The organism is Neisseria shayeganii 871 (assembly GCF_000226875.1).
In the GTDB taxonomy this organism is placed as follows: domain Bacteria; phylum Pseudomonadota; class Gammaproteobacteria; order Burkholderiales; family Neisseriaceae; genus Eikenella; species Eikenella shayeganii.
Window position 1 is genome coordinate 1621214 of record NZ_JH164926.1, and the last position, 51705, is coordinate 1672918.

The window sequence follows — 51705 nt, forward strand, 5'->3', positions numbered from 1 at the left end:
CGTTCGTTCGTTCGTTCGTTCGTTCGTTCGTTCGTTCGTTCGTTCGTTCGTTCGTTCGTTCGTTCGTTCGTTCGTTCGTTCGTTCGTTCGTTCGTTCGTTCGTTCGTTCGGCTGTTTCTATGCCGTCTGAAACGTCATACAAATCCATAGGGAAACATTGCCCTTTGGAAATCATTTCCAAGTCTGGAATTTCGTTGGTTATCAATGCGGAGAATTCTTTGGTTGCTCCGCGGCCTGTTACGGAAATAACGGCGTTGGTGTCGGACATAGATGCCCGCCCTTCAATCGGGAAAATTTGCGGCATCTGGCCAACACGATGGTTCATCATTTTATCGTAATAAACAAACTGCTTAGAAAAAGGTCTATACATACCGATAGTTATTGCATTCGCATTAAATTTTGCCAAAATGCCTTTTTCAACTTTGGGAATTAAACTACTTGACCAGCTGATTTTAGTTTCATCTCTTTCAATAAAATCATTAACATTGGGAGACAAACCGTTACCAAGTGCCACTTGGAAACGTGTTACTTCTTGATTGTAGCAATCAGTCATTGCTTTCATGTTTTGTTCTAAATTTGAATGGGAAAAGTTATATACCCAAGAGTCTCGATTTGTACCCAAGCCTAAAGAATAATTTTCAAAAATTGCAATCGCATCTTTATCTTTCTTATCTCCCAAGCTGATGTATTGGTCAAAATTGGGGTCGCGCTGGTTGATCCAGTCGTTAAATTCGTCGGGCGTAATGGTTTGCCAGCCGTTTTGGGCGCTGATGCCGTTGATGCTGCCGTATTCTTGGATTTTCTCCAGCTTTTGTTCGCGGCTTAGGTAGTCGCCGATGTCGTGAAAATAAATCTGCCCTTGTTTTTGGGATTCGGGATTTTTTACTAAAATGGAAATTGCAATCGGTGCCCGGCTTCCCGAGCCAAAAATTTTACCTCCTTCTTTGCGCGAACGTTCACCTGATGTACGTTGATTTCCGCGCAAATGAAAGATATACAGGCTGGAAAATTCGTCTTGCAGGCATTTACGCAGGCCGTCCATTGAATTACTTTCAGCAAAACTTGCATTACTCACAAAGCCAATGATGCCTTTACCGCTTTTTTCCTGTATACGGTCGGATGCCCAGCGTATGGCACGGATATAGCTATCCATTAAATTTTTGGTTGATGTTGCTTTGGAATGCTCGGCATAAGTTGCACGGATTCGACCGTCCAAATGCGGATAGTCGATATTGGCATTGTTGTCGTTGGCGCTTTCCTGCCCGGCGGAATACGGCGGATTGCCGATAATCACTCGGATATCCAATTCTTTCTGCCGTTTACGGCGTGCGCTGTTGTCCACCAGCAGTTCATTCAACATATCGCCTTTTTCGTACATTTGGAAAGTATCGGTCAGGCAGATGCCGTTGAAGGGAAGGTAATCGGAGCCGTCCGAAATCTTGCCCGCATCATGGTCTTGCAAGATGCCGTGGTAGGTGGCTTCGATATTGATGGCGGCGATGTAGTAGGCGAGCAATACGATTTCGTTGGCGTGGATTTCTCTTTGGTATTTTTCAGGTAGCCTGTTGGCGGGAATGATGCCGCTTTGCAGCAGACGGGTAATGAAGGTGCCTGTGCCGGTAAAGGGGTCGATAATGTGGACGTTTTCGTCTTGCAGACTGCTTGAAAATTCGCTTTGCAATACGTCTTCTACGCTGCGGATAATGAAGTCAACCACTTCTACGGGGGTGTAAACAATGCCCAGCCGTTCGGTCATGCGCGGGAAGGCGTTGCGGAAGAATTTGTCGTATAGCTCGACGATGATTTTTTGTTTGCCTTCGGCGGTTTCGATGCCGGAGGCGCGCAGTTGCACGCTTTGGTAAAACGATTCCAGCGTTTTGCGCTCTTTGTCCAGATGCTGCTCCTGCAATAAATCGACAATGCCCTGCATAGCGCGGCTCATGGGATTGTGTTCGGTAAAGCGGTAGTCGGAAAACAGGGCATCGAACACGGGCTTGGTAATCAGGTGCTGCGCCAGCATTTCGATGATTTCTTCGTCGCTGATGGCGTTGTTCAAATCGTCGCGCAGTTCGGATCCGAATTGTTCAAATGCCTGCCGCTCTTTTTGATTGGCGGGGTTTTCCAATACGGTTCGGATGCGGTCGATATGGGTGTTGGCGATTTTGGCAATGTCGCCCGCCCAATCTTCCCAATGATGGCGGTTGCCGCATTTTTTGACGATTTTGGCGTATAGGGCGCGTTCGATTTCGCCGATTTCGAATTGGATGCTTTGCTGTTCGGGTATGGCGTGGCCGTCCGAACTGCCGATGCCGTAACCCGCACGCCGCTCTTGCAGCGTTTTTTCAGCTTTGCTCTGCCGTTTCTGCTTGGGCTGCACGCTCTCGGCAATGGCGACGACTTCCATTTTCTGAGTATCGCGACCGTTGAATTCGAGCTTGTTGATCATGGCGTCGAAGCGGTCGTCGTGGGCGCGCAAGGCGTTGAGCACCTGCCAGACGACTTTGTAGTTTTCATTTTTATCCAACGCTTCTTCGGCTGCGACATGGGCGGGAATGACCACGGGCAGAATCACATAGCCCTGCTTTTTGCCTTCGGCGCGGCGCATCACGCGACCGACGGACTGCACTACGTCCACTTGGGAATTGCGCGGTGTGAGAAACAGCACGGCGTCCAATGAGGGCACATCCACACCTTCGGAAAGGCAGCGCACATTGGAAAGAATGCGGCAGGTGTTTTCAGGCAGGCCGTCTGAAGCTTTGAGCCAATCGAGCCGGGCTTCTTTTTCGCCTGCACTCATGCCGCCGTCGACATGATCTGCCTGACAGATCATGGCCAATTGCGGCGGCAGTTTCAAATCGGGCTGCTCTTTGAGCCGGACTGCGCGCTCGCTTTGCTGATAGGCAGCCACCACAGCTTCAAAAGATTCGGCAATCAGCTTGGAGCTGACTTTGTGCTTGCCACCTTTGTATTCTTTTTCAATAACTTGGCAGAAGGCTACAGCACGCTGCATGGGGTGGTAGCCGTCGTCGCCCGAAAGTCCGTATTTGGAAAGCGCTTTCCAGCAGCCGACGATTTTAGCCGCATCGTCTACCTTGATTTCATTGTTTCCACCTGCCAGCAAGCCCTGCAAACGGCGGTTGATATGGGCTTCTTCAATGGCCAAGACAATGACTTTGTAGTCTACCAGCAGCCCGTCTGAAACAGCTTCTGAGAAAGTCAAAACGAAAAATTCTTTGCCGTAATGGGTTTCGTCGTCCATCGAATACAGCGCCACACCTTCGGTGGCTTTGGCCGCTTCGCCGAAAATGCGCGGTGTGGCGGTCATATACAGGCGTTTTGCACCTTTGATGTAATCGGCATCGTGTATGCGCACAAAGGCGGATTCGTCGTCGCCCTCCCAAGTGGCACCGGTGGTACGGTGGGCTTCGTCGCAGATAATCAGGTCGAATTCGGGCAAACCGTATTGCTGTTGCGCCTGATGAATCACATCGATGGAATGGTAGGTGGAAAAAACGACGGTCATGGCATCGCCGCCGTTACGCCGCTCGGTAACGGTAAGGGCTTGTGCCAGGCTTTTGGGTTGGGTGGTGGCGGGAAACTGCAAATCGCTGGTTGTCACCAGCACGCGGTCGTCTTCGCTTTTTTTGTCTTTTTTACCGACATCGCTGTCGGAGCAGACGGCAAAGCTGTTGAGCGGGGTTTCGCTGTCTTGCGTCCATTCGCGCAGGGTTTGGCTGAGCAGCGACAGGCTGGGGACGAGAAACAGCACGCGTTTGCCTGTTCCGGCCATCGTTTCCGCTATTTTCAGCGCGGTAAAGGTTTTACCGGTGCCGCAGGCCATAATCAGTTTGCCGCGTTCTTCGCCGCCGTTAAAGCGGGTTTGTACGCTTTTGAGGGCGCGCTGTTGGTGTGGACGCAAGCCTTTTTTCGCTTTTAAAACGGGTTGTTCGTCAATGCTGAAACGAGACCAGTCGATTTGGCTGTTTTCCAAATCGGCCAGGTTGATCACGGCAACGGGAATCTGCTGGCCGGGCAAGGCTGCACGGGCGTTTTGCGACCATTTGTCGGTGGTAGTGACAATGATGCGGTAGCTGAAATGGCTTTTACCGGAAGCAGTGAAAAAACTGTCGATGTCTGCTTTTTGAATGGTTTTTTCCGGAGCATGGTTTTTGCATTGAATTGCATGGAACTCGCCTGCTTGGGTAGTGGCGACCAAATCAATGCCGGTATCGGTTTTACTGTTTAACCCCAGTGATTCAAAATGCTCTTGCACCCACTCGGCATAGGTCTGCACTTTGGCATATTGGCTACGGTAGTAAGGTTCGTGCTCAAAATAACGAATCATCAGCTTCTCAAAAGCCGTGCCTTTATCGCGTTCGGTTTGAGTCAGCTCGCGAAATTGGGAGAGAAGAGTTTGTAGTGCAGACATCATCGATTTCGGCATTCAGAAAAATTTAGTTCATATTAACAATAGGCTACCTGAAAGCAGCAACACCGCTTTCAGGTAGCCTGTTCCTTAGAATCCATCTCAACGTGTTACCGGTTTATAGCGAATCCGTTTCGGTTTGGCACCCTCTTCACCCAAGCGGCGTTTTTTATCGGCTTCGTATTCCTGATAGTTGCCGTCAAAGAACACCCATTTCGAATCGCCTTCTGCTGCCAAAATATGGGTGGCGATGCGGTCGAGGAACCAGCGGTCGTGCGAAATCACCATCACGCTACCGGCGAATTCCAGCAAAGCATCTTCCAGCGCACGCAGGGTTTCTACGTCTAAGTCGTTCGACGGTTCGTCCAACAGCAGCACATTGCCGCCCGACAGCAAAGTTTTCGCCAAATGCAAACGGCCCCGTTCGCCGCCGGAAAGGTTGCCGGCAATCTTGCTTTGGTCGCTGCCTTTAAAGTTGAAACGCCCCAAATAGGCGCGGGCGGGGATTTCAAACTGGCCCACTTGCAGAATATCGCAGCCTTCGGCGATGTTGTCGAACACGGTTTTGTCGTTTTGCAAACCTTCGCGACTTTGATCGATCAGCGACATTTTCACGGTTTGGCCGATTTTCACTTCGCCGCTGTCGGGCTGCTCTTTGCCTGCGATCATTTTAAACAGGGTCGATTTACCCGCACCGTTGGGGCCGATGATGCCGACAATCGCGCCGGGCGGCACTTTGAAGCTCAAATCGTCGATTAAGAGTTTGTCGCCGAACGACTTGCTCAAGTTTACAAACTCGATCACTTCATTACCCAAACGCTCGGCCACGGGAATAAAGATTTCCTGGGTTTCATTGCGTTTTTGATATTCGTAGTTAGACATTTCTTCAAAGCGGGCCAAACGCGCTTTGGATTTGGCTTGGCGGCCTTTGGCGTTTTGGCGCACCCACTCCAGCTCCTGCTTCATGGCTTTCAGGCGGGCGGCTTCGGTTTTGGCTTCGTTTTCCAAGCGTTTTTCTTTCTGCTCCAGCCAAGAAGAGTAATTGCCTTTCCACGGAATGCCGTGGCCGCGGTCAAGTTCGAGAATCCATTCGGCGGCGTTGTCCAAGAAATAACGGTCGTGGGTAACGGCCACGACGGTGCCGGGGAAGCGCACCAAAAACTGCTCCAGCCACTCCACCGATTCGGCATCCAAGTGGTTGGTCGGCTCGTCCAACAGCAGCATATCCGGCTTGCTCAACAACAGCTTGCACAAGGCCACGCGGCGTTTTTCGCCACCGGAAAGATGGCCGATTTTGGCATCCCATTCGGGCAGGCGCAGCGCATCGGCAGCGATTTCCAATTCATGCTCCATACCGCCGCCGCTTGAAGAACCTGCGGCGATAATCGCCTCCAAACGACCCTGCTCTTCCGCCAGCGCATCAAAATCGGCATCAGGATCGGCATATGCGGCATACACTTCTTCCAAACGCTTCTGCGCGGCCGCCACTTCGCCCAAACCGCTTTCCACTTCTTCACGCACAGTTTTTTCAGGATCCAGCTCCGGCTCTTGCTGCAGATAGCCGATTTTGATGCCGCTCATCGGCACGGCTTCGCCTTCAAACTCTTTATCCACACCCGCCATAATGCGCAACACAGTGGATTTACCCGCGCCGTTCAAACCGAGCAAGCCGATTTTCGCGCCGGGGAAAAACGATAGGGAAATGTCTTTGATGATGGTCTTTTGCGGCGGCACCACTTTGCTCACGCGCAGCATGGAAAATACATATTGGCTCATGGGGTATGTCTTTCTGAGGAAATTCCGATGAAGCGGAGCCGTATCAAAATAAGGCTCCTGCTGCGGCAAACGCGCTGCGTTGCCACACAAACGACCGCATTTTAAACGATTTCCTGCTTTCAGGTAGCCTCAAAACTCAGCAATCTGGGGTAAAATGCCGCCTTTTCCTGCCCGGCTGCCGCCATGATTGCTTCCCTGATCGACTTCATCCTGCACATCGACCAACACTTGGCCGTATTGTCCGCCGATTACGGCGCGTGGATTTACGCCATTCTGTTTCTCATCGTGTTTTGCGAAACCGGGCTGGTGGTCACGCCCTTTCTGCCCGGCGATTCGCTGCTGTTTGCCGCCGGCGCCATTGCGGCGCTGGGCGGCATGAACATCCACCTGATGGTGCTGTTGCTGCTGGCCGCGGCCATTCTCGGCGACGCGGTGAATTTCGCCGTCGGCAAATACTTCGGCAAAAAGCTGTTTGCCAACCCCGATTCCAAAGTCTTCAAGCGCAGCTATCTGGAAAAAACCCACGCCTTTTACGAAAAATACGGCGGCAAAACCATCATCCTCGCCCGCTTCGTGCCGATTGTGCGCACCTTCGCCCCCTTCGTGGCCGGCATGGGCAATATGCACTACGGCCGCTTTATCCGCTACAACATCATCGGCGCCGTGCTGTGGGTGTGCCTCTTATCGTATGCCGGCTATTACTTCGGCACCCTGCCGCTGGTGAAAGACAATTTCGGCCTGGTGGTGGTGGCCATCATCGTGGTGTCGGTGCTGCCGATGGTGTTTGAAATCGCCAAAGCCAAATTCGGCAAAGCCGCCGACTGATGTTCAGGTAGCCCGCAATGATTTACCCCTGGCATCAAGACGCTTGGCAACAGCTGGCCGAACATTGGGCGCAACGCCCCAACGCCTGGCTCCTCACCGGCAAACGCGACACCGGCAAAACCGCTTTCGCCCGCCACCTGGCACAGGCCCTGTTGTGCGAAACAACGCAGCCCGGCCAACAGCCTTGCGGCCAATGCCCCTCCTGCCACCTGTTCGCCCAAGGCAGCCACCCCGACTATTACGAACTCAGCCCCGAGTTGCCCGAAGAAGGCGAGTCCGGCCGCAAGCTCTTGCAAATCAAAATCGACGCCGTGCGCGCCGTAATGGAGCCCCTGCTGCAAAGTTCGCTGCGCGGCGGCTTGCGCGTGGTACTGATCCACCCTGCCGAGAGCATGAACCTGCAGGCCGCCAACGCCCTGCTCAAAATGCTGGAAGAGCCGCCCGCAGCCGTGGTGTTCCTGTTGGTGTCGCACAATAAAGACCGCCTGCTGCCCACCATCAAAAGCCGCTGCCGCCAGCTCCTGCTGCCCCCGCCCGCGCCCGAAACCGCTTTGGGCTACCTGAAAACCGCCCACCCCGAAGCGGCCAACCAAGCCGAAGCCCTGCTGGCCTTCCACAGCGGCGCGCCCCTGTTTGCGCACGACGCCGGGCAGGAACAGATGCGCGACGCCCTGTGCCGCCTGCTCGCCGCCCCGCGCCTGCTCGCCATCCTCGACTACGCCGCCGAATTCGACAAACACAAATGGCCGCTGGCGCTGTTTCTCGACTGGCTGCACAAATGGCTGGCCGACACCGCCCTGGCCCAACAAAACCTGCCGCCGCTGTATTATCCGCAACACGCCGACGCCCTGCGCCAAACCGCAGCGCGCACCCGCCCCGAACGCCTCTTCCGCCTCACCGCAGCGCTCAACCGTCTCAGCCCTTACGGACGGCATACCTTAAGTGTTAAAATGCAGCTCGAATTTCTGCTCACCGAATACCTGGCCTTCTGGCAAAACAAAGCGAACACACTATGAACCTCCCCGACGACGCCCCCGGCAGAATGCTCATCATCAGCCTGAAAGACAAACCCAGCGCCTACTACAGCTATATGCCCTTTTTCGAACAAGGCGGCTTTTTCGTGCCCACCGCCGATGCGTTTGAAATGGGCGAAGAAGTGCTGCTGGTGATGGAGCTGCTCGATTACCCGGAAAAATTCTTCCTGCGCACCCGCGTCGGCTGGCTCAACCCCAGCCGCACCAGCAACGGCCAGCCGCAAGGCATCGGCCTCGTGCTCGGCGACGACGAAAGCGCCGTTGCCTGCCGCCAATACATCGAAGAACAACTTCCCGGCCTGCTGCATTCCGACCGCGCCACCTACACCATGTAGGCCAACCCTCCGCCCGATCAGGCTACCTGAAAGCCGCCCCGCTTTTCAGGTAGCCTGAAATGCCTTCCCTATCTTGCCCTATGCTGATCGATTCCCACTGCCACCTCAATTTTTCCGGCCTGGCCGAACGCCTGCCCGAAGTGCTCGACAATATGGCCGCCGCCGGCGTCGGCAAAGCGCTGGCCATCAGCGTCAGCCGCCGAAGTTTCGACGAAATCCACGCCATCGCCCAAGCCCACGACCGCATTTACGCCACCGTGGGCATCCACCCCGACGACCCCGACACCCCCGAATTCAGCCTGGCCGAATTGCTTGAACGCGCCGCCCTGCCCAAAGTGGTGGGCATCGGCGAAACCGGGCTCGACTACCATTGGTGCAAAGGCGATCTGGCCTGGCAGCACCGCCGCTTTATCTGCCACATCCAAGCCGCCAACCAAAGCGGCCTGCCGCTGATCGTGCACACCCGCGACGCCGCCGACGACACCATGCGCCTGTTGCGCGAAGAAAACGCCCACGCCGGCGTCATCCACTGTTTCACCGAAGACGTGCGCGTGGCCAAGCTGGCGCTGGACTTGGGCTTTTACATTTCCTTCTCCGGCATCGTCACCTTCAAAAACGCCGCCGCCATTCAGGAAGCCGCCCGCTATGTGCCGCTCGACCGCCTGCTGGTGGAAACCGACGCCCCCTTCCTCGCTCCCGTGCCCAAACGCGGCAAACCGAACGAGCCGGCCTATGTGCGCCACACCGCCGAATTCATCGCCCAACTGCGCGGCGAGCCTTTCGAGCAGATTGCCCAAGCCAGCACCGACAATTTCTATCGCCTGTTTGCCAAGGTGCCGCGCCATTAAAAGCCGTTCCATAGGCAGCATGGGCGCAGCCGCCGGTTTCAGGTAGCCTGAGACCTTTGCAAAACCCCCAGATGTGGATGCAGTTCAAGGCGTAGCAGCGCAGCGAACGCAGACATATCATATAGATAGGCAAGTGAGCGAGCAGCGCGCAACGCAGAAATGCGCCGCAGATGGGGGTTTTGCAAAGGTCTCAGCCTGAACCCTTTGCCAGCCTCCATCTCCGGCAGACAAATTGAAATCCGCCGCCCCGCCCCGATATGGCGCCCATCCCTGTTTCCGATTTCAGAAAGCACACCATGCAACAATTCGACGGCACCACCATTGTTTCCGTCCGCCGCGGCCAACAGGTTGCCATCGGCGGCGACGGCCAAGTCAGCCTGGGCAACACCATTGTCAAAGCCACCGCGCGCAAAGTGCGCAAACTGCACCACAACACCGTTTTGGCCGGTTTTGCCGGCGGCACCGCCGATGCCTTCACCCTGATCGAGCTGTTTGAAGCCAAACTGCAGAAACACCAAGGCCGGCTCACCGTGGCCGCCATCGAGCTGGCCAAAGAATGGCGCACCGACCGCGCCCTACGCCGCTTGGAAGCCATGTTGATTGTGGCCGACAAAAACAGCACCCTCATCATCACCGGCAACGGCGATGTGCTGGAGCCGGAAGGCGGCATCGCCGCCATCGGCAGCGGCGGCTCTTTCGCCCAAGCCGCCGCCCGCGCCCTGATGGAAAACACCGAGCTGCCGCCGGAAACCGTGGTGAAAAAAGCGCTGGAAATCGCCGGCGACATCTGCGTGTACACCAACGACCGCCACACCATCGAAACCCTGTAAACCGCCGTACCGAACCGAAACAGGCTACCTGAAAGTTTCAGGTAGCCTGTTTGGCTTTATGCGATTAACGGTTGAGATTTAGGTTTAGAAGAAACCCAGCTTGCTGGGCGAATAGCTCACCAGCATACACTTGGTTTGCTGGTAATGCGCCAGCATCATTTTGTGGTTTTCGCGGCCGATGCCCGATTTTTTGTAGCCGCCAAACGCCGCGTGCGCCGGGTAGAGGTGGTAGCAGTTGGTCCACACCCGGCCGGCCTGGATGCCGCGGCCCATGCGGTAGCAGGTGTTCATGTCGCGGCTCCATACGGCGGCGCCGAGACCGAAGATGGTGTCGTTGGCAATCGCCAGCGCCTCTTCGGCGTCTTTGAAGGTGGTCACCGCCACCACCGGGCCGAAAATTTCCTCCTGGAAGATGCGCATATCGTTGCGGCCTTTGAACACGGTGGGTTCGATGTAGAAACCGCCCGACAAATCGCCGCCTTCCTGCCGCGCCGCGCCGCCGGTGAGCACTTCGGCGCCTTCTTCGCGGCCCAGTTTCAGGTAGTCCGAAATCTTGTCGAACTGCTCCTGGCTGGCTTGGGCGCCGACCATGGTGTCGGTGTCCAACGGGTCGCCCACCTTGATGGCTTTCACCCGCGCAATGGCGCGCTCGATAAAGCGATCGTAGATCGATTCCTGAATCAGCACCCGCGACGGGCAGGTACACACTTCGCCTTGGTTGAGGGCAAACATGGCAAAGCCTTCCAGGCATTTGTCGAAAAAGTCGTCGTCGGCATCCATCACGTCTTCAAAGAAAATGCTCGGGCTTTTGCCGCCCAATTCCAGCGTAACCGGAATGATGTTTTCGGTGGCATAGCCCATGATCAGCTTGCCGGTGCCGGTTTCGCCGGTAAACGCCACCTTGGCGATGCGCGGGTTTTGCGCCAAGGGCTTGCCGCATTCCACGCCGAAACCGTTGACCACATTCACCACCCCCGGCGGCAGCAAGTCGCCGATGAGCTCCATCAGATACATAATCGTTACCGGCGTCTGCTCGGCGGGCTTGAGCACAATGCAGTTGCCTGCGGCCAAGGCCGGGGCCAGCTTCCAAGTGGCCATCAGCAGCGGGAAGTTCCACGGAATAATCTGCCCCACCACGCCTAGAGGCTCGTTGAAATGGTAGGCCACGGTGTTGTCGTCGATTTCGGAAATACCGCCTTCCTGCGCGCGGATGACGCCGGCGAAATAGCGGAAATGGTCCACCGCCAGCGGAATGTCGGCAGCCAGGGTTTCGCGCACCGGCTTGCCGTTTTCCCAAGTTTCGGCCACGGCGATTTTTTCCAGATTCTGCTCGATGCGGTCAGCGATTTTCAGCAAAATATGGCTGCGCTCGGCCACGCTGGTTTTGCCCCAGGCCGCCTTGGCCGCGTGGGCGGCGTCCAGCGCTTTTTCGACATCGGCCGCTTGCGAGCGCGCCACCTTGGCAAACGGCTTGCCGTTCACCGGGCTGATGTCGTCGAAATATTCGCCGCCCACCGGCGGCACCCACTGGCCGCCGATGTAGTTATCGTATTTCTCCTTGAACTGAACAATGCTGCCTGCGGTATTGGGTGCTGCGTATTTCATCGCTGTTCTCCTCTGGTTGTGCGGCCCGAGGCCGGAAACGGTACCGGCCTGGAAACCCGTTCCCAAACCGGCGATGAAACGCAACATAAGGGATTTTGCCGGCCAAGGCCATCTGCACCGCAACATAAAGCAGACAGGCTACCTGAAACGCGCTGTTCAGGTAGCCTTTGCCTTATAATCACGCCTTTTCGACATTCGGGATGCTTCCAGATGAAATGGCTTTCGCGCTTTACCGTTATCGGCAAAACCGTTTACCGCTACGGCCTTACCGACCTCTTGGCCGGCCAGCCCAAAGCGGCCTGGCTGCGCCGCCTGCCCTGCGCCGCAGAAGCAAGGGAAACGCCGCTGCCGGTGCGCCTGCGGCTGGCGTTGGAAAGCCTGGGGCCGATTTTCGTCAAACTCGGCCAGGTGCTCTCCACCCGCCCCGACCTGCTGCCGCCCGAATACGCCTTGGAATTGGCCAAGCTGCAAGACAAAGTGCCGCCGTTTGATGCCGACCTCTCGCGCCGCCAGATCGAGCAGTCTTTGGGCAAACCGGTGCACGAATTGTTTGCCGCATTCGAAACCGAACCGGTGGCCAGCGCCTCAATCGCCCAAGTCCACCGCGCGCGCCTGCACAGCGGCGAAGCGGTGGCGGTGAAGGTGCTGCGTCCGAATCTGACACCGGTGATCGAACAGGATTTGGCTTTGATGCGGGTGGGCGCCTGGCTGCTGGAGCGCCTGCTGCCCGACGGCAAACGCCTCAAGCCGCGCGCAGTGGTGGCCGAATTCGACAAATACCTGCACGACGAATTGGATCTGCTGCGCGAAGCGGCCAACGCCAGCCAGCTCGGCCGCAATTTCCAAAACAGCGACATGCTGATTGTGCCCAAAGTGTTTTACGACTACTGCAGCCGCGACGTGCTGACCATGGAATGGATGGACGGCACGCCGATTGCCGACATCGACACCCTGCGCGCCAAAGGCATCGACCTGCCCACGCTGGCGGTGTACGGCGTGGAAATTTTCTTCACCCAAGTATTCCGGCAAGGTTTTTTCCACGCCGATATGCACCCCGGCAATATTCTGGTGGCCGACGACGGCCGCTACATCGCCCTGGATTTCGGCATCGTCGGCAGCCTCACCGACTACGACAAACGCTATCTGGCCATCAATTTCCTCGCCTTTTTCAACCGCGACTACCACCGCGTGGCCACCGCCCACATCGAAAGCGGCTGGGTACCGCCCGATACGAGGGCGGAAGAATTGGAATCCGCCGTGCGCGCGGTGTGCGAGCCGTTTTTCAACAAGCCGCTGGCCGAAATCTCTTTCGGCCTGGTGCTGATGCGCCTGTTTGAAACCAGCCGCCGCTTCAATGTGGAAATCCAACCGCAGCTGGTGCTGCTGCAAAAAACCCTGCTCAATATCGAAGGGCTGGGCCGCCAGCTCGACCCCAATCTCGACTTGTGGGCCACCGCCAAACCGTTTCTGATGAAGTGGATGGACGAACAGGTCGGCCCCAAAGCCCTGTGGCGCAACCTGAAACAGGAAGCGCCCGATTGGGCAGAAATCCTGCCCTCGCTGCCGCGCAAACTCAATATGCTGGTGGACGAAACCCGCCAACAGGAAATGCGCGACGCCTACATCCATTTGGTGAAAACCCAGCAGCGGCAAAACCTGTGGCTGGGCGTGATTGCCTTGGCGCTGGTGCTGATTGTGCTGTTCAAATAAGCACGAGCACTGTTTAGCAGAAATACTAACTTTATCTATAAAAATCATTACATTAAATACATTTCCTAGCCATTCTGCCGAGCAAAAGCTATAATTGAAGCCGAGCGCGATAAATCGGCGCGTTTTTTGAGATAAATGCTTTCTGAATTTATTTCACTGTGTGCAACAAAGTTTCAAATCCTGCCAAACAAAGGCAGGATTTTCTGTATCCGCCCGAACAATGCACTCGGATTGCTCGGCTCGTTTGCCAATGTACGGCATCATGTGTCCATCAATTAAATAAACCGCAGGAGCAAGGATATGGACTACTACCCGACAATGTGCCGCGACAGCAAGTTCCGTAAAGAATTCGCAGATCACTTCGATTTCCGAAACAAGCCTTGGGTGGCTTTTGCCAAAGCAGCTTACCGCATCTCCGAGCAGCTGGGCGTGGACATTGAGCAGGCCGTTGCATTTTTGAACAGTGACGCAGGTGGCCTATTTGCCCTCGAGATGGTTGAGTTTGCCGAGCCGGACACAGTCAAACAGGATATCGAATACTTGGCCGACGGCGCGATAGCCACTTTTCAGGGGATGCCGAAAGCACCTAAGGCTTGGCGGCAGCTGGCAGGGAAATAACAAAAGGGACGCCGGCGTCCCTTTTGCCTTTCAGGTAGCCGACCGCCTACCAGTTGCAGATGACCAGCTCGCCGCTGGTCTTTTGCGTTTTGTCGCGGCCGACGGAGTAGGCAATCTCAAGGCGGCGGATGCCGAAGTCTTTAAATAGCTCGCGGATGTCCGGGTGGTCGTTGATGGAGAGCATCACCTTGCCCTGTGCCTTGGCCATCATCTCGGCCAGAAGCTGGTATTGCGCCCAGTCGAAGGCGCAGTCGTAGCCGGCAGTCTGCCAGTACGGCGGGTCGCAGTAGAAGAAGGTGTGCACCCGGTCGTAGCGTTTGAAGCAGCGCTCCCACGGCTCGTTTTCGATAATGACGCCGCCGAGGCGCTGTTTGGATGCGGCCAATTTATCGGCAATGGTGTTGGCATCCCACAAACGGCCGGTGGTGCTGGTGCCGAAGTGTTGGTCGACGGTTTTGCCGCCGAAGGCGGTGTGCTGGAGGTAAAAAAATCTGGCCGCCCGCTGGATGTCGGTCATGCTCTCCGGCGGAGTCGACTGCAGGCGAGCGAATACCTCTCGGCTGGTTAGCGTCCACTCGAACTGGCGCACGAACTCGTCGAAATGGTGCTGCACCACGCGGTAGAGATTGACCAGTTGGCCGTTGATGTCGTTGAGCACCTCCACTTTGGCCGGACTGGGCCGCAGGAAGAACAGTGCCGCGCCGCCGGCGAACGGCTCGACGTAGCAGGTATGCTCGGGAAACAGGGGAAGCAGGTGCTTGGCCAGGCGGCGTTTGCCGCCCATCCAAGGAATAATCGGTACGGGTTTGGACATGAGTGCGCTCCTATATATAGCAGGCACTCATGGTGCTCCATACATATCAAAGACAGGTCAGCGGCCGCGGGGGAGCGGGTGGCTGGCGGCTTTGGGTAAAGTTGTTAAAGAACGGAAGTTGTTGACGGTTTTGCAGCGCGGGCATTTGATTTCAAACTCGCCTTTGCCGATGGCCAACAGTTTGTTACAGTTTTTGCAACGGTGTTTCATTTTGGGGTCTCCTACATTTTGATGATAGAATCCGCCCGCCTCGCGAGGTGGCGGCCTTGGGTCAATGCAGGCTTGCTCTGCTTGGCTGGCGTAGCCGGTGCTCGTAACACCGGTTACGTCGCCGTCTTTACTACTACTTCGTTACGCCCCGCCCATCGGCGGGGTTTTTCATGCTTGGCGGCCGCGTTGGACGATGGCCGCCAAATCGTTGGGGCTAAAGCGCCAGCTTTCAGGCAGGCCGAGCACATGGCCGGCCCACTCGGAGCAAAACCAACGCTCGGGGCGGTGGCGGGTGCGCAGCACGAAGCCCAGCGCGCCGGGCCAGTCGTAGGCTTGGCCGTGGGTGGCGGCGTAGTGGGTTTGCAAATCAAGGGCGAGGCTCTCGCGGATAGGGATGAGGTCCCACTTGTCGGCCGGCAGGGGCATGGTCTTATGCCGCACGCCGCCGTCGCGCACGCTGGCGGAGTAGCAGCCGTATTGGCCGCCGCCCAGATGAGTGACCAGCTCGCAGTGGCTGTAGGGACCGCGCGTCATCACGCGGGTGAGCCAGTCGGAGGTGCGGGCCAGCAGGTCGTAGGGGCGACGGATGATCTTGCGCCCCTTGTAGAGGGCAAGGTAGATCATGCGCTGCCTCCGTGCAGTTGCTCGCCGACAGCGGCCACCGCCGCCAGTATCTCGTTGCTGCGCTCGGTAACGGCCTCTGTGCTGTCGAGCGATTGCAGCTCAAACTTGCGCATCCGCAGCGTGGCCAATTGGTCGAGCGCGGCGTGCAGCTTGTCGGCCTGCTGCAAGATGATGTCGGTAGCCTGCTGCGGGGTGAGGCCGGCCGGGGTGGCAAAAGCGGCCACTTGGCTCGGCACCTCGCCGGTGTAGCCGGCCTCGGCATAGGCGCGGGCTTGCGCCTCACGCAGCTCGTATTCGGCCCTAAATCGCAGCAGGGGCTGGGCCACGCCGTACACGGCGGCGTTGATGCGCTCGGTTTCGGCGGCGCGGACATCAGCCAGCAGTGCGGCGGCGTCCTCCGGGCTGATCACCCATGCCTGGCCGTCCCAGCTATGGTAAGCGGACGGGCGCGGCTCGGTGGCGGTGATTCGGCCGTCGGCCACCAAGAGTCGGCAGCCTTGGTTGAGTTTGGTCAACAGCGGCAGGTGCTCGCCGTCGGAAACGGCCACCGCATCGGGCGGCAGGGCCGTGTGAATGGCGGCATCAAAAAATGCCTGTTGCGCAGCGGAAAAATAAATGCTCATGATTGCTCCTTAATGGCCAATAGCCAGCCAATAGGCGGATGTATACACTGACTGCATTGAGTTCATTTTGAATTTAAAACCTTGATTTGTTACATTAAGCGCTGCCAGATGATTGGCGGCCGCGTTGATGGTGTTCATTTCTTTTTCCGTTAGCTGAATGTTGAGTACCCCGGATGGAAACGCGACAGGGAAATGGATTTGCGCCTCGCCCCAATCGAAAACCGAAGGGGTTTTGCCCCACTGGATGATCAGCCCGCCCGGCAGCTTCAGGTAGCCCGTCTCGGCCAGTTGACCGGCAAACATCCCGCCGACCGCGGCTTGTATGGCCTGAGAAAAATCGGTGATGTCTGACGCCGTATGGATGTGGCCCTTATCGGATTTATTTTGCAGGCCGGCGGCCAGCGCAGAGGCGTCAAGGCTGCCGGGGTTGGCTACGACACCGTAGGCGCGCACCCAGTAGGACACATCGCCACGGCCTGACCGGGCCTTGATACACAACCTAAACACAATGGTTTTGGGTCGGGTCTCGTCACCGCCGGTGGCGTAGTTGCTGGTTAATTTGGGCAGCAACCAGCCGTTGTCTGCCGAATGGCTATCATAGACGGCATTAACACCGATCAAGCTGCTGTCGATATCGGCACCGGACTCAAAAACATGTGGCATCCGATCGGGCATGGCATCACTGCCGACCACGTCCAATCCGACGATCTGATGCACGTGCCGCTTAATCTCGTCATCCTGCAACTGCCCAACCGTCAACCCGTTGCCGGCGTTGCGAACGTAGCGGTCTTGGGCTTCGGGCAGTTTGCCTGCCACGCCGTATCGGCTGCCCAGATAAGCATACAGCTCGGGATAGTCGGATTGACTGATGGTTCGGCCGTCGCATGGCAGCCAGCCGTCGGGTGGGGTGTCGGTGGGGCACCACGCCATCATGCCGATGCTGTCGTGGCGCAGATCGGGCAGCCTGTTGCCGCCCAGCGCAGCGTAGAGATCGGGGTAGGTGGCCTGATCAAACGTGCTGCCGTCGGCTTTCAGGTAGCCCGGCGGGTTGGTGATGGCAGCCGGAAACGCCAGCACTGCGCCTAAGGGGATGCCCTTGCCCTCGGCCTCGACGGCGCGGTCAAAGGCGGCTTTGACGGCTTTTGGCGTCGCCGCCTTGTCCTCGTCCGCGCTGTCGGTGGCGGAGGATAGCTGCGCGATGCCGGCAGCATCCAGCGTCGCTGCTTGCAGCTGGTCGGCCTCAAGCTTGGTATCCAACATCTCCTTAATAACCTTACCCTGTTCGGCGGTGAGGGCGGCATCAGTGCCGCCGGCGGTGAGGTTGTCGATGAGCTTGACCACACCGGCCATGGTGGGCGTGGCTTTGTCGATTTCATGGGTATGGGTGTTGCTGCCGGCCCAGTTGGTGGTGGTGCCGTTGAGCTTGCCGGGCGTGCCCATTTGGATTTGGATATTGCCGCCCAAGGCACCGCCGCCGGTCAGGCCGGCACCGGCGGTGACCTGGGTGGTTTTGTCCACTTTGCCGGACAAGCCTTGATTGACGGTGCTGAGGTTGGTGCCGATCAGCCGTTCGAGACGGGCGGCTTCGGTTTTCAGCCACTGCGTCCGGTTGGCCAGTTGCCGTAAGGGGCGGTTGCTGACACCGTTTTCGCCGCCCATCACCGGGTCGGAGGTTTCAATCTGATAGACGCCTTCTTCCCAAAGGCTCTGTTCTCGCAGATTTGCCATGTTTGTCCTTTCTTTTCGGTTTAGGCCGTGCCGTGGTTAAAGCGGCCGTCGTAGCTGGCTTGGCCGTTGTAGCGGAGGCTGGCCGCGGTGTAGTCGAGCGCGGCCAAGACGCAACGCGCTGGGGCAAAAGCGGCCAGCGTATGGCGCAGCAAAGCCGCTTGGTCATTGGTCAGCGGCGCGGACATGATGATGCGGTAGTGCGCCCAGCGGTCGGGGTGGCCGTAGGCATACAGCCCGTTATGCACAATGCTGCCGTTATATTTTTTCCCGCCCATGCCTTCGAGGATTTGCACCTCGCCAAATCCCAGCCGCCGCACAATCTCGCGTATCGCCCACGGCGTGCCTTTGTGGCGGTGCAGCTCGTATGCCCCCTTAATCAGTTTGCGCTTGGCGTCGTCGCTTTCGGCCAGCCAATAGCCGTCTACGCCCAAGATGCTGCGGCTTTCGGCCAGCAGTTCGAGATGGTCGGCCGACACCAAATCCACTAGCCTCGGCATCAGTTTGGCCAAGTCCAAACTGCGGTAGCGCACACCCAAATCGGCCAGTGCACGGGCGCGTTGGTCGCGCTCAATAATGTCGGCGTAATTCAAATCAGCCATCTGCGGTCTCCCCGGCTACCGTGATGCTGACGGATTCACAGTGCGCCCATTGGTCGGGTTTGACCACGGTCAGCGCCAGCCCGGGGGTTTCCACGTTGTACACCCCCGGCACTTTGAGGGCGGCCTGCACGGCCAAGGGCACGATGTCGCCGCCCAGCTTGTGGCGGCGGCCGGCTTCATACGCCGCCCAGGCGGCTTTGGCCGCGGCCAATACCTCGGCCTGATGGGCACCGGTGTACAGGGTCAGCACGGCGGTCAAGCGATAGTTGACGACCGAGGGTTCGCGCACCGCCACGGTGTCGCACAAGGGGCGGCGTCGCTCATGGTTGAGGTAGGCCGCCACCGCCTCGCGCAGCTCGCCGGATGGCGCGCCGTCTTTGGTCAACAGAGTCACCGCCACCGTTCCGCCTACCGGGCGGCCCTGATGGTCGGTGCTGTTGGCCACGTGCACATCCACAATGGCGGGCGACACCTGGCGGGCAAAATAGGCATAGGCCCCCACCGGCCCGGCCACCGAAAACGACTCAGGTGCGAGCAAAATGCGCTCGCGGTAAGCGTCGTCGCTCTCCACATCCACCCCGCCGGCGGGTACGGTGGTATTGGCCGCTTTGACCTCAATGCTTGGGTGCAAGGGGTCGAGGCTGTTGATTTGGCCGACCGACCAGCCGTTGCCGGCGGTGCCGACGGTGGTGCAAACCGCAGTCAGTTCCATGCTGCGCTTATTGGCGTTCAGGTAGCCGTCTTCAGTTACCGCAAACGCCACCTGTCCGGCCGATACCTGCGTGCCTTTGGGGATATGGATTTGGGTTGCGCCTTCGAGTTTGTCGGCGCTGAAACGCAGCGTGGTGCGTGCCGCCTGTGCCTGCAGGCGCGGGGTGTTGACGTCGTCGCCGCACAAATCCAGCATCAGGCCGGTGGCAAAGCGCGGGTGCTGCTGGCGGTAGGCTTCATTGACCTGCTTCCGCAGCAGGGTTTCCCGATACGCGAAAGTGTTGATGATCAGCCGCTCGATATGGGCGGGCTGCAGCACCTTGCCGCTGCGCTGCTCGTAGTCGGCAATGGTTTCCGCCAGCACCTCGGCCAGCTCGTCCGCCACCACCTTTACGTCTTCGCGCTTCAACTTGCTCAAATCCATTTCAGACAGCCTTTCAGGTAGCCTTAACGGCCAAATCGGTTTGGTAGATCTCACCCGCCACCGCATCGGCCACCCGCCAATGCAGGCTCATAAAGAGGTGCGGGGCGTGGCCACTGAAGCCGATGTGCTCGAGCACCGCCCGCGGCTCCCATGTTTTGATGGCCAGCATCACCTCGCGCACCATATTCGGCACCAGCACATCCTCGGGCGTGTCGATGTAGTCGTGATGGGCGGAACCGAACTCCGGACGGCATACGTCCGTGCCCTTGCGGGTGGCAAGGATATTGAGGATGCACTGCTCAATGTCGGCGGCATCCTGTACGATGCCCTCGCCCTCGGGGGCGAGTTGCCAGTGGCGGGATCGGGGTGTCATGGTCATGGTGTGATTATCGGTATACGACTGTCGGGCGGCTTGTAACGCCCGTTAAAAAAGACCCTGTGCGGCATGATACGTACAGGGTCTGAACAGGTCTTTTAAAGGGCTTTAAAAAATCCCCTGTATCGGTACAGGGGATTGTGGCGCTCGGTTTGTCCGCGGTCTTGTAAAACGTTTTAAAAACGCTATTTCGGCGGGCCGACCTCGGTCTGGTGGTCGTGGTCTTTGACGCTGATGCCGTCGGCCACCACATCACCGTCCGTGGTGCGCAGCGTGCCGTGGATGGTGGCGGTGTCGCCGCCTCGGCCGCCGCCGTAGCCGGTCATGCCCTGCATATAGGTCAGGCCGCCGCCCACGGTCAGATTACCGGTGGTTTCGGTCTCGGCGCAGTCTATGGTGACTTTCGCGCCGGACTTAATCAGCACCTCGCCCGGCGTGTCCACCGTAACCAGTCCGCTGCTGCGGTCGTGGCTGATCACCGTGCCGTTGGCAAACTGCTTCATCCAGATATTGCGGTCGGCCGCCGGCGCGGGGTCGGCCGCGTTGTAGATGACACCCAAACACACCCCGCCTTCGCCCCGTGCATCCAGCAGGCAGACGGCCAATTCGCCCGGGTCGGGCAAGGCATAGAAGCGGTTGCCGCCGGCGGCCAAAGACACCACCGGCAGCCAGTCGGTCTGCATCCCTTCCAAGGCCGGCAGGGTGACGCGCACCGCATGGGCGGCGGCATCCACCTCGGCCACGGTGCCGTATTGCAGGGTTGCGCCGAAATCATAGGCCTGCTGCATGGCCCGCCTCCTGTTTTTCGGTTTCAGCGACGGCGGCCGGCACTTCGTCCGGCACGTACTCCACCATACGTACTTCCAAAGTCGTCACATAGCCTGCCATGCGGCGGATGTCGTGGCGGCTCTGTTTGACCAGATACTTACCCGACAACTTGCCAAAACCGCGCAGCTGCACCACCTGACCGGCCACCAGCTTGGCATGGCCCACCAACGTGATGCTGCCGGCAACTTGGCTTTGTTTGGCATCATTGAGTGCCGCATCGGCGCGGGCGGCCAACTGCTGGTCGCTCTCGCCGCGGTTGGCCACAATCTTGAGGGTGTCGGTGGTGGCGGTACGTTTGCTGCCCGGGCGCAGCGGCGTGTTGCGGCGGCGCTGCCGGCGCACCTGTTTGCGGCGGGCATCGTAGCCGGTGACCACCGCTTCTTCCGGGACACCCTTAATCAGGTCGCGCAGGCGCAGGGTTTTGATGTCGGCGGGCAAGAGTTCGGTGACCGGCTCCTGCTTGGCCAATTCGACGTTGCTGTGAAAAACCAATGTCCTGTCCACAATCTTAAACGTATGGCCGTACTCTCTGGCCAGCCGCGCCAAAAACTCCACATCGCGCTCCTGGTACTGGGTAACGTGGTCGATCTTGATGTCGGCCACGGTGCCGGTCACCGACAGCTTCAGGCGCTGCGCCACTTGGCGCACAATCTTGGCCAAGGTGATGTCGCGGTAAACCTTGGGCTTGAGCGTTCGGTTGCTGCGGGTGATGCCGGTGGCCAATGCCTTCAGCCGCACCACCGAGGGCGGGTGCTGGTATTCGATTTCCGCCAATTCAAAGCTACCCATTTTAACCATGCCGGTAAATTGGTCGCCGATTTCGAGGCTCAGGCTGTCGCCTTGGTCGGGATACCAGGTACGCAGCCAGCGGCCGTCCACATCTTCTACTTCGATTTGCAGCTCGTCCGACTGGTCGCCCAAATAATCGGTATAGCTGACCGACATCAGATAGGGTTTGATGTCGGCGGTGATGTCTTTTTGTTCGTACTTGAGCACCACGTCCGGCAGCGTGACCGGGTGGCTGTTCAGGCTACCTGAAGGGGTAAGCAGTCCGGCCAAACCGGCAGGCAGATTGGATTTGCTCATCTTCGTTTTACCTCATCCACGGCGGCATATCCGCCTGATTGTCGGGCTTGGCCGTCAATACCGGCACCCACACCGTGAGGCCGGCCGGAAACTGCTCGGCCACCGGCAGATGCGGATTGGCTTCAATCAGGTCGCCAATCAGCAGGGCATTGCCGTAGTAACGGTGGGCAATCAAATCCCAGCGGTCGCCCTCGGCGGTGGTGTATTGCAATAAAGAGGGTTTCATTGCCCGTCCTTTCTGGTGGCGAGCCAAGCGGTCAGGCTTTGCACGCCGCGCGAGCCGTTGGCCAAGCTGTCGGTGGCGGCGGCCACCGCTTCGGCACCGGCATCCAGCCAGCCACCCACGCTGCCGCTCTCCATGCCGCCGCGGATGGCGGCCATGCCCCCGGACAACTCCCGCGCCGCCTGAGAGCCGTAGCCCAGCATTTCCGCTGCGCCCGAGAGATCTCCGAACCATTTTCCCATTTCAGGTAGCCTGTTCAGCTTGCCCAGTGCCGCCCCGCCGATGCCGGCGGCATCGCCCAGCACACCGAACAAAGCCAACGGGTCGTTGCGCAGGTCCTGGGCATGGGTGATCAGGTCTTGGATTTGGCCGATTTCGCGCTCGACGGTGCGGTAGATGCGCACGCCGGTTTCGACGGCATCGGCAATCTGCGAAGCCGTGCCCTGCACGCTCTCGGGCAGCATGGCCAACAGCGGGTTTTTGCCGCCTGTGGCTACGCCGGGTGTAGGCAAAGGGTTGTTGGGGTCGCCGACAAACTCGGTCAGCTCCACATCCAATTCCCGCGCCGCCGTGCGGCCTTGGCCGTCCTGTATCAGGGTGCGCGCCGACACCGACTCAATCACAAACCACCCCATAAAGCGGCCGCTGCCGAATACCAGCGACACCGCCTGCTGCGCTTCCTTGGCCCCAATCAGCCCTTTGTAGGCGGCATCCACATCGCCCAGCTGCCAATGCAGGCGCAGCGAAAAGCGGATGCCGGTCAGCTCGTTGCCCATCGCCTGCAGGCGCGGGCGGCCGGCCAATACCTCGTGCTTGGCAAACAAGGCTGCGTGATTCTCTTCAAAATCACTGAAGCTGTTGAGAAATTCAAAGCGGACATCGCCGAGCATGGCATACATCAATAGGCCCTCCGTGCCCGCTCATCCATCAGGCGGTTGAACAAATCCTCAAATTCGCGCAGCCCCATCTGCAGGGCAGCTTGGATTTGCTGCACATCGCCGCCGGGGGCGTGGATGGTCGGGTTAAAGTGGATGGTTACCCCGCCGCCTGCCGGTGCCTGCCGTGCGGCCGCGAACTCGGCGGAATGGGCCTGCATGGAAGCGGCCAGCTCGGCCGACAGGGTGAGGGTGCCGCTGCGGTTTTTGAAACGTTGTTGCAAATCGGAGGCCACCGCGCCGATGGCGGCCAAGGGACGGGCGGAGCCGTTGCCCAAACCGATTTGCAAGCCTTCCATCATCCAGCCGCCGAAGCGTTTGAACAGACGGCTGGGTGATTTGATTTCGTTGCTGTTTTGAAACTTGGCGGCAAACCAGCCGGCCACCCCTGAAAACCATGCTTTGACTTCTTCAAACCTGGCCTTCAAACCATTCCACAGGCCGCTGATGATGTTGCTGCCAAACTCGGTAAACTTGGCCGGCAGCTCAATACCGAACCAAGACAGCACGGCCGCAAAGGCTGAATGAAATGCTCCGATGGGCGACCAGTTGAGGATCAGGCCGAGGATGCCGGTCAGGCCGCCGTTAAAGGCGGTTTTGATTTCTGTCCATACGCTATCGACCGTACTGAACAACAAATCAAAAATCATGCGCCAGCCATCAACTATCGTGAAACCGATGCTTAAAATATTGCCCAGAACATGGCCGACGATATAACCGAAGCCTTGAGCAGAGTCCGATGCCTCCGAGCTGCTGCCCATGAAGTCTGAGAAAAACCCGGAAACCACTTCCCAAATCTGCTGCCAGCCGAAAGCAATCATCTCCAATACTGGCATCATGGGCGCGACGCCGTCTTTAAAACCGTCCCACAAACCGATGAAAAACGACTTAATCGGCCCCCAATATTTGTAGATCAGCACAGCGGCCACCGCGATACCGGCAATTGCCAAACCTAGCGGATTGGTCAAAGCCGCCATGCTGAGTGTCCGCCAAATACCCAACAGCCAGTTTGCTGCCGTGCCCAGCCCACGTACCCGTGAAGCCACAATCAGAAAACGGGAACCCAAAACACTGATGCGGCCGATACCGTTGGTCAAGCCGCGCATCAGCCGGCCGAACCACACCACACCTTGCCGAGCCTGCCGGGTAGAGAGTCCGAGAATTTGTAATGCAGACGTGGCTCTGCCGACACCGCCTATTTTTAACAGGCCGAATGCCGCCTGCAGGCGCAACCAATTGCCGCGCACACTCAAAATATTGCCGCCCAAGCCCAATAGGGCGGTGCTGAAAATATTCAGGCCGAAACGCACACCCAAGGAACCGGCCTTGAAAGCGGCAAAGGCGGCGATGCCGAGAAAAATGTTCCTGATCAGTCCGGGGTGTGTTTCGGAAAATCGGATAAAACCATCTACCATCGGTTTGATACTGTTTAGCGCCTCGTTCACAGCGGGAAGCAATACCGAGCCGATGGCAATGCCCAAATGCATAATCTGGTTTTTAAAGGTCTGCCATTGGGCGGCCGTAGTGGACATTCGGCTTTGAAACTCTTTGTCCATGCTGCCCAAGAAGGCCATTTCACCGTTGGCAGCTGTTTCTTTCAGCTGGCGGATGGAGCGTTCGTATGTCTCCACGCTGCCGGTGAGTACGGCAATATCGTCGGCATACTGCAAGCCGAACAAATCCACCAAGGTGCCCATTTGCATTTCTTTGGGCAGGGAATTGACCCGTTTCAGGAAGTCCACCAGAGCACCTTCGCCGTTGCGGGCAATGTCGCGCTTCAGCTGCTCTGCGCTCAACCCCATGCCTTTCAGCGCATTTTGGAAATCTTTACCTTGTTTGTCGGCCGTCATCAGCTTGGTCAGCATGCCGTTGATGGCTGTACCGGCTACTTCCGGGGCTTTACCCAAGCTGATAAAGGTATTGGAGAGTGAGGCGGCCTGAAGCTCGGTCAAACCGAACTGTTTGGCCACACCGCCCACACGGCCGAGCGTGTTGACGATGTCAGATGCCTTGGCCGGACTGGAATTGGATAGATGATTGATGGCATCGCCCAAACGGTCGATTTGGGCAATCGGAATCTGATAGACGTTGGCCAGCTTGGCCATACTGTCGCCGGCCTGTTCGGCCGACATATCGAAAGCCACACTCATCTTGGCCACGGTTTCGGTAAAACCGGCGATATCCTGACGGGCAATGCCCAATTGGCCACCACTGGCCGCGATAGCTGCCAACTCCCTGCCGGCCATCGGGATGCGGTGGGTCAGATTCAGAATATCCTGCTGCATTTCTTTGAACTGCTGCGGGGTATCGAAATCCACTACCTTACGTACATCGGCCATTGACGACTCAAAGTCCATCGCCAGTTTTACCGGTGTAAGCACCGTTACGGCCGCCCCCAACAGTCCTGCGGCCTCCGCTCGCATTCTGTCGCGGCCTTGGCTGTTCAGTTGCAGCTGATCTTGAATAAAAGTCTGCCCTCGTGCATTGCTATGCAAAGCCCGCATACTGCGGCCCAGGGCATCATATTGCCGGTTTAATTGCGCCAACCCGGCAGAATTGCCCTTGAAGTGTTGCATCTCACGATTCAAACGCTGCTGCTCGCGCCGCAAGATTGCCGTGCTGCGCCGGACACTATCAACACCACCGCCCAAGGAGCGGAGTGCGGCAATGGTGCCACCCATTGCGGCACCGACTTTGACGACTATTGATAACTCGGCAGACATATTTTATGATTTCGTCAGATAGTAAAAAGGAGGTGTGTCATGGAAGTATTGGCCGTTCTGTTCGTTTTGTTCATGGCAGCCGTTTATCTTGCAACTTTTGTTATCGGCTCAATGGGCTTAACCCTGTGGGCAGGCGCATCGGCATGGAAGGGAGTGCGCTTCAAAGCAGCTGAAAAACAACGCCGCCAACAGCAAGCGGAACGGCACGCCCAAGCGGTGAGCGATTACCGCAAACCTTATGATGCACAACGCAGCGCAGAGAACTTGGCTTACTGGCAGCAGCGTCTGAAACAAGACAACGCCGCAGCCCACTGAATCAAAATCCTTTCCGGTAGCCCGCCTTGATTTGGCGGGCTGCTTCTTTTTGGAAGGCAGCAAAGTCCGCCACATCCAAATCGTCAATCGCCTGCGGCGTCCAACCAAACCACCATGCCACATCGGCACAGGCCGCCAGCAACTGGCGCTGAAACTCGGCTTTATCGGCCGGCGGCAACGGGCGGCTCGGTGCAGGTGCGAAAAAACTCTTGCAGCTGTCTGTAATCGCACAAATCCAAATCTTCCAAATCTTCCGGCACCAAGCGGCACAGGCGCGCCAACATGGCGATTTCTTGAGCGGCCTCGCCTTCAAAGTGCGAGACGGCACGCAGGTCCCCCACCTTGGCACGGCGCATGGTGACGCTCTCCAAACGGGTGCCGTCGGCCAACACCACCGGACAAAACAATTCGATCACCTTGTTCACACCCAAGTTCTCTTGCAGTTTTTGCGCTTCGTTTTGTGCCATTTCTTCATTCCTTTATAAAATCGCCGGGCGGGACGGCCAAATAAAAAAACCCACCATCTGTATGAGATGGTGAGTTTAGTTTTTGCCCGTCTGAAAGGCTTTTAAAGGGCTTTAATAAATTGCTATTGCCCGATATTTCGCCGCATCTGCGCCAGCTGGTCTTGACCGTTGACGCGGTATTTATTGGCGAAAGCATCGAAGTACAGTAGCTCGCGGCCGCCGGCTTTGACGCTGCCGGCCGTGCAGGTAAAGGTGCTCGGCCATTCTGCGCGCTCTTTGGGTTTGTAGCCGCCCAAGGGCACCTTGCTGAACTTGACCGTCAGCACCACCACCACCGGCTCTTCTTTGACCAAGCCTTCACCATTGTGGGTTTGCAGATTGCCGCGCACCATCAGCTGCTGCGCCTTAAAGGGCAGATACACCCCGTTGAACGCATCGGCATACAGGCTGTTCCAACTGATTTCGCCTTCGCCCACCTTAAAGCCCTTGGGCAGGTTAATGTCAAACGCCAAGCCCAAACCGGCGTGTTCGTCCTGCAGGATTTCGATTTCCGGCAGCTTTACCTCGTTGGCGCGGCCGATCTGGGTATTGCCGTTCAGATACAGATTGGCGTTGTAAATCACATTCAATTCAACACTCATGTTTCACTCCTTCAGGTAGCCTGACGGTTGACCAGATTAACCAAATACTTGCGGGTCATCACAGACTTATTGGTGATGCGCTCGCCCGGAAGTTTGGGGGTGTAGTCGTACACAATGGGGATTTGCCCCTTAGAAAACGCATCCACCAAGTCGTAGTCGTAATCCAAGCCCACCGAATGGCCGACAATCGATTTGAGCGTGCCAAAATAGGTGTCGTAACCCGCAATCAGGCTGTCGAGCAGGGCATCGTCAATCGGACGATCGACATATTGCAGGGCGAAGCGGCGCAGGCTCTCATCAATCACATCCCCTGTCCTCTGCGCAACCTCGAAGTTTTTGATGTGGGATTCGGCCGGGAAGCAGGCCAAGCGGTTACCCCACAATCTAAAGCCGCTGCCGTAGCTGTTGAATACGGTGGTCACGCCGCGCTCGTTGAGGCGGTTGGTTTCCGACTGCGGGTCGTCGCCGCGGGCGGTGAGCGGGATTTCCAAGCCCACTACACCCTTCAGTTCATGGTTGGAAATAGAGAACCAATAACCCTTCTCCACATCCATCTTCATGCGCAGCCCAGCCGCATGGGTGGCCAGGCTCTCCAAACCGAGGATGCCGCGCACGTGCGGGAAGAACAGCTGCACACGGTCGGAACCGGTTTGGAAGTTGATGGTGCCCTGCGGGCCGCGGCCTTCGAGCGCCTGGCTCAGGGTGGTACCGGCGGGGGCATCCACATAGGCAATGGCGTGCAACTTGTCGGCCAACGTGATCATCGCCGCCGCACAGGTGGCGGTTTTGTCGTACTCCGGCACAATCAGAATCTTGGCATCCGCGCCGAAGCGGTTGAAACCCTCGGTCAACAGTTCCATACCGGTGCGCTTGCCTGTGCTGGCCACATACGCGCCGATGATGTCGGCTTCCTGCACCTTGCTTGGATCGGTGTGGGTGTAGTCGATGGTGGGTTGGGTGGGCTTGGCGGCAAACACCACCTCGCCGCTCAGGGTGTCGATGCGGTATTGGCTGCCCTCGGTCAGGGGGCTACCTGAATCTTTGACCGTGTAGGTGCCCGCTTGGATGGCCGGCTTGGCGGTGCGGGCGCTCAGGGTATCGGCATCCACGGTCAGCACTTCGCCGCTGACGACGGACTTGTGTTTGGCCGGGTCGCACACATTGATCAGGTAGGCAATGCCGCTGCCGTAGCGCGTCCAAATGTGCGCCGCATCGGGCAGGGTAAAGCCCTTGCCGGTCAGCTCGCCGCCGAAAGCGGCAAAGTCTTTTTTGGTTTGGCACATAACCAGCTCGTTGACCGGGCCGACCGGGGCGGTGCCGATGATGGCGGTAATCGCGCCGTCTACGGTGTAGACCGGGGAGGAGCCGCCGTCGATGCGGATGGTCTCCGTGCCGTGATGATAGGCTGCTGCCATAATGGTTTCCTTCTAAGGTTGGGGTTTGAGGTAAATGTCGCTCACCTTGGGGCGGGTGTCCGGCGGGCATTGCTGCACCTGCTGGGTTTCGGTGGCCAAGCGCAGCTCGTACTGCCACACCCCGCCCGCCTCGCTTAAAAACGCCTCGGAGACAAGGTGTATGGGATTGCAGTGCACCGGCTTGTGGCCGGTCAGCGCCAGGCGTAGGCGGTCGAGCAAATCCAGTGCGCCGGCGTCGTTGTGTACGCCGCGGGCAAACACCGTCAGATACAGGTTGAGCGTGCGCTGCTGCACCACGGCCTGCACATCGTGCGGCTTGGCGAACTGGCTGCCCTGATAACCCACCAGCACCGCGCCTTTCGGATGGGCAAAGCGGTAACCGTCCGGCCGGTCGGGGAACAGCCGCGCCTCAATGTCCGGCATCTGCGCCGCCACGCGCTCCACCACGTCTTGCAATATCGGTAAGGTCGCCGCCATCAGTAGCCGTTCCAGTCTTGTTTGTTCGGGGCGCGCACATGGTAGGCACCCGGTTCGGGCTGTACCTGTTCGGTGGCGTCGGCGATGCCGCGCAAGCCCAGATGCAGCTTGCCGGCCTGCACTTCTTTTAAAAGCTTCATGGCATCGTCGTAAGCCAGCTGCAATTCCTTGGGCAACTCGCCGCCGTTAAAACGGCGCTTGTGTAACCAGTAGCGGGCCAAGTCGGTACACCATAGCCGCAACATGGTCGGCACAGGCGACAGCGGCAGCGTGTAGCGGCCCATCAGGTAGCCGTCGGCCAGCTCGCAAGCGTAGGCAATGGCGCGGTCGACCACCGCCCAATCCGGCGCGGCGGTGCGGTAGTCGGCCATCTCATCATTGGTGAGCTGAGTCAGCTCGCTCAGGCTGACGGCGGCGCTCAGATCGTCGCGGCTGATGTACATGGCTTACTCCGCCTTCCGGCCGCCGCGCTTGGGCTTGTCTTCCGTCGGTGGCGTATCCGCTTCAGCAGGCGGTGTGTCGGCAGGCAGAGCCGCCTCTTCGGCGGTGGCCAAGTCTGCGGCGCTGATGCTGCCTTCGGTAACATGGGCGGCCACCAGCTGATACTGCTCCGGCGTCAGTTCCACCGCTTCGCCGCGCTCGACGCGGTATTCCACGCCCTCGGCGTTTTCCAAAATCAAGGGAGTGTTGGCGATATAGACTTTTTGGGACATGGTTTAGCCTTTCAAAAACACTTGGATTAACTCACCGGCACCTGCCGCCGCAGAACGGGCGGTGCCGGCCACCTTGCCGCTGCCGGTTTTCACTGCACAGCCTTGAGCGTCGGCCGACACATCGTCACCCACTGCCACTTGGCCGCCGGCTTCCACCAGCGCAATGCCGACGATTTCCACCGCCATCGCATCGCCTGTTTCCACGTCATACGGTGCGACGCCGTACACCTTTTCATCGGCCACCGCCTGCTTGCCCGTATGGGCGACAAAACGGTTGGCCACCACTTTGCCGGTTGCCTTTACGGTATCCACCAGCACTACTTTTTTTGTCGGTTTGGACATCATCGTCTCCTTAATCAGCCACCCGCCAACATCAGGTCGGCATATTGGTTGGTTTTGGCGCGATAGCCTTCCAGCGCCCACATTTGATTGACGGCATCTTCGTAAGCCATCTTCCGGCCGACCTCTTCGTCAAACATTGAGGGCAGCAGACAGGCCGATTTGCCGATCACGACAAAGCCGCTTTTCAGCACCAAGGCGCAAACCGTGCAGGTCTCGCCGAAACGCTGGTATTCCACATCGGCAACAGCGGCTTCTAAATCGGCTTTGGTCAGAGGTTGGATTTTTTCAGTCACGGTATTCTCCCGAGGCTGCCTGAAACCTTATCCGCGGCACAGCCCGACCGGAGTGTGCTTCAGGTAGCCTGTTGTCAATCAAGCAATCGCGTTTTCAAATAGGAAGCCGCAGGCACCGCCGATCACCGCAGCTTTGCGGATATCGGTGTAGCGCACGAATTCCACCTTGCCGCCCACGCCGTCGTAGCGGTCCACCACCGGCATACCGCGGCGGCGGAAAGTGTAGGCGAAGGCCGGCACGTTCTCGTCGTTGCCGTCGGTGGCAATGGTCGGGCGCACAATCAGCGCGGCAAACTTGCCCCACACGTCTTGGGTCGGCTTCTTGCCGTCGGCGCTGGCCACTGCCTCGCCGACAATGATGTCGTCCACATCGAGCAGGCTTTTGAGAATGTCGATGCCGAGGATGGCTTTGCGCTCGCCACTGGCCAGCAGACCGCGCAGACCGTCGTGCAAAGACAGTTGGTGCAGTACAGACGCGCCCACCACCAACACATTCGGCTTCACGCCGCAGGCCGCGCGCACGGTTTCCTTGGCATTGGCAATATCTTCCTGCGGGTCGGATGTGCCGGTGCTCCATTGGGTGGCCGAGGCCAGGTCTTTGTGGTGGCCGGAGGCGTAACTGTCGCGGGTTTGGATCAGCTTGGCGATTTCGATTTCCTGCTTCAGCTGCACACCGGCGGTCACGCGGCGGGCGGCCTTGGCTTGTTCGTCAAAGCGTGATTCGTGCTGCTCGCGGTAGTCCACACCGGCGGCCAAGTCGTGCTCTTCCAGCACCACCGGCATATAGCCGCCGCGGTCCAGCGTGATCACATTGCTGTCGGCACCCACGGCTCGCTCGGTGTCGTATTCGACAAACGCGCCCTTGCCGTATTTGGGCACCTTGATGCCTTCTTTTTCGACATACACCACCGGAGCGATGCGTTCGCCGATAAAGGCACCCTGTTTGTGGCCGATGGCCAGATTGGTCAGCACCTCGTCGCGTTCGCGCAGGTCTGATAAGTGCTTGCTCATGGTTTTTCCTTTTCAGAGGGGGTTAAGCTTGGGCGGTACGGCGGGCAGCGGTGGCGTAGTCGATGCCTTCCGCCTGCATCAGGGCAACCGCGCGTTGGTGATGGGTCATGCCTTCGGTGAAACTCACCGCACCGGCGGGTTTGCCGCTCTGCTTGGCCACTTCACCGCCGGGGAACTGCTGCGGCAGCACCGCCTTGAAAAAATCACGCAATGCCGTGGCCAAGGGCTTCTTGGCTTCGCCCTCGCCGAAATCGGCGGTGGTGTGCTCGGGGTATTCGGCAAAGTCCAGCACCTGCACCACCAAATCTTTATCGGCGGGTTTCAGGTGGCCGGACTGCACCAGAGATTCGGCAAAATCGGCATTGGCCTCGTGCGCCGCGTCACGCAAGGCTTGCTCCTGCTCGTCCTGCAGCTTTTTCAGCTCAGCCTTGGCCTGTGCTGCAGCGGCTTCGGCCTGTTCGCGGGCGGCCTTTTCGGCGGCCAGTTGTTCGGGGGTGATGGTCATGGGTGACTCCTTGTCTTCGGGTTGAGGGGGATTGGGCGGGGTGGTTTCAGGTAGCCTGTCTGTTTCGTCCGCTTCGGCAAAGTCGCGCACGCCGAACAAGCGCAGCAGGCGGCGCAGCAAACCCACTGCCTCGGCTTCGGGCTGGAACACCTCGCTGAACTCGACAATGCCGGCGGTATCGGCGCAGAAATTGATGGGCTGCAAACCCTTCACCGCCGGTGCGGCCGCACCCAAAAAGCCCAAATGGCGCAGATACCAAACGCCGGGTTTGGGATTGGCCGGGTGTGCCGGCGGATAGAAACTGGCCGATACTTTCTTGTAGCGCCCGGCGCGCACCAGCTCCTTCAAGCCGTCGTCCACTTGGGCAAAGTCGGCCGAGAGCACACCGCCGTCGGCAGACAATCCGGCCACCCAGCCGTAGGCCGGGGCGTTGTCGGCCGGGTGGCCGATCACAATCGGTGCCTGATTGCGTTCGGGGTCGTAGGCCGCGGCGGCCTGCGCCACATCGGCTTCGGTGATGGTCACCGTATTGCCGTTATGGTCGGTGCGGGTGCCCGCCTTAAAAATTTGGAATTTGGACATAAGAAAAGCCCCATCGAAGTGATGGGGCTATCTTGCCGCTTGGGCGGCCAGAAATCTTTTAAAGGGCTTTAAGAATTTCAGCCGGAAATCCAAAACCGCACAGAAGCGTTTTTAAGCGCATTTGCCGCCGCAGGTAGGCATACCCCCGACCGCGCCGAGAATCGCAAGGAAATAGCGGTCAGGACAAAACCTGACCGCTATTTCATTTCAACCTTCCTCTACGGCAAACAAGTCGCCCTGATTTTCCCGGATTTTGGCCGCGCGCACCCGGTTCACCAGCTGGTATATCCACTGCACCGACAAGCCGTATTCTTTCGCCAATTCGAAATGGTTGCTGCCGTCGAACTTTTCAAAAATCTCCAAGTCCCGCTCATCAATGCCCCACAGCAGCCCGCGGGGAATATACAGATTGCAGCCGCCCCACTCGCGGGCGATACGCTTGGCCACGCTGTTGCCAATCTCTTCGGCCGTCTCCGGGGCAATCCCTTTCTGTTTCAACTCGTCTGCCACCTTGCCGACCAAATCGGCCAACAATTCGGCCACCCGTTCATTTGCCATATCCGCTCCTTTCCACCCGTTGTTTCCACTTCTTCAGATGCTCGATCACATCCGACGCCTTATCCGTGCCCAGCCAGCCGTGATAATCCACGCCCGTCATGCGCCTACAAAATTTCGCCAGCGCCTCCTCCGTAGGGTTCCGCACTTCGCCCAGCCGGTGCAGTTCCAACCACAGGGCACGGATTTTTTTGATTTGGCCGTCTACCCCCGCCGCCGCATCGCGCACCGGCAAATCCTTCCGTCCCGCCGGCGGTTTGGCCTTGCCGGTAACCACAAAGCCCAGCGCCTTCATGTGGCGCAATACCGTTTCCAGTTCGGCTACCGTCAGCGCCTTGCTGCTGGTTTTGCCGCGTGAGGCATTGGCCAACAGGGTGCGGTAGTCGTTGTCGGCCATCATCAGCTGACCCTTGGCCACGTGGATGAGCTTAATCAGACGGGCCTTCTTTTGGGCGGCAGTTTCTCTCATTTTGTCGTTTCCTGTAATTTTCCACTGATGCCGCCGACGGGCAGCGGCATCGATGGAACATCACTTCACGGCGTCTTTCAGCGCCTTGCCGGCCTTGAACTTGGGCGATTTGCCGGCCGGAATCGTCACGGCCTCGCCGGTGGCCGGATTGCGGCCCTGACGTTCGGCACGCTTGGTCACGCTGAATGTGCCGAAGCCCACCAAAGTAACGGCATCGCCTTGCTTCAGCGTGTAGGTAATGGCGTTGGTTAAAGCATCCAAAGCCTTGCCTGCCGCAGCCTTGCTGATGTCGGCCTCGGCGGCGATGATTTCGATTAATTCGGATTTATTCATGATTTAGCTCCTAATGTTGTTTGGGCGGGACCGCCGCCCGTTGGTTAATGCACGCTAATCGGCACCAATTCTTTGCCCGTGATGTCTTTAAATTCCCGCTGCACGATGTGCAAGGCAATCAGGGCGAGGTTTTGTGCCACGGTACCGCCGCCGGTATTGTCTTCCGGCAACGGCTCGTCCGATTGCAGATCGACCAGCACACCGCCCGGGCCGTCGGTCAGGGTGAGCGTTACCTTTGCCATACCTTACTCCGCCCATCCGTCCAAATGGCCGGCCAATTCGTCAATCAACTCGGTCAAAGCCGCCGACATCAGGATTTGACTGGCAAAGGCCAAGCTCTCGGCATTGCAGCTCTGTCCGTCAGCTTCCTGCTGCAACACGTCCAAATACTGGATGCGCTTCAGCGTGAAACCTGCAGTCAACACAAATGCCACTTTCTCTTTCCACACCAAGCCCAGTTCGGCAACGGTCTTACCGCTTTTCACGTGCTGCACCACTTCGTCGGCAGTCAGGTCTTGGCGGCGCACTTTGACTTCCGGTGCGACATCACCCGCACCACGCAGCAGGGCATCGCTGTCCAGTTCAAAGTTGCCTGCTGCTTCGCCACGCAACAGCCATTCGGTCATCAGGCAACCGAGCGACCGTTTGGTTGCCGGCAGCCGCGCGGCCATCGGCCCTAAAACCTCGCGCAGATGGGACAACAGATACTCGGCTTTGGCTGTGCTGGCGGTATCGACCAGCAGCTTGCCGCCGGCAAACACCGCCCGGGTATGGCTGCTGCGGGTCAGGGCGCGGGGCAGCAGTTCGTCGGTAATCTGCTCCTTCATCTCCTGCTTTTCCCGGCGGCCAACTGCGCGCCCTTCTTCGGCTTCGATTTTTTGCACTCGTTCGGCCAGCACGTTTTGGATCACGCCGGCAGGCAGCACCTTCTCTTCACGCTTCAGGGCAATGCCCACGGTTTTATCGGCGATATAGGCCAGAGCCGGCGAGAAAGACTGCGGTGCGGCAAAGCCGTCGCTGAACCAATCCATGCCCATGCAGGGGACAAAGGCCAGCTCGCCCAAACTCAAGCGCACATCGTCCGCATCAGGTGGTTCGGGTAGCAGGAACACCGTTAATTGCTTAAACCACATGGCTACACCTTTGCAATGTCCAAATTCATCATTTTGTATTCGCCCAAATCATCGCGCTCATGCACCCGGATGTAGGCTTTACTGGTATGCACCTGCAGGCTGTCGGAGAGCGCCTCCATCGCCCGCCGCCATTTGGCGTCATCGATTTGCAGGCGGCGCAGCCCCAACACGCGGGTAGTGCTGATGTTGCCTTCTTTGTCCACTTGGAAAGCGGCGTTGACCAGCGTTTTCAGCTCGGTGCGGCTGCCTTCCGTCCATTCGTTAATGCACTCGTCGATTAAGGCTTTGGCCGCCAATAAACCTTCGTCGAACATCAGGCTGTCCTGCATCGCCAGCTGTACGCGGTAGCGGCCGTCGAAGCTGTGCAGGGTAACATTGCCCTTCTTGCCGCCCAGCTTCGCGCCGAAGCGCTCGCCGGACAGTTCCACAAATGCGCCGATGTCGCCCATCGAATGGGTTTTGAAGTCGGCCATTTCCTGCCGCAGCGTTTTGGCTTTGGCCACAATGCCCATCACCAATTCGTCGCGCACGAGGTCAATTTCGCGGATGTTTTCCAGCGGCACCAGATTTCCCTTGGCATCCTGCCGGTATCGGCTCATATCAACTGCTTGTGTCATCGTCTCTTCCTTCCATCAAAAATTGTTGTCTCTTGCCCATTTTTTCGCCCAGCTCGTTGAGCATTCCGGCCAGCCGCTGCTTGTTGCGGGCGATTTCTTCGGGCGTCCATGTGCGCCGGTATTCCAGCGCCGGCGGGGGCGGCACCGGTGGCAGGCAATCCATCAACATCTTGGGCGTCGGCCATTTGTCGGCCTGCCCCCAAAACACCGCAAACGCCCGCTCCAGTCTCGGCACATCCCGCGTGTCGTCCCAAGCAATCGGGGCAGCGTCAAACGCCGCAATCCAAGCCTGGAACATCCCGTCCGCCGCATCGGCTGGCGGGTGGCCGGGCAGCCGCATGGCCAAGGTGCGCTGCAGGCCGTCTATCAGCGTGTTGTTGACTTTGGGCGTCATCATCGCCGGTATTTCTCCCCGGCCGCCGCGCCCTGCAAGGTGGTGCTGGGGGCCGCTGGCTGAGGCTGCGGGCTAGCTGAAACTGTTTGTCCGTCTACTACCGCCGGCAGGGTGCCGGCCGTCTTTTCAGGCGTCCAAAAGGTGATGTTTTCCAACAACCAGCCGTGGGTAGTGAGCGGGGTTTGCAGCTTGCCCGCCGAACGCGCCTCAAGCGCGCGCTGAAACGCCCAAATCCAAGCCTCGCGCGGGGCGGGGTAGGTTTGGCGGTTGCGGGTGATCTCCCCCGACTGAATCATCGGCACCAACTCGCCCAGCAGTTTGGCGGCACGGTCCCAAGCCAAGTCTTTCTTGGCCGGGCGGAACAGACCCACATAGCGCAGGGCGGCTGCCGTCAGTTCGTCCGACATCGCCACCACCGCCGCCACCAGCGCGCGGGCGTCTTCGTGGGCGATAAACAGTTCGATACTGCCGGATGCGCCGCAGTTAAGGCATTTGGCTTTCATTTCGTCTCTTTCCCGTATAAGCGTTTCCAAGGCAGCTGCCATTTCCAAATACAATTTTTTACGCTCTATCAGCATTTGCGAACCTGCCAAGCGCGCGGCCTTTCGGATGATTTTCAGCATCTGTATGGGTGTCATTGCTTATCCTTCAGCCTGTGTACGACACCGCCGCGGAGTGCGCGGATGTCGTCTTGGCTTTGGCCGTTGAGGCTGCTGATGTTGTCCGCGCCCAATAATTCGGCGGCCTGAATCTCCACTACCACGGTTTTGATGATGTTTTCGCTGATTTTGCTGGCAGCGTGGGCAGCATCGGGCGATACCTTGCCGTTGCGCAGGCCGTCCAGTACGTCGAACAGGTTATCTCGCAGTTTTTCGGTTGCGCTTTGCATGACGGGTCTCCTTTTTCAAATCGCGGTTAAGTTTGGCTGCTTCGCGCAGCTCGGGCGGAATGGCCAACAGTTGGGGGTTGGCGGTGAGCATCAACAGGTTTTCGCGCAGCGCTTCGATGGGGAACAGGTATTCCGACCATGCCATTTTTGCGCCGCGCAATACGGCTTTGTTTATTTCGATTTTTTCGTGGTTCACCAAAAACAGGCTGGGAATGATGAAGCAGTGGCGGTAGGCGTCCTCATCGTTTAAAGCGGCGTTATCGTCCTCTTTGACGATGACCACGAAAATATCGGTCTCGAATTTATTGCTGCATTTCATGCGGTATTTGTCTTCCGTGCCACGGCTGCCTTTGCTGCCTGTGGACGTCTTGATATCGATTTTTGCGCCGTTCAGGATAAAGTCGAAGCAGGGGTTGTTGTGGCGGATGGACAAGTTGGTGTTTACCGCTTCGGGCAGGTGTTTTTGAAAAATCCGCTCTCCCATGCGGCCTATTTCGCCCGACGTGCTGTTGATGATGGCCGCTTCGGTGATGCGCAGGCAGCCTGCATGGCGGGCAATCATGGTGGCCTGGATGATGTTCAGGCCCGCTTCTTCCGCGGCGGCCCGCAGCGGGGCCTGTTTGTACAGGCTGATAAAGCGGTCGGCCTGTTCTTGGGTTGCACCAAATGTGGACAGCATCGTTACTCTCCTTCCGGTTCCAAAACCACGCCAGCCATGCGCTCGGCATCACTCATTTCTGCATACGGGTCGGCCGTCTCTGTCGCCGGTACCGCCACACCCTGCCGCGGCTGCGGCGATTTGTCGGCCGCCGGAATCATGGCCAGCCCCAAAGCCATCAGCGTTACCAGCAGCAGCCGGATACACACGGCCCGCACCCATTCTTCCGGTATCCGGGGAGCCGATACCGGGTAGCCCCAATCGTTACGCCTTTCCATCTTCCACCCCGCTTTCTTCTTGCTCGTCAATCCCGGCCGCCTGTGCCAGCCGCACAATGTCTTCCCAGTCCAGCAAAAACCGCTTCCCCGTGGCCTCGCTTTCGATAATCGGCTCGCTATTGATCGTGATCAGCATTTGATATTTCATGCCGCCGATATCCCCCTTGCCAACCATCGCTCGCAGAAACCAATTGCCAGCCGGCAGAATACGTCCGTAAGTCGCTTGCTCCATCTCACACCCCCGCCACCATATCGGCATCCACCGGCAGACCCAGTTCGGCGGCCTGATTCATCGCTGCGGACACCAAGTTGTTTACCGCCAGCGGATACAGCAGGCTGTGTGTCTCCACCCCTTTACTGGCGCGGCCGCGCACGGTCAGGCGTTCGGCCACCGCATCCACCGCGCTCTCGTCCATAATTTGGGCGATGTCTGCGCCGGCGCGGGCGAACTTGTGTTTCAGGTAGCCTGCGAGCTTGCCGTCGGTCAGCGGCAGCAGGGTCACCAGCTCGCAGCGCTGCACCACCTCGCGCACGGCGGGGTTGTTTTCCGCCAGCTTTTGCGCCAGCTCGGTTTGCCCGATCAGCACAATGCCCAATAAGCGCTCAAAACCGTTTTTCAATTCAAAAAAGCGCTTCAAGTGCTTCAAGGTCGGCACCGGCAGGCTGTGCGCCTCTTCGATAATCAGCACATGGCGGTTGCCCGCTTTCGCGCTCTCTTGCAGAGCCTTGTGGATTTGTCTAAACCGTGCTTCCGGGCTGCGCTTGGGGCTGGTGCCTGGCGCGGCCGCTTCCAAGATGGCTTCGGCAATATGCGAGGCTTTCAGGGTTTTGCCCTTCTGGTCGTTGTCTTCCATCGCCAGTACATAGGGTTCAATCGTCACAATCTGCTTGCCCTCGCGCATGATGCGGTCTTGCAGGTCTTCGCGCAGGGTGGATTTGCCCGCGCCGCTTTCGCCCACCACCGCCACAAAACCACCGTGGGCCGCGGTCTGATACATCGCCTCGCGCACATAGCGTGCATCGGGAGTCATATACACATCCTCGGCGCAGCGGATTTCGTCCGAAAAGGGGTCGCGTGCCAAACCGAAATGGCGGCGTGCGGCTTGTGTTAAGGTGGCTTTTCTGAGTAACATATCGTTGTCCTCGCTTTCTTGAGTGATGGCAGGTGCGGCTTCCGGTTCGTTTTCCAGACATTGCGGAATGTCCGCACCATTCCTTGTAAAAAACTGCTTTAACTTCTCGCGCAGCTCGGCTGCGTCTTTTTTCGGCCATTGCCCGTGGTTGATCACCGCCACCAGCATCGGTTTGCTGCAGCCGATTTCGGCAGCGGCGGCGGCATAGGATTTGCCGATTCGTTTAAATGCCTCTTTCATCAAGCTCCTTTCACCAGTTTCAGGCTGCCTGAAGTTTTCAGGCGGTTAAATACCTCTTCGATTTGGCTTTCCGGCACCCCGTCCGGGTACAGCCGCAGCAGGGTTTTTGCCGCCTCCGCCCAGTTGCCGCCTTCGGCTTCCACCCTCGGTTTCAGCAACTTGGCCAGCTCCACCTTGCTCAACACCTGCTCGGCCACTTCCATGCGGTTGTAGTCCATTTGGGTTCCCTGCTTGGGCAGGTAGGCCACTTTGTTGCTGGCCAGCGCTTGTTCTTGGTGTGCGAAGGGGTCGAGGCGGCCGTTGAACGGCAGGGCTTTTTTCTTGCGCTTGGCTGCCGCTTCTTCCAGCGTGGCCGCGCCGTAGGCCAGTTTTTCCAGTTCCTTCTTATTGGTTTGCGCAGGCGTGTCGGCATGGGGTTTGTATTCCTCGCCAATCACCGCCGCGTCCGAACGAAAGCCCCAGCCGTTAAAGGCCACTTCCGGCACTTCCTGCCAGTATTCCCGCCCGTCCGCATCAAACCGCTGCACCCGCACCGAGCCTTGCTGCCAAGGATTTTTGGCAATGGTCAGCGTTTCACCTACCATCACAAACGGTACTTCGCGCACGTCATAGACCTTGCTGTTAAAGCCGATGGTCAAATCAGACTTCACTTTGCGCGTTTCCGGCCGGCTTAACACCAGTTCCCGGCAGTATTCCGCCGGCGGCGGCAACACCAATTGTTCGGCCTTGATTTTTTGCCAGGCGGTAAAGCGGGTCATGCCGTGGCGGCTGTGTTCGCGCTCACTGTTGAAATACACCATCCAGCGCTCGGCAAAGTTTTGCAGCTGCTCTATGCTGTCGATGCGCTTGAATTTCAGCCACCCTTCAAACTGGGTTTCCACCAAATTATTTGCATTTTCGACCCCACCTTTGGCGCGCGGCTGGCCCGGCTTGTTAATCTGTACCCGTATACCCATCTGCTTGCACAGATTGGTAAAGCCGTAGCCGGTATTGGCCGAGCCGGGGTCGAGCATCACCATTTTCGGCACCCCGCAAAACGGGAAGCGGCTGCGGTCGGCCTTCGGCTGCATGGCTTGGATAAAGGTCTCGCACAGGTTCTCCGAGTTCTCGCCACCGAAGACGTACCACACGAAAATGCAGCCGCTGCAGTGGTCGTACACCACATAGCGCCATACCCTGTCTAAAACGATGCGCTCAAGGTTGTGTGGTTTGTTTTTGTAGAACTCGGCCGCATCCATAAAGGTCAGCTCGCTTTGCCCCCGTTTCTCTTTGCTCGGCAGGTAGAACAACACACAAAGCGAAGCGTCAATCTGCCAGCAATGGTTCGGGTGCAGGCTCTGCATCGTATTGACCGGGTCGGGCTGGTTCAGTTGTTTCGGATGCAGGTGATAGTGTTTCAATGCCCGGCAAATGGTGCCGGCGCTCAGGTGGGTAACTTCCCCTGTCTCTTTGTCCACCCGCACCGGGTCGATTTCATTGTTGGCAATCAACATCTCCACCGCCCGTTCCACCGACACCAACTGCTTGCCGTTATTGCGGGGCGTAATCATCAGCGCCGCCGAAATCATGCGGGCGTCTTCCAAGCTCAGGGCAATCGCCCCCGCATCACTGCGCCGCTTGCGCGGCGGCTTCACCGTATCCGCCTTCAGCTTGCGGTGCAGCGTTTGGTAGCTCACCCCCAGCAGCGCCGCCTGCGCCTTAACGTAGGCAGACTTGCTGCCGTGCGGCAAGGTGGCCGCATGGTTGGCGATTTCCGCCAGTTTTTGGGGCAGAATCAGCGCAGCCATGCCTCACTCCTCTTTCAGCCACTCCGGCTCTTCTCCGTCCGGTACCGTGGCAGGCAGGCCGAAGCGGTCGCGCAGACGCTGCACATCCATCATGATTTGGTTCAGGCAGCCTGCCATCGTCGGCTGGAAGTTGAAGCCGTGCGCCTGCCCGTGGGCTTCCAGCTGCTCGAACAATTCGGCAAAGCGGCTGATGTCCGACCGCGCACCCACTGCGATGGATTCCATGCGGAAAACCAGTTCACTGCCCACATCTTCCGGCTTGGGCTCTTCGGCAGAACCCTGCTTCTTGGCCAGCTTTTCCGCCAACTCGTCCACTTTTTTGTTTTTCTGCGAAATCACTTCGTCTTTGGCCGATGCCGTTTCCTGTAAATCCTGCACCCGGCTTTCCAGTTCTGCCTTTTCAGCCGCCGCCTGTTCTTTTTCGGCAGCGTGTTTGGCCATGATTTGCTCCAGAACCTGCAACACCGCATCTTTGGTGGTCTCTTCTTTTTGAGCCATCTCAATCACCATCTCACGGTCTGCTGCGGGCAGCCTGCCAATCTGCGCCAATGTCCGTTGCGGGATACCTGCATTTTGGGCATATTCGAAAAACTCACCGCCCATGCGCTGGTAATTGCGAATATTGTTGTCTATGGTTTCTACGCTGCTGCCGATGGCATTGCAAAATTGCTCCCAAGTCGTAACAAATACGGATTCTCCATTGATAACCATTGGTAAATCTTTGTATTGTTTGCTTTGTTTAATATCTGCCAGCATTTCAATTTCCGTAACAGATACGAATCTGCGGGTAATCGCTGCCATTTTGATGGCACCGACCTGCTCCAAAATGCGTGCCTTCTCAAACGTCAGATTTTGGGCGGTTAATGCAGCAGCATTCTGCATCTCGCTGATAGGTAGGTTAGTGTTGGCCATGTTCACCCTCCAGCTTGTGTTTTAAGTTCAGCTTGGCCGCCAGAATCAACGCCCTCATTTCATCCACACCTTGATTGCACATGATATTCCGTACCAACAAGGCAGCCTTTAAGCAGTCTTTCTCGGTCGCTTCGTCCAGCAAGTTTTCGGTTGCCTCATCCGGATGGCTGCTCAACATATTTCCGATCATGACCTGCTGTTCAAACATGAGTGCGTAGTGCATCAGCAGTTCGCGTCGCAGCATTTCCTGTCTGGCCGCAGCCTCCATTTCAGCGATAAATTTTTTAACCCAATCATTCATAGTCATTACTCCATTGACCCAGCCATAATCCGCTGGTTGGTTTCACTGATTTGCTCCTGTAAACGAGCCACCTGATTACTGTAGGCTTGGGCAATCTGTAACATCTGGATAGAGTGTGCGAATCGCCCGTTGTCCAACTTCATCACCAGCCCTTCAGACATCAGATCATCTAGGTCGCGACTGATTTGTGCTGGACTTACTCCTAAGTTTTCAGCCAACTCCTTATTGCTGATACCTGAGAAACTTTGTCCTTTTAACGCCTTAAGTACCTTTAGAACACGCGTCCCTTTACTGCTGGCCATCCATCTACTCCTTTTAAGCCGCCGCCTTCATACCAAGCTTGACTGCAATCTCATGCGCTCTGCCGTATTTGGCCTTCGATTGCCCATTCAACACGCGGTAAACCTCGGATACGGTGTATCCGTTTTCTCGTGCCCATGCGGCAAAAGTTTCGCCTCGTTTTTCAAATTGTTTTTTGACTTGGTCTGGTGTCAGAGGTTTTTTCATAATCCTTCCGTCCTTTTTGTGGCAAAATTAAGTTGCACTTAAATACTTCTTAAAATGCACTATATGCGTATTATGATAACTTATGTTCTCTTACGCAAGGATCGAATGGTGGAAAATAATTCTCTTTTTGGTAACAGGTTGAAAGAAGAAAGAAAAAAACTTTCTCTTACGCAACTGGAAGTTGCAGAGAAATGCAATATTACCCGCGAAGCATGGGGGAAATATGAGCGTGGACAAAATATGCCAGGAAGTGAAGTATTGTTATCATTTAGTAACCTTGGTGCTGACATAGCTTATATTTTTACTGGTGTGCGCTCAGCGCCCCAGTCCCCAACCTATGCCACCCCCTCATTCAAAACTGCCCTCGCTGCCGTGCTCCATGAAAACAAAGCCGTCTACGTGGTCGGGGGTGGCGAGGAGCTGAGCGAACGGGAGAAGCAGTTGGTAGAAGATTTCCGCTCGGCCAACGAACAGGGGCAGGCAGCCATTGAGGGTGCGGCCAAGGCAATGGCGAAAGTCGCAGCACTTGAGGCTTTTAAAGCCGGATAGAACAAAGCAGGAGGAGAAATGAGAAACTTTTTACTGATATTGGCTGTGATGCTGCCGTTTTCGGCTGCCGCACAACCTGTCTCATGCCGTGTGGTTAGCGTAGCGGATGGCGACACCCTGACTTGTTTAGCGGCAGGCAACCAACAAATCAAAGTGCGCCTGAATCAGATAGATGCACCCGAACGGGGACAAGCATTCGGGCAGGCTGCTAAACGCAAGCTATCGGCATTGGTACATGGTAAAAACGTGCGATTGGAAACAGACGGCACCGATAAATATGGCCGCACGATTGCCGAGATATTTTCAGGTAGCCTGAACATCAATAAGGAGATGGTGCGCACGGGTTACGCTTGGGCGTTCCGCCAATATGTGCGCGACCAAGAATATATACGGCTGGAAGAGCAGGCGCGCCGAGCCAGCCGTGGGCTATGGTCGGAACCCAATCCGATATACCCGAGTGAGTACAGAAATGGCAGAACTGCCGGCACCGTCTCGCAACAGGTGCAACCCGCCCGCGAACCGAGCCGAAATAACCAAGGCCGCTTTACTTGTGCCGGCAAACGCTTTTGCCGACAAATGACCAGCTGCGCCGAGGCAAGGTTTTATTTGACACAATGCGGTGTCCGCCGTTTGGATAGAGACGGCGACGGGCGGCCATGTGAGAGTATCTGCTAACTGAAGCGGAGAATAAGTATGAAACCCACCGATATTTTTCAGGCTTCGGACACAAAAATGTTCGCGATGGAAAAACTGAATATTGCAGAAGTCCGCAACTTCTGCGGCCTGTCTTTGGCCGAAGCGGCCGTCCATTGGGGCGGCGTGATGCCCGAACAATGGCTGGAAATGGAGCAGAACGCGGCAAACCTGCCCGATGTTATCTCCGGCAAAATCTTAGCTTGCGCTGTCAAAGCGCATAATTTATATGCTGCCCTGCAATATTTGCCCCAAATTCCGGACGCACCCAAAGTCAGATTGCCTGTTTACGCAACAGAAGCAGAAGCAGGCAACTGCCTCGATTTCCGCTGCTGGAACCATACGATGGTGCGGTATACCGCGCAGAAGCCTGCCGGTTTCGAAGTGGTGCTTTTCCCCGTGGCCGACTACCACCATTGGCGGGCAGCACAGCAACGTGACGACACTTGGGATAACCGTTGGTATTGGACTGCGGTTGAGTTTAACGGCTTCCAAGATTTCTAAAATCTCTTTAAAAGACTCCGACTGAATAATCGTGTATGGTTATCGCGCGGCGCGGCATATTTTCTTAAAGCCCTTTAAAAGACTCCAGACCCCCACCTCAAGCACAATCCCCATAACGCAACGTTATGGGGATTTTTCTATGCCTACCGTCAAACCGCTGCCTGAACTGCTTTGGGTGGCCGAAGCCCGCCAACACATCGGCTTGGCCGAGATTCCGGGCAAAAAACACAACCCAATCATCATCAATATGCTGGCTGCCTTGAAGGCATGGTGGCGCGAGGACGAAACGCCTTGGTGCGGTACGTTTGTCGCCCACTGCCTGCGCCGTGCCGGCCGCCCGATCCCGCAACATTGGTACCGCGCCCGAGCCTATGCCGACGGCTACGGCACCCGCCTGAAGAAACCGGCCTACGGCTGTTTGGCAGTATTTGTGCGCCAAGGCGGCGGCCACGTCGGCTTTGTAGTAGGCATAACCAAAGACGGCTATCTGCTGGTCTTGGGCGGCAATCAGGGCAACCGGGTAAGCATTGCCAAATTTGGCGCCGACCGTGTGTTGGCCTATATCTGGCCGCACAGCGCACAGGGCAAACCCGCCTTGCCGGACGAAGGCCGCTACCAACTGCCTGTGTTGAGCAACAGCGGCGGCATCAGCCGCAACGAAGCCTAAACCGTTTACGGCTGCCCATACCACCGAATGCCTGAGTGTCAGCGCGCCCGAGCATCAGAGCAACGGCTGAAAGCCCGAGCGCCGGCACACCCGAGCATCGGTATGGGCAGCCACCCATTTCCATCAGGAGCAAACATGAAAAACCTTGTCGCATTGGCCTTGTCGCTGGCCGGCACCCATCAGCCGGTGATGCCGAACTTTGAAGCTGCAGCAGTATCCGGCCCCAGCCGCCCGGCATGGGGCGGCACACACAGACACAGCGGCGTGGCCAAAGCCCGCCGTGCGGCCAAACGCAGAAAGGCACGGCGATGAAAAACTGGCTTGCCGAGCTGTTTTGTAACCCCGCTACCGGCAAATTGAGCCACAGCAAGCTGTGGGCCAATTTAGCCAGCGCCGGGGCGACCTATCAGTTTCTGCGGCTGGATGTCCAACCGTGGGAGATTTGGGCAGTGTATCTGGGCTGTGTGGGCGGTTATGCCGTAGCACGGCGTTGGATTGCCGCCAAAGTACAAATCCAACAAGAGGAGGGACAGTGATGATCCCAATGAGTGCGTGGCTTTGGCTGCGACGTTTGTGGCCGCTTTGGGTGGTATTGATGGCCGCAGCACTGGCCTACCACATAGGTTACCAAGGTGCGGCAGACAAATACCGTGCTGAGAAAGCGCAACTGGTGGCGGACTACCAAACCGCCGCCTTGCAGGCCGAGCAGGCGTATGCGGCCAAACTGGCCGAAGCCGCCGCCGAAAAACAACGCTGGATGGATTACAGCCAGCGCCAATCCCAACAACTGGCCGCTGCCGCCCGCCGATTGGATGCACAGCAAGGCCAAATCAAACAGGAGATACCTCATGCGATTCAGCGCGATTCAGCAGGCGGCGATGCTTGCCGTCCCGGTCTTGGCCCTGACGGCCTGCAGCTCTACCGCCAAGCCCTTGGCTACCCCGGTTAAAGTAGTGGAGCGGGCGGTATTGCCACCGGTGCCTGCCGAGTTGCTGGCCGAACACGACAAGCCCGCCGCCCCGCTTTCAGGTAGCCCGAAAGATTTGCTGGAGCACGCCGCCGACTACGGCGCATGGTGCCGCAAACGCGATGCCCAAGTGCAGGGTTGGCAGGATTGGTACAAAGAGGGAGAGCGGCATGAGCGATCTGATTGACCGTGCCGCCGAAGAAGAAGCGCTGTTTTTAGCCGAAGCTTTGGCCAAACACCCTACACCCAGAACCACCGGCAGCTACAGCCACTGCGAAGACTGCGGCGAACCCATCCCCGAAGCGCGGCAGAAAGCCGTTCCCGGCTGCACCCGCTGCATCATCTGCCAGCAATATCATGAGATTGGATTTCCCTAATGGACAATAAAACCTTTATCAGTATTGAATTTTGGCAGTTGGTCGGCTTCCTGCTGTCTTTTCTCGGCGTGTGCTGGGGCTTCGGAAAAATGCTGTTGGCACAGTTTCAGACACAACAAAACGAGCGGCAGAAACAGCATGAACGGCTACACAGCAAAGTCGAACAGATGGAGCGGCAGCTTGGCGAGTTCAACGCCGCCTTGCCGATGACCTATGTATTGCGTGATGACTACCTGCGCAACCAAGTGGTGCTGGAAGCCAAGATCGACAACATCAGCGAAAAACTGACCGAGATTTACAAAATGGAGAGTGCCCGAAAATGATTAGTGAAGAACTGATGGCCAAAGCCCGGCGGGAAGGTATGCGCTGGAACATCATCAACACCCTCAACAAAGCCCGCCCGCACACTGCGCCGGAAACCCTGCTGCTGGACATCATGAATGCGATTTATCCGCAAACCACCGCGCTCGAATTGCGCCAGCAACTGGATTATCTGGCCGACCGAAAGCTGATTGACTTGAGCAAAACGCCGCACGGTTTGTGGTTTGCCGACCTGACCAGCTTGGGTGTCGATATTGCCGAATACACGGTGGAGTGCCGTCCCGGCATTGCCCGTCCTGAGAAAGTGTGGGTGTGATATGGCACGCCGCAGCACCATAGAGCAGCTGCCGGAAAACGTGCGCCACGCATTTGAGCGCAAGCTGGTGGAAAACGGTTTTTCCGACTATCAGGCCATTGCCGAATGGCTGAACGAACAGGGCTACGAAATCAGCCGCTCTGCCGCCCACCGCTACGGGCAGAAAGTGGAGCGGCGTTTCAAATCCATTAAAGCCAGCACCGAAGCCGCGCGTTTGCTGGCCGAAAAAGCTGCCGACGACGACAACACATTATCCGCCGCGCTGACATCGATGATTCAGGACGAGTTGTTTCAGGCGCTGATAGAAGTGGGCGACCAAGGCGAGATGGCGCCCAAAGAGCGCTTGGGCATGATGGCCGCCACCGCCAAGAACATCGCGCCTTTGATTTCCGCCACCACCCGGTTGAAACAGTTTCAGGCAGCCTTGAAAGACAAGATGGCGCGCAAGTTTGCCGAACTGGAAGCCGAGTCGGCCAAACAGGAAAGCGGCCTTGATCCGGAAACCCTGCAGCGTATCCGGCAGGAAGTCTACGGGGTGTTTTCGTGAAGCGGCCGGCCTTAACCCTGTTCCCGTACCAGCAGCGCTGGCTGGCCGATACCAGCCGCTTCAAGGTCGGCATGTTTGCCCGTCAGACGGGCAAAACCTTTACCACCACCTTGGAAATCGTGCTGGATTGTCTGGATGCCGAAGCACAGGGCAAACGCACGCGCTGGGTGATTTTGTCGCGCGGCGAGCGGCAGGCGAAGGAGGCCATGAACGAAGGCGTGAAGCGTCATTTGGAGGCAGCCGGCATTGCCTGCGAAGTGATGCAGGTGCCGTTTGACGCCACCACCAATGCGCTGGAAGTGGTGCTGCCCGGCGGCAGCAAAATCACTGCCTTGCCCGCCAACCCGGATACCGCCCGCGGCTTCTCGGCCAATGTGTTTTTGGACGAATTTGCCTTCCACAAAGACAGCCGCGAAATCTGGAAAGCCCTGTTTCCGGTGATTTCCGCCGGCTGGAAGCTGCGCGTGGTTTCCACACCCAACGGCAAAGGCAATAAGTTTTACGAGCTGGTAACCGATGCGGCCAATACCGAATGGAGCCGCCACATTGTCGATATTCATCAGGCGGTGGCCGACGGTTTGCCGCGTGATGTGGCGCAATTGAAAAAAGGTCTGAACGACCCGGATGCCTGGGCGCAGGAATTTGAGTTGCAATGGCTGGATGAAGCCAGCGCCTGGCTCTCTTATGACCTGATCCACGGCGTTGAAAACGAGTTGGCCGGGCTACCTGAACACTACAGCGGCAATCCCTGTTATGTCGGCGTCGATATCGGCATCCGCAACGACTTGTTCGTGGTATGGGTGTTGGAGCAGGTGGGCGATGTGCTATGGACACGGGAACTGATTACCCGCCGGCGTGCCAGCTTTGCCGAGCAAGATGCTTTGCTGGATGCGGTATTCGAACGCTACCGCATATTGCGCTGCTGTATGGACAAAACCGGCATGGGCGAAAAGCCGGTAGAAGACGCCCAGCGCCGCCACGGCGAAAGCCGGGTGGAAGGTGTGCTGTTTACCACGGCTTCCAAGCTGGCTTTGGCCACCATCGGCAAAGAGGCGTTTGAGGACAAAACTATCCGCATTCCGGTCAATCAAGACCTGCGGGCGGATTTGCACAAGCTGCAGAAAACCACCAGCGCGACCGGCGCGCCCCGCTTTGTGGCGGAAAGCGATGCCAACGGCCACGCCGACCGCACTTGGGCTTGCTTTCTGGCGCTCAACGCCGCCCACGGCGATACCGGCCCCGTGCGGGTGGCCAGCCGTCCGGCACGGCGCGGCAGCCGGATAACAAGAGGATATTGAGATGAAACCGGTTCATGTGATTCTGTTCCTGTTTATTGCCCCTCTACTGCTGGTGGCTGCCGTTATCGGCGGCACAGTCGGGCTGTTGTTTACGTTGTTCCGTCTTTTCGCGCTGCTCTATGCGGCCGTAACCGTTCCCTTGCTGATGCTGTTGGAAGTATTTTCACCCGAGAAATATACACGCCGCAGTTTGCCTGACGCGGCCAGATATACCCTTAACGAGATACGCGAAGACTGGGTATCCGTTTTTGAAAAATTCAACCCCCATCCCTGAGTACAGCCATGCCCAAACCCCACTTCAAACTCAAAACCGGCAGCGGTGCCGTTACCTTCAAGCCGGACGACCTCGCCGCCCATATCGCCGTTTCCCACCGCCTCGGCATGGGCGGTTTTGGCGGCTGGCTGCCAAATCCCGACCCCGTGCTGCGTAAAACCGGCAAACGCATCGCGGTGTACCGCGAACTGCTGCGCGACCCGGTGGTGGGCGGCCATGTGCGCCGCCGCAAAGCCTCGGTCGCCCGTTTGGATTGGCGGCTGGATGGCGACGAAGTGGCCGATAAAGTCCGCGCCACCGTAGACAGCCTGTTGGTCGGCTTTGATACCTATGCACTGGTTAAAGACATCCTCAATGCCACCCTGTTCGGTTACCAGCCGCTGGAAATTCTGTGGAGCAAGCAGGGCCGTCTGTGGCTACCTGAAAAGGTGTTGGCCAAGCCGCAAGAGTGGTTCGGTTTTGATGATGACGGCCGTTTGTACTTTACCTCTGACGGTGTGGCTACCGAGCCGCTGCCGGACTACAAATTCTTGTGTCCGACCCAAGAGGCCAGCTACGACAACCCTTACGGCATGGGCGATTTAAGCTTGGTATTTTGGCCGTGTACTTTCAAGCGCGGCGGCCTCAAATTCTGGGCGGAGTTCACAGAAAAGTATGGCGGCAGCTGGGCGATTGCCAAAGAGCCGCGCAGCAACACCCCGGCGGACACCGAAAAACTGCTGGACGCACTGGAAATGCTGCTCTCCAATGCGGTGGCCAGCATTCCGAACGATTCCAGCGTGGAGATTATGGAGCCGACCGGGCGCGCCAGTTCGGTGGACGCTTTCGACAAGTTGATTCGTTACTGTCGCTCCGAAATCGCCATCGCGCTGCTTGGTCAAGACCAAACCACCGAAAAAGACACCAACCACGCCAGTGCCACCGCCGGTTTGGAAGTCACCGACGATATCCGCGACAGCGACAGCCGTTTGGTAGAGAGTGCGTTCAACCAACTGATTGAGTGGGTGGTGCGGCTGAATTTCGGCGATGTACCTTGTCCTACCTTCCAGTTGTACGAAACCGAAGAGACCGGCACTAAAGAACGCGCCGAACGCGACCATTTGCTGACGCAATCTGGTGCAAGACTCAGCAATCAATACTTTCAGCGTGCCTACGGGCTGGAAGAAGGGGATTTGATTGAACCGGAAACAGAAACGGCAAAAGGGACGCCAGCGTCCCTTTTGGCAGACTTTGCCGAAAATGTGCCGGAGTGGCCGCAGGATTTGGCCGACAAACTGGCGGTGTTGATGCCCGATGCCGCCGCGTTAAACCGCCAAAGCGACGCCATGTGGCAGGCGGTTGCGGATCGGATTAACGGCGTGGCCGGCGAAGACGCACTGTTGGAAGCCTTGGCGGCTGCCTACCCGCACATGAACACCGACGAATTGGAAGCGGCGCTGACGCAGATGCTGTTTGTCAGCAGCGTTTTGGGGCGTTTGAATACCGAGAGTGAGTTGTCATCATGAGTGATATTGCCGACAAAATCGACGTGAGCGCCTTGTTCGGCCTCAAACCCGAAGCCGCGATTGCCCACTTGCGGCGGAAAGGTTTGCACATCGGCTGGAATTGGCAGGACACCTTGGATGAAGCCCATTCCCGCAGTTTTACCATTGCCAAGATGACCGATATGAGCCTGTTGGCCGATACCCGCAATGCGGTTGTTCAGGCAATGGAAAGTGGTGGAGGCGGTCGAGAATTTGCCCGCACCAGCAAGCCGCAGATGCAGGCCAAGGGCTGGTGGGGCAAACAAACCGTTACCAATCCTTATGGTGATGTTCAGGAAGTACAGCTGGGCAGCCCGCGCCGTTTGCGCACCATTTACCACACCAACCGCCGCACCGCCGTCATGGCCGCCCAATACCAACGCATGCTCGAAGCGGTGGACACCCATCCCTATTGGCAATATTGGGCGATTTTGGACGGACGTACCCGCAAACATCATGCCGCCATGCACGGTACGGTGTATGCCCATGACGATCCGTTCTGGCAATACAACTACCCGCCCAACGGCTACAACTGCCGCTGCACCGTTAAAGCCTTGAGCCGCCGTGATGCCGAAGCGGCGGGCATTGAAAAAAGCGACTTGGCAGCCTTCGACCAATACATCGGCACCGACCAAAGCACCGGCGAGATTTACCGCGCTACCCGTTATGCCACGCCCATACCGCAGCCCAAAGGCTATGCCCCCTACGGCAAACTGCGCCATGCCCAATTCGCCGCCGATGCCGGTTTTAACGGCAGCCCGGCCGCCTCCCACCTGATGGATCAATTGTGG

Annotated in this window: 71 protein-coding genes (1 of these 71 running past the window's edge); 25 read left to right on the top strand and 46 right to left on the bottom strand. The window is 57.7% G+C overall.

What is annotated here, in order from left to right:
- The coding region (locus tag HMPREF9371_RS07415) for a DEAD/DEAH box helicase (RefSeq protein WP_009119408.1) at nt 1-4444 on the bottom strand (4444 nt) is incomplete at its 3' end.
- 84 nt (nt 4445-4528) lie between these two features.
- Complete coding sequence (gene ettA, locus HMPREF9371_RS07420) at nt 4529-6202, bottom strand: energy-dependent translational throttle protein EttA (RefSeq protein ID WP_009119409.1); 1674 nt, start codon at nt 6200-6202, stop codon at nt 4529-4531.
- Nucleotides 6203-6385: 183 nt separating this feature from the next.
- Here ettA and HMPREF9371_RS07425 point away from each other — a divergent pair, with 183 nt between their 5' ends.
- The 4 genes from HMPREF9371_RS07425 to HMPREF9371_RS07440 all read left to right on the top strand — a co-directional run bounded on the left by HMPREF9371_RS07425 (nt 6386) and on the right by HMPREF9371_RS07440 (nt 9244).
- Nucleotides 6386-7027, top strand: a complete 642-nt coding sequence (locus HMPREF9371_RS07425) for a DedA family protein (RefSeq protein ID WP_009119410.1) — start codon at nt 6386-6388, stop codon at nt 7025-7027.
- A 17-nt stretch (nt 7028-7044) separates the two neighbouring features.
- Entirely contained in the window at nt 7045-8043 is a 999-nt protein-coding gene (gene holB, locus HMPREF9371_RS07430; RefSeq protein WP_009119411.1) for a DNA polymerase III subunit delta', read from the top strand.
- Nucleotides 8040-8396, top strand: coding sequence for a PilZ domain-containing protein (locus HMPREF9371_RS07435; protein ID WP_009119412.1), 357 nt, complete (start codon nt 8040-8042; stop codon nt 8394-8396). The genes holB and HMPREF9371_RS07435 overlap by 4 nt, the downstream gene beginning before the upstream one ends.
- A gap of 80 nt (nt 8397-8476) precedes the next feature.
- Nucleotides 8477-9244: a TatD family hydrolase gene (locus HMPREF9371_RS07440; protein ID WP_009119413.1), complete on the top strand. Its 768-nt coding sequence runs from the start codon at nt 8477-8479 to the stop codon at nt 9242-9244.
- Between the two features lie 38 nt (nt 9245-9282).
- Here HMPREF9371_RS07440 and HMPREF9371_RS13910 read toward each other — a convergent pair whose 3' ends face one another.
- Nucleotides 9283-9429: a hypothetical protein gene (locus tag HMPREF9371_RS13910; protein WP_009119414.1), complete on the bottom strand. Its 147-nt coding sequence runs from the start codon at nt 9427-9429 to the stop codon at nt 9283-9285.
- A 111-nt stretch (nt 9430-9540) separates the two neighbouring features.
- Between HMPREF9371_RS13910 and hslV the strand changes: the two genes are divergently transcribed.
- Nucleotides 9541-10074 carry an ATP-dependent protease subunit HslV gene (gene hslV, locus HMPREF9371_RS07445; protein ID WP_040660350.1) on the top strand — a complete coding sequence of 178 codons (534 nt, stop codon included), beginning with the start codon at nt 9541-9543 and terminating at the stop codon, nt 10072-10074.
- Nucleotides 10075-10158: 84 nt separating this feature from the next.
- Here the strand turns inward: hslV and adh are convergent, their stop codons facing one another.
- On the bottom strand, nt 10159-11679 hold the full coding sequence (gene adh / locus HMPREF9371_RS07450) for an aldehyde dehydrogenase (protein ID WP_040660352.1): 1521 nt from the start codon (nt 11677-11679) through the stop codon (nt 10159-10161).
- Between the two features lie 210 nt (nt 11680-11889).
- Here adh and ubiB point away from each other — a divergent pair, with 210 nt between their 5' ends.
- Nucleotides 11890-13389 (top strand): ubiquinone biosynthesis regulatory protein kinase UbiB, encoded by a 1500-nt coding sequence (ubiB, locus tag HMPREF9371_RS07455; protein WP_009119417.1) that lies wholly within the window; start codon nt 11890-11892, stop codon nt 13387-13389.
- A 300-nt stretch (nt 13390-13689) separates the two neighbouring features.
- Nucleotides 13690-14007, top strand: a complete 318-nt coding sequence (locus HMPREF9371_RS07460) for a hypothetical protein (protein ID WP_009119419.1) — start codon at nt 13690-13692, stop codon at nt 14005-14007.
- A 46-nt stretch (nt 14008-14053) separates the two neighbouring features.
- Here the strand turns inward: HMPREF9371_RS07460 and HMPREF9371_RS07465 are convergent, their stop codons facing one another.
- From HMPREF9371_RS07465 to HMPREF9371_RS07520, 13 genes are all read right to left on the bottom strand, one after another.
- Nucleotides 14054-14821, bottom strand: coding sequence for a DNA adenine methylase (locus tag HMPREF9371_RS07465; protein WP_009119420.1), 768 nt, complete (start codon nt 14819-14821; stop codon nt 14054-14056).
- Between the two features lie 57 nt (nt 14822-14878).
- Nucleotides 14879-15031 carry a zinc finger domain-containing protein gene (locus HMPREF9371_RS12030; RefSeq protein WP_009119421.1) on the bottom strand — a complete coding sequence of 51 codons (153 nt, stop codon included), beginning with the start codon at nt 15029-15031 and terminating at the stop codon, nt 14879-14881.
- Nucleotides 15032-15199: 168 nt separating this feature from the next.
- Complete coding sequence (locus HMPREF9371_RS07470) at nt 15200-15655, bottom strand: hypothetical protein (RefSeq protein WP_009119422.1); 456 nt, start codon at nt 15653-15655, stop codon at nt 15200-15202.
- A complete protein-coding gene (locus HMPREF9371_RS11050; RefSeq protein ID WP_009119423.1) occupies nt 15652-16278 on the bottom strand; it encodes a hypothetical protein in 627 nt (208 codons plus the stop codon). The genes HMPREF9371_RS07470 and HMPREF9371_RS11050 overlap by 4 nt, the downstream gene beginning before the upstream one ends.
- Nucleotides 16279-16287: 9 nt before the next feature.
- Nucleotides 16288-18006: a phage tail protein gene (locus tag HMPREF9371_RS11055; RefSeq protein WP_009119424.1), complete on the bottom strand. Its 1719-nt coding sequence runs from the start codon at nt 18004-18006 to the stop codon at nt 16288-16290.
- Nucleotides 18007-18026: 20 nt separating this feature from the next.
- Nucleotides 18027-18605 carry a phage tail protein gene (locus tag HMPREF9371_RS07485; RefSeq protein ID WP_009119425.1) on the bottom strand — a complete coding sequence of 193 codons (579 nt, stop codon included), beginning with the start codon at nt 18603-18605 and terminating at the stop codon, nt 18027-18029.
- Nucleotides 18598-19740 carry a baseplate assembly protein gene (locus HMPREF9371_RS07490; RefSeq protein WP_009119426.1) on the bottom strand — a complete coding sequence of 381 codons (1143 nt, stop codon included), beginning with the start codon at nt 19738-19740 and terminating at the stop codon, nt 18598-18600. Before HMPREF9371_RS07490 ends, HMPREF9371_RS07485 begins: the two co-directional genes overlap by 8 nt.
- A gap of 13 nt (nt 19741-19753) precedes the next feature.
- Nucleotides 19754-20119, bottom strand: a complete 366-nt coding sequence (locus HMPREF9371_RS07495; RefSeq protein ID WP_009119427.1) for a GPW/gp25 family protein — start codon at nt 20117-20119, stop codon at nt 19754-19756.
- Between the two features lie 182 nt (nt 20120-20301).
- Nucleotides 20302-20904, bottom strand: coding sequence for a phage baseplate assembly protein V (locus tag HMPREF9371_RS07500; protein ID WP_009119428.1), 603 nt, complete (start codon nt 20902-20904; stop codon nt 20302-20304).
- Nucleotides 20888-22030 carry a phage late control D family protein gene (locus HMPREF9371_RS07505; protein WP_009119429.1) on the bottom strand — a complete coding sequence of 381 codons (1143 nt, stop codon included), beginning with the start codon at nt 22028-22030 and terminating at the stop codon, nt 20888-20890. Before HMPREF9371_RS07505 ends, HMPREF9371_RS07500 begins: the two co-directional genes overlap by 17 nt.
- Before the next feature lie 7 nt (nt 22031-22037).
- The gene (locus tag HMPREF9371_RS07510; protein ID WP_009119430.1) at nt 22038-22256 is read right to left on the bottom strand and encodes a tail protein X; all 219 of its coding nucleotides are present in this window, start codon (nt 22254-22256) and stop codon (nt 22038-22040) included.
- Nucleotides 22253-23152, bottom strand: coding sequence for a phage tail protein (locus tag HMPREF9371_RS07515; protein WP_009119431.1), 900 nt, complete (start codon nt 23150-23152; stop codon nt 22253-22255). The genes HMPREF9371_RS07510 and HMPREF9371_RS07515 overlap by 4 nt, the downstream gene beginning before the upstream one ends.
- Complete coding sequence (locus tag HMPREF9371_RS07520; protein WP_198003620.1) at nt 23152-25611, bottom strand: phage tail tape measure protein; 2460 nt, start codon at nt 25609-25611, stop codon at nt 23152-23154. The genes HMPREF9371_RS07515 and HMPREF9371_RS07520 overlap by 1 nt, the downstream gene beginning before the upstream one ends.
- Before the next feature lie 144 nt (nt 25612-25755).
- Between HMPREF9371_RS07520 and HMPREF9371_RS12775 the strand changes: the two genes are divergently transcribed.
- A complete protein-coding gene (locus tag HMPREF9371_RS12775; RefSeq protein ID WP_198003621.1) occupies nt 25756-25896 on the top strand; it encodes a hypothetical protein in 141 nt (46 codons plus the stop codon).
- 54 nt (nt 25897-25950) lie between these two features.
- Nucleotides 25951-26226 carry a hypothetical protein gene (locus tag HMPREF9371_RS07525; RefSeq protein ID WP_009119433.1) on the top strand — a complete coding sequence of 92 codons (276 nt, stop codon included), beginning with the start codon at nt 25951-25953 and terminating at the stop codon, nt 26224-26226.
- A gap of 1 nt (nt 26227) precedes the next feature.
- Here the strand turns inward: HMPREF9371_RS07525 and HMPREF9371_RS07530 are convergent, their stop codons facing one another.
- The 29 genes from HMPREF9371_RS07530 to HMPREF9371_RS07670 all read right to left on the bottom strand — a co-directional run bounded on the left by HMPREF9371_RS07530 (nt 26228) and on the right by HMPREF9371_RS07670 (nt 42878).
- Nucleotides 26228-26404 (bottom strand): GpE family phage tail protein, encoded by a 177-nt coding sequence (locus tag HMPREF9371_RS07530; protein ID WP_009119434.1) that lies wholly within the window; start codon nt 26402-26404, stop codon nt 26228-26230.
- Nucleotides 26388-26693 (bottom strand): phage tail assembly protein, encoded by a 306-nt coding sequence (locus HMPREF9371_RS07535; protein ID WP_009119435.1) that lies wholly within the window; start codon nt 26691-26693, stop codon nt 26388-26390. Before HMPREF9371_RS07535 ends, HMPREF9371_RS07530 begins: the two co-directional genes overlap by 17 nt.
- A 122-nt stretch (nt 26694-26815) precedes the next feature.
- The gene (locus tag HMPREF9371_RS07540) at nt 26816-27334 is read right to left on the bottom strand and encodes a phage major tail tube protein (RefSeq protein ID WP_009119436.1); all 519 of its coding nucleotides are present in this window, start codon (nt 27332-27334) and stop codon (nt 26816-26818) included.
- Nucleotides 27335-27345: 11 nt separating this feature from the next.
- Nucleotides 27346-28749 carry a phage tail sheath family protein gene (locus HMPREF9371_RS07545; protein ID WP_009119437.1) on the bottom strand — a complete coding sequence of 468 codons (1404 nt, stop codon included), beginning with the start codon at nt 28747-28749 and terminating at the stop codon, nt 27346-27348.
- Between the two features lie 12 nt (nt 28750-28761).
- A complete protein-coding gene (locus HMPREF9371_RS07550; protein ID WP_009119438.1) occupies nt 28762-29226 on the bottom strand; it encodes a Gp37 family protein in 465 nt (154 codons plus the stop codon).
- Nucleotides 29226-29669: a gp436 family protein gene (locus tag HMPREF9371_RS07555; RefSeq protein WP_009119439.1), complete on the bottom strand. Its 444-nt coding sequence runs from the start codon at nt 29667-29669 to the stop codon at nt 29226-29228. The genes HMPREF9371_RS07550 and HMPREF9371_RS07555 overlap by 1 nt, the downstream gene beginning before the upstream one ends.
- Before the next feature lie 3 nt (nt 29670-29672).
- Nucleotides 29673-29939: a hypothetical protein gene (locus tag HMPREF9371_RS07560; RefSeq protein WP_009119440.1), complete on the bottom strand. Its 267-nt coding sequence runs from the start codon at nt 29937-29939 to the stop codon at nt 29673-29675.
- Between the two features lie 3 nt (nt 29940-29942).
- Nucleotides 29943-30284: a capsid cement protein gene (locus tag HMPREF9371_RS07565; RefSeq protein WP_009119441.1), complete on the bottom strand. Its 342-nt coding sequence runs from the start codon at nt 30282-30284 to the stop codon at nt 29943-29945.
- Between the two features lie 11 nt (nt 30285-30295).
- Nucleotides 30296-30574 (bottom strand): Gp49 family protein, encoded by a 279-nt coding sequence (locus tag HMPREF9371_RS07570; RefSeq protein WP_009119442.1) that lies wholly within the window; start codon nt 30572-30574, stop codon nt 30296-30298.
- Nucleotides 30575-30652: 78 nt separating this feature from the next.
- Nucleotides 30653-31585, bottom strand: coding sequence for a hypothetical protein (locus HMPREF9371_RS07575; protein WP_009119443.1), 933 nt, complete (start codon nt 31583-31585; stop codon nt 30653-30655).
- A gap of 22 nt (nt 31586-31607) precedes the next feature.
- Nucleotides 31608-32672, bottom strand: coding sequence for a hypothetical protein (locus HMPREF9371_RS07580; protein WP_009119444.1), 1065 nt, complete (start codon nt 32670-32672; stop codon nt 31608-31610).
- A gap of 207 nt (nt 32673-32879) precedes the next feature.
- Entirely contained in the window at nt 32880-33230 is a 351-nt protein-coding gene (locus tag HMPREF9371_RS07585; RefSeq protein WP_009119445.1) for a Mor transcription activator family protein, read from the bottom strand.
- The gene (locus HMPREF9371_RS07590) at nt 33220-33696 is read right to left on the bottom strand and encodes a gp16 family protein (protein WP_009119446.1); all 477 of its coding nucleotides are present in this window, start codon (nt 33694-33696) and stop codon (nt 33220-33222) included. The genes HMPREF9371_RS07585 and HMPREF9371_RS07590 overlap by 11 nt, the downstream gene beginning before the upstream one ends.
- Nucleotides 33697-33756: 60 nt before the next feature.
- Nucleotides 33757-34029, bottom strand: a complete 273-nt coding sequence (locus HMPREF9371_RS07595) for an HU family DNA-binding protein (protein WP_009119447.1) — start codon at nt 34027-34029, stop codon at nt 33757-33759.
- A 44-nt stretch (nt 34030-34073) separates the two neighbouring features.
- Nucleotides 34074-34271, bottom strand: a complete 198-nt coding sequence (locus HMPREF9371_RS07600) for a hypothetical protein (protein ID WP_009119448.1) — start codon at nt 34269-34271, stop codon at nt 34074-34076.
- 3 nt (nt 34272-34274) lie between these two features.
- Nucleotides 34275-35162 (bottom strand): recombination-associated protein RdgC, encoded by an 888-nt coding sequence (locus HMPREF9371_RS07605; protein ID WP_009119449.1) that lies wholly within the window; start codon nt 35160-35162, stop codon nt 34275-34277.
- A gap of 2 nt (nt 35163-35164) precedes the next feature.
- A complete protein-coding gene (locus HMPREF9371_RS07610) occupies nt 35165-35779 on the bottom strand; it encodes a DUF3164 family protein (RefSeq protein WP_009119450.1) in 615 nt (204 codons plus the stop codon).
- The gene (locus HMPREF9371_RS07615) at nt 35763-36176 is read right to left on the bottom strand and encodes a hypothetical protein (RefSeq protein ID WP_009119451.1); all 414 of its coding nucleotides are present in this window, start codon (nt 36174-36176) and stop codon (nt 35763-35765) included. The genes HMPREF9371_RS07610 and HMPREF9371_RS07615 overlap by 17 nt, the downstream gene beginning before the upstream one ends.
- Nucleotides 36173-36676 carry a hypothetical protein gene (locus tag HMPREF9371_RS07620; RefSeq protein ID WP_040660969.1) on the bottom strand — a complete coding sequence of 168 codons (504 nt, stop codon included), beginning with the start codon at nt 36674-36676 and terminating at the stop codon, nt 36173-36175. Before HMPREF9371_RS07620 ends, HMPREF9371_RS07615 begins: the two co-directional genes overlap by 4 nt.
- Nucleotides 36677-36807: 131 nt before the next feature.
- Nucleotides 36808-37062: a hypothetical protein gene (locus tag HMPREF9371_RS07625; protein WP_009119453.1), complete on the bottom strand. Its 255-nt coding sequence runs from the start codon at nt 37060-37062 to the stop codon at nt 36808-36810.
- A complete protein-coding gene (locus HMPREF9371_RS07630) occupies nt 37031-37741 on the bottom strand; it encodes a hypothetical protein (RefSeq protein WP_009119454.1) in 711 nt (236 codons plus the stop codon). Before HMPREF9371_RS07630 ends, HMPREF9371_RS07625 begins: the two co-directional genes overlap by 32 nt.
- A gap of 2 nt (nt 37742-37743) precedes the next feature.
- The gene (locus tag HMPREF9371_RS07635) at nt 37744-37998 is read right to left on the bottom strand and encodes a hypothetical protein (RefSeq protein WP_009119455.1); all 255 of its coding nucleotides are present in this window, start codon (nt 37996-37998) and stop codon (nt 37744-37746) included.
- Nucleotides 37985-38230 carry a hypothetical protein gene (locus HMPREF9371_RS07640; protein WP_009119456.1) on the bottom strand — a complete coding sequence of 82 codons (246 nt, stop codon included), beginning with the start codon at nt 38228-38230 and terminating at the stop codon, nt 37985-37987. The genes HMPREF9371_RS07635 and HMPREF9371_RS07640 overlap by 14 nt, the downstream gene beginning before the upstream one ends.
- A 1-nt stretch (nt 38231) precedes the next feature.
- The gene (locus HMPREF9371_RS07645; protein WP_009119457.1) at nt 38232-39371 is read right to left on the bottom strand and encodes an ExeA family protein; all 1140 of its coding nucleotides are present in this window, start codon (nt 39369-39371) and stop codon (nt 38232-38234) included.
- On the bottom strand, nt 39371-41158 hold the full coding sequence (locus HMPREF9371_RS07650) for a DDE-type integrase/transposase/recombinase (protein WP_009119458.1): 1788 nt from the start codon (nt 41156-41158) through the stop codon (nt 39371-39373). The genes HMPREF9371_RS07645 and HMPREF9371_RS07650 overlap by 1 nt, the downstream gene beginning before the upstream one ends.
- A 3-nt stretch (nt 41159-41161) precedes the next feature.
- Nucleotides 41162-42070, bottom strand: a complete 909-nt coding sequence (locus HMPREF9371_RS11060) for a hypothetical protein (RefSeq protein WP_009119459.1) — start codon at nt 42068-42070, stop codon at nt 41162-41164.
- Nucleotides 42057-42371 carry a hypothetical protein gene (locus tag HMPREF9371_RS07660; RefSeq protein WP_156787009.1) on the bottom strand — a complete coding sequence of 105 codons (315 nt, stop codon included), beginning with the start codon at nt 42369-42371 and terminating at the stop codon, nt 42057-42059. The genes HMPREF9371_RS11060 and HMPREF9371_RS07660 overlap by 14 nt, the downstream gene beginning before the upstream one ends.
- A 5-nt stretch (nt 42372-42376) precedes the next feature.
- Nucleotides 42377-42673 carry a winged helix-turn-helix transcriptional regulator gene (locus tag HMPREF9371_RS07665; RefSeq protein WP_009119461.1) on the bottom strand — a complete coding sequence of 99 codons (297 nt, stop codon included), beginning with the start codon at nt 42671-42673 and terminating at the stop codon, nt 42377-42379.
- 13 nt (nt 42674-42686) lie between these two features.
- Complete coding sequence (locus HMPREF9371_RS07670; RefSeq protein ID WP_009119462.1) at nt 42687-42878, bottom strand: DNA-binding protein; 192 nt, start codon at nt 42876-42878, stop codon at nt 42687-42689.
- Between the two features lie 108 nt (nt 42879-42986).
- Here HMPREF9371_RS07670 and HMPREF9371_RS07675 point away from each other — a divergent pair, with 108 nt between their 5' ends.
- From HMPREF9371_RS07675 to HMPREF9371_RS07740, 16 genes are all read left to right on the top strand, one after another.
- Nucleotides 42987-43427 (top strand): helix-turn-helix domain-containing protein, encoded by a 441-nt coding sequence (locus tag HMPREF9371_RS07675; RefSeq protein ID WP_083814030.1) that lies wholly within the window; start codon nt 42987-42989, stop codon nt 43425-43427.
- A gap of 18 nt (nt 43428-43445) precedes the next feature.
- Complete coding sequence (locus HMPREF9371_RS07680) at nt 43446-44102, top strand: thermonuclease family protein (protein ID WP_009119464.1); 657 nt, start codon at nt 43446-43448, stop codon at nt 44100-44102.
- A gap of 18 nt (nt 44103-44120) precedes the next feature.
- The gene (locus tag HMPREF9371_RS07685) at nt 44121-44624 is read left to right on the top strand and encodes a hypothetical protein (protein ID WP_009119465.1); all 504 of its coding nucleotides are present in this window, start codon (nt 44121-44123) and stop codon (nt 44622-44624) included.
- A 139-nt stretch (nt 44625-44763) separates the two neighbouring features.
- Nucleotides 44764-45291 (top strand): TIGR02594 family protein, encoded by a 528-nt coding sequence (locus HMPREF9371_RS07690; protein WP_009119466.1) that lies wholly within the window; start codon nt 44764-44766, stop codon nt 45289-45291.
- 135 nt (nt 45292-45426) lie between these two features.
- Nucleotides 45427-45603 carry a hypothetical protein gene (locus tag HMPREF9371_RS12560; RefSeq protein WP_156787010.1) on the top strand — a complete coding sequence of 59 codons (177 nt, stop codon included), beginning with the start codon at nt 45427-45429 and terminating at the stop codon, nt 45601-45603.
- Nucleotides 45600-45827: a hypothetical protein gene (locus tag HMPREF9371_RS07695; protein ID WP_040660358.1), complete on the top strand. Its 228-nt coding sequence runs from the start codon at nt 45600-45602 to the stop codon at nt 45825-45827. Before HMPREF9371_RS12560 ends, HMPREF9371_RS07695 begins: the two co-directional genes overlap by 4 nt.
- Nucleotides 45827-46240: a hypothetical protein gene (locus HMPREF9371_RS07700; RefSeq protein ID WP_009119468.1), complete on the top strand. Its 414-nt coding sequence runs from the start codon at nt 45827-45829 to the stop codon at nt 46238-46240. Before HMPREF9371_RS07695 ends, HMPREF9371_RS07700 begins: the two co-directional genes overlap by 1 nt.
- Entirely contained in the window at nt 46224-46445 is a 222-nt protein-coding gene (locus HMPREF9371_RS12035; RefSeq protein ID WP_232203089.1) for a hypothetical protein, read from the top strand. The genes HMPREF9371_RS07700 and HMPREF9371_RS12035 overlap by 17 nt, the downstream gene beginning before the upstream one ends.
- Nucleotides 46429-46635 carry a TraR/DksA family transcriptional regulator gene (locus tag HMPREF9371_RS07705; protein ID WP_040660359.1) on the top strand — a complete coding sequence of 69 codons (207 nt, stop codon included), beginning with the start codon at nt 46429-46431 and terminating at the stop codon, nt 46633-46635. Before HMPREF9371_RS12035 ends, HMPREF9371_RS07705 begins: the two co-directional genes overlap by 17 nt.
- The gene (locus HMPREF9371_RS07710) at nt 46635-46958 is read left to right on the top strand and encodes a hypothetical protein (RefSeq protein ID WP_009119470.1); all 324 of its coding nucleotides are present in this window, start codon (nt 46635-46637) and stop codon (nt 46956-46958) included. Before HMPREF9371_RS07705 ends, HMPREF9371_RS07710 begins: the two co-directional genes overlap by 1 nt.
- Nucleotides 46955-47272 (top strand): hypothetical protein, encoded by a 318-nt coding sequence (locus HMPREF9371_RS07715; protein ID WP_009119471.1) that lies wholly within the window; start codon nt 46955-46957, stop codon nt 47270-47272. The genes HMPREF9371_RS07710 and HMPREF9371_RS07715 overlap by 4 nt, the downstream gene beginning before the upstream one ends.
- Nucleotide 47273: 1 nt before the next feature.
- The gene (locus HMPREF9371_RS07720) at nt 47274-47819 is read left to right on the top strand and encodes a DUF3486 family protein (RefSeq protein WP_009119472.1); all 546 of its coding nucleotides are present in this window, start codon (nt 47274-47276) and stop codon (nt 47817-47819) included.
- Nucleotides 47816-49117 carry a terminase large subunit domain-containing protein gene (locus HMPREF9371_RS07725; protein ID WP_009119473.1) on the top strand — a complete coding sequence of 434 codons (1302 nt, stop codon included), beginning with the start codon at nt 47816-47818 and terminating at the stop codon, nt 49115-49117. Before HMPREF9371_RS07720 ends, HMPREF9371_RS07725 begins: the two co-directional genes overlap by 4 nt.
- A gap of 1 nt (nt 49118) precedes the next feature.
- Nucleotides 49119-49391 carry a hypothetical protein gene (locus HMPREF9371_RS07730; protein ID WP_009119474.1) on the top strand — a complete coding sequence of 91 codons (273 nt, stop codon included), beginning with the start codon at nt 49119-49121 and terminating at the stop codon, nt 49389-49391.
- An 8-nt stretch (nt 49392-49399) separates the two neighbouring features.
- Entirely contained in the window at nt 49400-50896 is a 1497-nt protein-coding gene (locus HMPREF9371_RS07735) for a DUF935 domain-containing protein (protein WP_009119475.1), read from the top strand.
- Nucleotides 50893-51705: the 5' portion of a phage head morphogenesis protein gene (locus HMPREF9371_RS07740; protein WP_009119476.1), read on the top strand. It continues 516 nt past the right edge of the window; 813 of the gene's 1329 nt are visible here — the first part of the coding sequence; its start codon is at nt 50893-50895; the stop codon falls past the right edge of the window. The genes HMPREF9371_RS07735 and HMPREF9371_RS07740 overlap by 4 nt, the downstream gene beginning before the upstream one ends.

What these genes read in the sequence shown, in the direction of transcription:
- HMPREF9371_RS07690 (WP_009119466.1), top strand. Translation starts at nt 44,764, where the DNA reads ATGCCTACCGTCAAACCGCTGCCTGAACTGCTTTGGGTGGCCGAAGCC.
- HMPREF9371_RS07585 (WP_009119445.1), bottom strand. Translation starts at nt 33,230, where the DNA reads ATGGCAAATGAACGGGTGGCCGAATTGTTGGCCGATTTGGTCGGCAAG.
- HMPREF9371_RS07605 (WP_009119449.1), bottom strand. Translation starts at nt 35,162, where the DNA reads ATGTGGTTTAAGCAATTAACGGTGTTCCTGCTACCCGAACCACCTGAT.
- HMPREF9371_RS07460 (WP_009119419.1), top strand. Translation starts at nt 13,690, where the DNA reads ATGGACTACTACCCGACAATGTGCCGCGACAGCAAGTTCCGTAAAGAA.
- HMPREF9371_RS07515 (WP_009119431.1), bottom strand. Translation starts at nt 23,152, where the DNA reads ATGTATGCCATGCTCGGCGATGTCCGCTTTGAATTTCTCAACAGCTTC.
- hslV (WP_040660350.1), top strand. Translation starts at nt 9,541, where the DNA reads ATGCAACAATTCGACGGCACCACCATTGTTTCCGTCCGCCGCGGCCAA.
- adh (WP_040660352.1), bottom strand. Translation starts at nt 11,679, where the DNA reads ATGAAATACGCAGCACCCAATACCGCAGGCAGCATTGTTCAGTTCAAG.
- HMPREF9371_RS07465 (WP_009119420.1), bottom strand. Translation starts at nt 14,821, where the DNA reads ATGTCCAAACCCGTACCGATTATTCCTTGGATGGGCGGCAAACGCCGC.
- HMPREF9371_RS07425 (WP_009119410.1), top strand. Translation starts at nt 6,386, where the DNA reads ATGATTGCTTCCCTGATCGACTTCATCCTGCACATCGACCAACACTTG.
- HMPREF9371_RS07590 (WP_009119446.1), bottom strand. Translation starts at nt 33,696, where the DNA reads ATGAGAGAAACTGCCGCCCAAAAGAAGGCCCGTCTGATTAAGCTCATC.
- HMPREF9371_RS07710 (WP_009119470.1), top strand. Translation starts at nt 46,635, where the DNA reads ATGGACAATAAAACCTTTATCAGTATTGAATTTTGGCAGTTGGTCGGC.
- holB (WP_009119411.1), top strand. Translation starts at nt 7,045, where the DNA reads ATGATTTACCCCTGGCATCAAGACGCTTGGCAACAGCTGGCCGAACAT.
- HMPREF9371_RS07645 (WP_009119457.1), bottom strand. Translation starts at nt 39,371, where the DNA reads ATGAAAGAGGCATTTAAACGAATCGGCAAATCCTATGCCGCCGCCGCT.
- HMPREF9371_RS07610 (WP_009119450.1), bottom strand. Translation starts at nt 35,779, where the DNA reads ATGACACAAGCAGTTGATATGAGCCGATACCGGCAGGATGCCAAGGGA.
- HMPREF9371_RS07545 (WP_009119437.1), bottom strand. Translation starts at nt 28,749, where the DNA reads ATGGCAGCAGCCTATCATCACGGCACGGAGACCATCCGCATCGACGGC.
- HMPREF9371_RS11060 (WP_009119459.1), bottom strand. Translation starts at nt 42,070, where the DNA reads ATGGCCAACACTAACCTACCTATCAGCGAGATGCAGAATGCTGCTGCA.
- HMPREF9371_RS07540 (WP_009119436.1), bottom strand. Translation starts at nt 27,334, where the DNA reads ATGAGTGTTGAATTGAATGTGATTTACAACGCCAATCTGTATCTGAAC.
- ettA (WP_009119409.1), bottom strand. Translation starts at nt 6,202, where the DNA reads ATGAGCCAATATGTATTTTCCATGCTGCGCGTGAGCAAAGTGGTGCCG.
- HMPREF9371_RS07730 (WP_009119474.1), top strand. Translation starts at nt 49,119, where the DNA reads ATGAAACCGGTTCATGTGATTCTGTTCCTGTTTATTGCCCCTCTACTG.
- HMPREF9371_RS07715 (WP_009119471.1), top strand. Translation starts at nt 46,955, where the DNA reads ATGATTAGTGAAGAACTGATGGCCAAAGCCCGGCGGGAAGGTATGCGC.
- HMPREF9371_RS11055 (WP_009119424.1), bottom strand. Translation starts at nt 18,006, where the DNA reads ATGGCAAATCTGCGAGAACAGAGCCTTTGGGAAGAAGGCGTCTATCAG.
- HMPREF9371_RS07680 (WP_009119464.1), top strand. Translation starts at nt 43,446, where the DNA reads ATGAGAAACTTTTTACTGATATTGGCTGTGATGCTGCCGTTTTCGGCT.
- HMPREF9371_RS07600 (WP_009119448.1), bottom strand. Translation starts at nt 34,271, where the DNA reads ATGGCAAAGGTAACGCTCACCCTGACCGACGGCCCGGGCGGTGTGCTG.
- HMPREF9371_RS07435 (WP_009119412.1), top strand. Translation starts at nt 8,040, where the DNA reads ATGAACCTCCCCGACGACGCCCCCGGCAGAATGCTCATCATCAGCCTG.
- HMPREF9371_RS12560 (WP_156787010.1), top strand. Translation starts at nt 45,427, where the DNA reads ATGAAAAACCTTGTCGCATTGGCCTTGTCGCTGGCCGGCACCCATCAG.
- HMPREF9371_RS07630 (WP_009119454.1), bottom strand. Translation starts at nt 37,741, where the DNA reads ATGCTGTCCACATTTGGTGCAACCCAAGAACAGGCCGACCGCTTTATC.
- HMPREF9371_RS07640 (WP_009119456.1), bottom strand. Translation starts at nt 38,230, where the DNA reads ATGGAGCAAGCGACTTACGGACGTATTCTGCCGGCTGGCAATTGGTTT.
- HMPREF9371_RS07685 (WP_009119465.1), top strand. Translation starts at nt 44,121, where the DNA reads ATGAAACCCACCGATATTTTTCAGGCTTCGGACACAAAAATGTTCGCG.
- HMPREF9371_RS07625 (WP_009119453.1), bottom strand. Translation starts at nt 37,062, where the DNA reads ATGCAAAGCGCAACCGAAAAACTGCGAGATAACCTGTTCGACGTACTG.
- HMPREF9371_RS07440 (WP_009119413.1), top strand. Translation starts at nt 8,477, where the DNA reads ATGCTGATCGATTCCCACTGCCACCTCAATTTTTCCGGCCTGGCCGAA.
- HMPREF9371_RS07705 (WP_040660359.1), top strand. Translation starts at nt 46,429, where the DNA reads ATGAGCGATCTGATTGACCGTGCCGCCGAAGAAGAAGCGCTGTTTTTA.
- HMPREF9371_RS07635 (WP_009119455.1), bottom strand. Translation starts at nt 37,998, where the DNA reads ATGGAAAGGCGTAACGATTGGGGCTACCCGGTATCGGCTCCCCGGATA.
- HMPREF9371_RS07695 (WP_040660358.1), top strand. Translation starts at nt 45,600, where the DNA reads ATGAAAAACTGGCTTGCCGAGCTGTTTTGTAACCCCGCTACCGGCAAA.
- HMPREF9371_RS12030 (WP_009119421.1), bottom strand. Translation starts at nt 15,031, where the DNA reads ATGAAACACCGTTGCAAAAACTGTAACAAACTGTTGGCCATCGGCAAA.
- HMPREF9371_RS07510 (WP_009119430.1), bottom strand. Translation starts at nt 22,256, where the DNA reads ATGAAACCCTCTTTATTGCAATACACCACCGCCGAGGGCGACCGCTGG.
- HMPREF9371_RS07575 (WP_009119443.1), bottom strand. Translation starts at nt 31,585, where the DNA reads ATGAGCAAGCACTTATCAGACCTGCGCGAACGCGACGAGGTGCTGACC.
- HMPREF9371_RS07615 (WP_009119451.1), bottom strand. Translation starts at nt 36,176, where the DNA reads ATGATGACGCCCAAAGTCAACAACACGCTGATAGACGGCCTGCAGCGC.
- HMPREF9371_RS07525 (WP_009119433.1), top strand. Translation starts at nt 25,951, where the DNA reads ATGGAAGTATTGGCCGTTCTGTTCGTTTTGTTCATGGCAGCCGTTTAT.
- HMPREF9371_RS07485 (WP_009119425.1), bottom strand. Translation starts at nt 18,605, where the DNA reads ATGGCTGATTTGAATTACGCCGACATTATTGAGCGCGACCAACGCGCC.
- HMPREF9371_RS07555 (WP_009119439.1), bottom strand. Translation starts at nt 29,669, where the DNA reads ATGTACATCAGCCGCGACGATCTGAGCGCCGCCGTCAGCCTGAGCGAG.
- HMPREF9371_RS07505 (WP_009119429.1), bottom strand. Translation starts at nt 22,030, where the DNA reads ATGAGCAAATCCAATCTGCCTGCCGGTTTGGCCGGACTGCTTACCCCT.
- HMPREF9371_RS07665 (WP_009119461.1), bottom strand. Translation starts at nt 42,673, where the DNA reads ATGGCCAGCAGTAAAGGGACGCGTGTTCTAAAGGTACTTAAGGCGTTA.
- HMPREF9371_RS07560 (WP_009119440.1), bottom strand. Translation starts at nt 29,939, where the DNA reads ATGTCCCAAAAAGTCTATATCGCCAACACTCCCTTGATTTTGGAAAAC.
- HMPREF9371_RS07650 (WP_009119458.1), bottom strand. Translation starts at nt 41,158, where the DNA reads ATGGCTGCGCTGATTCTGCCCCAAAAACTGGCGGAAATCGCCAACCAT.
- HMPREF9371_RS07595 (WP_009119447.1), bottom strand. Translation starts at nt 34,029, where the DNA reads ATGAATAAATCCGAATTAATCGAAATCATCGCCGCCGAGGCCGACATC.
- HMPREF9371_RS07660 (WP_156787009.1), bottom strand. Translation starts at nt 42,371, where the DNA reads ATGAATGATTGGGTTAAAAAATTTATCGCTGAAATGGAGGCTGCGGCC.
- HMPREF9371_RS07670 (WP_009119462.1), bottom strand. Translation starts at nt 42,878, where the DNA reads ATGAAAAAACCTCTGACACCAGACCAAGTCAAAAAACAATTTGAAAAA.
- HMPREF9371_RS07565 (WP_009119441.1), bottom strand. Translation starts at nt 30,284, where the DNA reads ATGATGTCCAAACCGACAAAAAAAGTAGTGCTGGTGGATACCGTAAAG.
- HMPREF9371_RS07720 (WP_009119472.1), top strand. Translation starts at nt 47,274, where the DNA reads ATGGCACGCCGCAGCACCATAGAGCAGCTGCCGGAAAACGTGCGCCAC.
- HMPREF9371_RS07495 (WP_009119427.1), bottom strand. Translation starts at nt 20,119, where the DNA reads ATGACCATGACACCCCGATCCCGCCACTGGCAACTCGCCCCCGAGGGC.
- HMPREF9371_RS07700 (WP_009119468.1), top strand. Translation starts at nt 45,827, where the DNA reads ATGATCCCAATGAGTGCGTGGCTTTGGCTGCGACGTTTGTGGCCGCTT.
- HMPREF9371_RS07535 (WP_009119435.1), bottom strand. Translation starts at nt 26,693, where the DNA reads ATGGCACAAAACGAAGCGCAAAAACTGCAAGAGAACTTGGGTGTGAAC.
- ubiB (WP_009119417.1), top strand. Translation starts at nt 11,890, where the DNA reads ATGAAATGGCTTTCGCGCTTTACCGTTATCGGCAAAACCGTTTACCGC.
- HMPREF9371_RS11050 (WP_009119423.1), bottom strand. Translation starts at nt 16,278, where the DNA reads ATGAGCATTTATTTTTCCGCTGCGCAACAGGCATTTTTTGATGCCGCC.
- HMPREF9371_RS07550 (WP_009119438.1), bottom strand. Translation starts at nt 29,226, where the DNA reads ATGGCGGCGACCTTACCGATATTGCAAGACGTGGTGGAGCGCGTGGCG.
- HMPREF9371_RS07735 (WP_009119475.1), top strand. Translation starts at nt 49,400, where the DNA reads ATGCCCAAACCCCACTTCAAACTCAAAACCGGCAGCGGTGCCGTTACC.
- HMPREF9371_RS07500 (WP_009119428.1), bottom strand. Translation starts at nt 20,904, where the DNA reads ATGCAGCAGGCCTATGATTTCGGCGCAACCCTGCAATACGGCACCGTG.
- HMPREF9371_RS07470 (WP_009119422.1), bottom strand. Translation starts at nt 15,655, where the DNA reads ATGATCTACCTTGCCCTCTACAAGGGGCGCAAGATCATCCGTCGCCCC.
- HMPREF9371_RS07620 (WP_040660969.1), bottom strand. Translation starts at nt 36,676, where the DNA reads ATGAAAGCCAAATGCCTTAACTGCGGCGCATCCGGCAGTATCGAACTG.
- HMPREF9371_RS07490 (WP_009119426.1), bottom strand. Translation starts at nt 19,740, where the DNA reads ATGGATTTGAGCAAGTTGAAGCGCGAAGACGTAAAGGTGGTGGCGGAC.
- HMPREF9371_RS07520 (WP_198003620.1), bottom strand. Translation starts at nt 25,611, where the DNA reads ATGCGAGCGGAGGCCGCAGGACTGTTGGGGGCGGCCGTAACGGTGCTT.
- HMPREF9371_RS07580 (WP_009119444.1), bottom strand. Translation starts at nt 32,672, where the DNA reads ATGTCCAAATTCCAAATTTTTAAGGCGGGCACCCGCACCGACCATAAC.